The organism is Kosakonia sp. (assembly GCF_032104925.1).
Classification (GTDB): domain Bacteria; phylum Pseudomonadota; class Gammaproteobacteria; order Enterobacterales; family Enterobacteriaceae; genus Kosakonia.
This window is the reverse complement of sequence record NZ_DAMCGF010000020.1, coordinates 1-55,905: the sequence shown is the minus strand read 5'-3', so window position 1 is coordinate 55,905 and position 55,905 is coordinate 1. Positions and strand designations below refer to the sequence as shown.

Below are 55,905 nucleotides of genomic sequence, written 5' to 3'. Positions count from 1 at the left end.
TGGTGCGTCTACCAATTTCGCCACTCCCGCAAAAAAGATGGTGGCTACGACGGGAATCGAACCTGTGACCCCAGCATTATGAGTGCTGTGCTCTAACCAGCTGAGCTACGTAGCCATCTTTTTTCGCGTTACCTTATCGGCGTTGCGGGGCGCATTATGCGTATTGGGCCTTACAGCGTCAATACCTTTTTCATCGAAAATTGCCGGAATGTGACTGTTTGGTTAGGTTGCGAACAGCATGACGCTTTATTGGGCGAAAATTGATTTTATTCATTAAATCAGCGCACAAAAAACAACAGGCCCCGCAGGGCCTGTAAGAATAACCATTACTTATTAATAAGCTGACTGGTGAATACCAACCGCGCGACCTGACGGATCGTTCATGGTTTTGAAGGCTTCGTCCCATTCAAACGCTTTTGCGGAAGAACAGGCAACGGACGGGCCGCCGGGAACACATTCCGCTGCGCTTGCCAGCGGGAACAGCTCTTCAAAAATTTCGCGGTACAGATACGCTTCTTTCGATGCTGGCGTGTTGTACGGGAAACGGTAGCTGGCAGTTGCCAGCTGTTGATCCGTAACCTGCTGCGCCGCAACTTCTTTCAGCGTATCGATCCAGCTATAACCCACGCCGTCGGAGAACTGCTCTTTCTGGCGCCATGCCACGCTTGCCGGCAGGTAGGACTCAAAACATTCGCGCAGAATGTGTTTCTCCATTTTGCCGTTGCTGCCGCACATTTTGTCTTCCGGGTTGATACGCATCGCCACGTCGAGGAATTTTTTATCCAGGAACGGTACACGCGCCTCCACGCCCCAGGCGGACATCGCTTTGTTTGCACGGGCGCAGTCAAACATATGCAGGGCCTGCAGTTTACGCACGGTTTCTTCGTGCAGCTCTTTGGCATCCGGCGCTTTATGGAAATAGAGATAACCGCCAAACACTTCATCGGAACCTTCGCCGGAGAGCACCATTTTGATGCCCATCGCTTTGATTTTACGCGACATCAGATACATCGGCGTCGAGGCACGAATCGTCGTCACGTCATAGGTTTCGATGTGGTAAATCACATCGCGAATCGCATCCAGTCCTTCCTGCACGGTGAAATGAATTTCATGGTGCACGGTGCCAAGATGGTTGGCGACTTCCTGCGCCGCTTTCAGATCCGGCGCGCCTTTCAGACCCACGGCGAAGGAGTGCAGTTGCGGCCACCAGGCTTCTGATTTCTCCTGATCTTCAACGCGACGGGCTGCGAATTTTTTGGTGATCGCGGAAATGACCGAAGAATCCAGACCACCCGAAAGCAGCACGCCGTACGGCACATCGGACATCAGATGGCTTTTCACCGCGTCTTCCAGCGCCTGGCGCAGTTCCGCTTTGTCGGTCACGTTGTCTTTTACTGCATCGTAGTCAAACCAGTCGCGCTGATAATAAGAGCGGATTTCACCGTCTTTACTCCACAGGTAGCTGCCTGCCGGGAACTCTTTAATGGTGCGGCAAACCGGCACCAGCGCTTTCATTTCGGACGCCACGTACAGGTTGCCGTGTTCGTCGTGCCCCATATACAGCGGGATAATGCCGATATGGTCGCGGCCAATCAGGTAAGCATCTTTTTCACTGTCGTACAGGGCGAAAGCGAACATACCTTGCAAGTCGTCGAGGAATTCCGGCCCTTTTTCCTGATACAGCGCGAGGATCACTTCACAGTCAGAACCGGTCTGGAATGCGTAACGGTCGCCATATTCTGCGCGTAGCGCCTGGTGGTTATAAATTTCACCGTTCACTGCCAGCGCATGTGTTTTCTTCTCGTTGTAGAGCGGCTGTGCCCCGGCGTTAACGTCAACAATAGACAGACGTTCATGCGCCAGAATGGCTTTATCACTTGCATAAACACCGGACCAGTCCGGGCCGCGGTGGCGCATCAGTCGGGATAATTCCAGCGCTTTTTTACGTAATTCGACTGCGTCGGTTTTAATATCCAGTACGCCAAAAATTGAACACATAGACTTCTCCGTTAACCTTGAGTGCAAAGCTGTAATGTTGTGTGCTTGCAGTCAAAATGCCGCAAAAACGGGGCAGCGCGCAAGCCTTTTACCGCGCTGAAAGTAAAAAGTGCAATGATGATTATTGAATGCTGAAAAAAGAGTATGCATAAGACTCTGTTATTGATGAATCGGCAAAATAATGCGCTTTTTATTGAATGGTGTTCTTTTTGACAGGGGTGAAAATAAAAAACCACGCCCGAAGACGTGGTGAAGTTTAGATAACGTCGATTTCCGCGACCGAGGGGTAAATCCACGACGGGCGAAACGGCATGCTGTCGATATCATCGATGCGCGACACGCCAGAGAGTACCAGGATGGTTTCAAGCCCGGCCTGGAAACCCGCCAGTATATCGGTGCGCAGGTTATCGCCCACAATCACCGTCTGTTCGGAATGCGCCTGCATAGTGTTGAGCGCCGCACGGATAATCCATGGGCTGGGTTTGCCGACATAGAAAGGTTTGCGGCCGGAAATTTTTTCAATACCTGCACACAGCGCACCGCAGGCTGGGTAGTATCCGCGCCCGTGGGTGTCAGGGTTGGTGGCGATAAAGCGCGCGCCGTTCGCCACGAAGAACGCTGCTTTATGCATCATTTCCCAGTTATAGGAGCGGGTCTCGCCAACGATGACAAAATCCGGGTTGATATCGGTAATGGTAAAACCAGCTTTGTAAAGCTCGTGGATCAGTGCGCCTTCGCCCACCACATAGGCTTTTTTCCCTTCCTGGCGTTTAAGAAAATCAGCGGTCGCCATCGCCGAGGTATAAAAGACGCTGGCAGGCACATCAATCCCCGCGGAGACAAAGCGGTTCGCCAGATCCTGGCCCGTTTGCGAAGGGTAGTTGGTCAGTAATACCAGCGGCATGCCTTTTTCAAGGATGCGGGAGATAAACTCCGCAGCACCCGGTACGGCAACGTTGTCGTGCATCAGCACGCCGTCAATATCACAGATTACATTCTGAATGGTCATGGACTGTCCGGATAAAAAAATAAGTATTAACGATAGACGCTGTTAGTTTTCCAGCAAACGTTGCAGCAGCAGACCGTTCAACATAGCGCGTTTTACCAGAGCAAACGCGCCGATCGCCGAGCGGTGATCCAGCGCGGAAGGCACCACCGGCAAGTTTTTGCGAAACGCTTTTAACGCCTGAGTGTTAATGCACGCCTCAATGGCCGGGAGCAGCACTTTTTCTGCTTCAACAATTTCCCCGGCGATCACCACTTTCTGCGGGTTAAACAGGTTAATGGCAATGGCGATGGTTTTACCCAAATGGCGACCAACATATTCGATTACTTCACAGGCCAGCGCATCGCCTTTGTTGGCGGCTTTGCAGATGGTTTTGATAGAGCAATCTTCCAGCGTCAGGCGGCTCTGGTAGCCCTGTTCCAGTAGGTGACGAACGCGGTGTTCTATTGCGGCATTGGCGGCGATAGTTTCCAGACAGCCAAAATTGCCGCAGTGGCAGCGTTCGCCCAGTGGCTCGACTTGCACGTGTCCAATTTCGCCGACGTTGCCGTTACGACCGATAAAAATGCGCCCGTTAGAGATAATCCCGGCGCCCGTCCCGCGGTGCACGCGCACCAGAATGGAGTCTTCACAATCCTGGCTTGCCCCAAAATAGTGCTCGGCCAGCGCCAGACTGCGAATGTCATGCCCGACAAAACAGGTCAATTTGAAACGTTCTTCCAGGGCTTCCACCAGCGCCCAGTTTTCAACCTGAATATGCGGCATATAGCGAATCACACCGCTTTCCGGGTCTACCAGGCCCGGCAGAATAACGGAAATCGCGATCAGTTCGCGGATCTTACGCTGGCTGGTTTCAATAAAGTGGCTGATGGTATTGAGCAGAGCGTGTTCCAGCGTTTCCTGGGTACGTTCGGGAAGCGGATAATGCTCTTCCGCCAGCACTTTGCTGCTTAAATCGTACAAGGTCAGGGTGGTGTCGTAACGCCCGAGGCGCACGCCGATAGCCTGGAAACTGCGGGTTTCGGTAACAATGGAAATAGCGCGGCGGCCTCCGGTGGAGGCCTGCTGATCGACTTCTTTGATCAGCCCGCGTTCGATGAGCTGGCGCGTGATTTTTGTCACGCTGGCGGGAGCAAGCTGGCTTTGTTCGGCAATCTGAATGCGCGAAATGGGGCCGTGTTGGTCAATCAGGCGGTAAACCGCCGCGCTGTTAAGCTGCTTTACGAGGTCAACGTTACCGATTTGAGCTTGTCCGCCTGATGTCATACCGTCTCTTTATGCAGTGACGACCTCGTTGCCATTAACGATGGTCTTGATGATTTTATAATCGCGCGTGAACGCCGTCAGGTTCGCCACTTTCCCCGCGGCGAGACTTCCCAGCTTTTCGTCAACGCCAATGGCGCGAGCGGGGTAGAGGGTTGCCATACGCAGCGCTTCATCCAGCGCAATGCCGACATGCTCCACCAGATTTCGCACCCCTTCGATCATCGTCAGGGAGGAACCGCTCAGCGTTCCGTTTTCGTCCACGCACAGTCCATTACGGTAGTATATTGTTTTGCCAGCAAAAATGAACTGCTCAATATTCGCGCCTGCTGGCGCTGTCGCGTCAGTTACCAGGCAAAGTTTGTCGCCTTTCAATCGCTTAGCATTACGGATATTAACGTAATCGACATGCAGGCCATCTGCAATCACGCCGCAGTAAACGTCTGTGTCATCAAGTACTGCGCCTGCCAGACCGGGTTCACGGCCGGTAATATACGGCATGGCATTATATAAATGTGTGGCGAACGTGATCCCGGCGCGGAAACCAGCTTTTGCTTCTTTTAACGTTGCGTTGGAGTGACCGGCAGAAACCACGATGCCCGCGTCAGCTAACTGGCGAATCACCTCGGTGCCCGCCATTTCCGGAGCCAGCGTAACTTTGGTGATCACATCGGCGTTCTGGCACAGGAAGTCGACTAACGCCGGATCAGGTTTACGCACGAATTCCGGGTTGTGCGTGCCTTTTTTAACAATATTCAGCCACGGCCCTTCCAGATGAAGGCCCAGCGCCTGATTCGGGTATTTAGCCAGGTAATCGCGCATTACCTGCACACCTTGTTTCATTAATTCATCGCTGGTGGTAATCAGCGTCGGCAGGTAGCTGGTGCAGCCGGATTTCTCATTTGCCTGCTGCATGATTTCCAGCGTTTTTACGCTAACGGCTTCTGCGGTGTCGTTAAACTGTACGCCGCCACAGCCGTTGAGCTGCACGTCGATAAAACCGGGGGCAAGGATGGCACCATTCAGCGAGCGTTGTTCAATTCCTGTTGGCAGCTCAGCCAGCGGACAAAGGCGTTCAATCAGACCATTGGCGATGACCAGCGCATGGTCATCCAGAATTTCATGGCCGGTGTAGATTCGGCCCTGGGTTAAAGCATACATAACGACCCCCGGTTAACTAGGTATACCGCTCCGCAGGATCCGCCTCGCGGAGCGGGAACTGACTTACAGACCTTTAATATTTTCCGCTTCTAACTCGTTGAAGTATTTCAACGTTTTCACTTTCAGCTCCATCGTGGACGGTTCGTCACAGACGATGACGGCTTTCGGGTGTAACTGCAGGCAACTGATGGTCCACATGTGGTTAACGTTGCCCTCAACAGCCGCCTGCAGCGCCTGCGCTTTCACGCCGCCGAGCACCAGGATCATCACCTCTTCCGCATCCAACAGCGTACCCACGCCAACGGTCAGAGCGTATTTCGGCACCTGATTAACGTCGCCGTCAAAGAAGCGAGAGTTCGCCACGCGAGTGTCATGGGTCAGGGTTTTAATACGGGTGCGCGAGGCCAGCGAAGACGCCGGTTCGTTAAACGCGATGTGCCCATCGTTGCCTACGCCACCCATAAACAGGTGAATTTTGCCGTAAGAGCGGATTTTTTCTTCATAACGGCGACATTCTGCGTCAATATCCGGCGCGTTGCCATCGAGCAGGTTAATATTTTCAGCCGGAATATCAACGTGATCGAAGAAATTGCGGTGCATAAAGCTGTGGTAGCTTTCCGGGTGATCTTTCGGCAAGCCGACATACTCATCCATGTTAAAGGTGACAACATGCTGGAAACTAACCTGGCCTGCTTTGTGCATCTCAACTAACGCTTTGTACGCGGTGAGCGGAGTTCCACCGGTTGGTAAGCCGAGAATAAACGGACGGTCTGCGGTTGGTTTGAACGCGTTGATACGATTGACGATATGGCGGGCTGCCCATTTGCCGACTTGTTCAGCTGTCGCCAGGGGAATCAGTCTCATTGTTCACCTCTAAAGTTAAATGAAGAAAGTTGGCGGAATGCGTGCTAACTCAGCGTTAAGCGTAACCTGGTTCGCGCCAGAGAGAAGGGAGCAATCCGTCCTGATATTTTTAATCATAAAATAAGTTTTACCTGTTTGCCAGTGATTGGGAGGGTGATTGACGATACTTAGTGATTTTAATCACAGAAAATACGCTTTTAATTTGCGAGGCGAATTAATTTTTCACACACTCTGTCAGGTAGTGAGAAAATAGCCGTGATTTCAGGGTTAGTGACACAATAAAAAACGACTGTTTCAGTGAGCTCTCATCGGGTTCATAGGGGGAATAAAAGTGAGTATTCTAGGTTATCTGCAAAAGATCGGCCGTGCGCTAATGGTGCCTGTCGCCACGCTGCCTGCGGCGGCAATTCTGATGGGTGTCGGGTACTGGATTGACCCGGTTGGCTGGGGGGGGCAAAACGCACTGGCGGCGTTTTTCATCCAGTCCGGCTCCGCCATTATCGATAACATGGGCGTGCTGTTCGCGGTGGGGGTCGCTTACGGTATGTCAAAAGACAAAGATGGTGCTGCGGCGCTGGCTGGCTTTGTCGGCTTCCTGGTTCTGACCACGCTCTGTTCACCGGCAGCAGTGGCAATGATCCAAAAAATCCCTGCGGATCAAGTTCCCGCCGCGTTTGGCAAAATCAAAAACCAGTTCGTCGGTATTCTGGTGGGGATTATTGCCGCTGAACTCTATAACCGCTTTAGCAGCGTTGAGCTGCCGAAAGCGCTCTCCTTCTTTAGCGGTCGCCGTCTGGTGCCGATCCTCACCTCGTTTGTGATGATCGTTGTTGCTTTCATCATGATGTATATCTGGCCGGTCGTGTTTAGCGGTCTGGTGGAATTTGGTGAGAGCATTCAGAAACTCGGCTCCGTTGGCGCTGGCGTTTACGCCTTCTTTAACCGCCTGTTAATTCCGGTCGGTTTGCACCACGCGCTCAACTCCGTGTTCTGGTTTGACGTAGCAGGTATTAACGATATTCCTAACTTCCTTGGTGGCGCGCAGTCTATTGAAGCCGGTAAAGCGGTGGTCGGTATCACTGGCCGTTACCAGGCAGGTTTCTTCCCGATCATGATGTTCGGCCTGCCGGGCGCGGCGCTGGCGATTTACCACTGCGCACGTCCGGAAAATAAAGCCAAAGTTCTGGGTATCATGATGGCGGGTGCGTTTGCCTCGTTCTTTACCGGTATCACTGAACCGCTGGAATTCTCCTTTATGTTCGTTGCGCCGGTACTGTATGTGATCCATGCAGTGCTGACTGGGATCTCCGTATTTATCGCCGCGAGCATGCACTGGATTGCCGGTTTCGGCTTCAGCGCCGGTCTGGTGGATATGGTGCTCTCCTCGCGTAACCCGCTGGCGACCCAGTGGTGGATGCTGATCCCGCAAGGTCTGGTGTTCTTCGTTATCTATTACGTGGTTTTCCGTTTCGCTATCACCAAGTTCAACATGCTGACTCCGGGTCGCGAACTGGCTGTTTCCGGCGACGAAGCGGATGGTCAGGATATGAATGTCAGCGGTAACACCGAGCAGGATGTGAGTGGCCTGGCGCGTCAGTATATCGCCGCGATTGGGGGGTCTTCTAACCTGACCGGTATTGACGCCTGCATTACTCGCCTGCGTTTAACGGTGAAAGACTCTTCGCTGGTGAACGAATCCATGGCGAAACGTCTTGGCGCCTCAGGCGTTATTCGCCTGAACAAAACCGGCGTGCAGATTATTGTTGGTTTCGTGGCGGAAAAAATTGCCGACGCGATGAGAACGGCAGGTGATGTCCCGGCTGCAGGCAGTGCTGCTCCGGCAGCGGCTCAGGCGGCATCGGTAAAGCCGCAGGCGGTACCGAACGCGACAACCATCGCTGAGTTGGTATCGCCTGTAACCGGTGAACTGGTGGCGCTGGATCAAGTGCCGGATGAAGCCTTTGCCAGCAAAGCCGTGGGTGATGGCGTGGCAGTGAAACCGACGGATAAAACCGTGGTTTCTCCGGCTGCGGGCACCATTGTGAAAATCTTCAACACTAACCATGCCTTCTGCCTGGAAACCGAGAAAGGTGCGGAAATCGTTGTCCATATGGGCATTGATACCGTGGCGCTGGGCGGCCAGGGCTTTACTCGCCTGGTTGAAGAAGGTGCGGAAGTGGTAGCGGGGCAGCCGATCCTCGAAATGGATCTGGAATACCTCAACGCGAATGCCCGTTCAATGATTAGCCCGGTGGTGGTCAGCAATATCGACGACTTTAGCGGTCTGGTTATCAAGGCGCAGGGCGCGGTGGTTGCTGGTCAGACTCCGCTGTATGAAATTAAAGGCTAATAGCTCCTGAGTAAGCTTTCATGCCTTAAGCGGCGGGGGAATATCCTCCGCCGCTTTTTTTTGCCTTGCATTTAATCAGTGCCATACTGATGTCGCTTTTATCAAGGGGATGATATGAAAAGGATAATTAGCGCGTTCTTTATCGCACTGACGTTAAGCGGCTGTATTCCACGTTACGCCACGCTGCGTCCACACTATGAAGTGGATGTGCGTAATCCGGCCGGGGAACCGATCTCAACGGCAATGATGTGGGTCAGCACCGGGCGTTCACCGCCGGGGTACTATCCGCCGCCGGAAGCGTTTCGAGCCGATCGGCAAGGGCATATCGACGTGGAGAAAAAATCCCAGTGGGAAAATATGATTTTCTTTTTGCACGGGACGAATTTCTACTCGTGGGGCTGGTGTATTGAAGCGCCGGGTTATGTTCCGCAAAACGGCGAGGGCGATGAGATAGCGAGCCCGGTCATCCTTAAACCGACCACGCAAGATTTACGCTGCCGACAAGCGCAGGACGTAGCTGAATACCTTTCTTCCGGGCATCAGTGATTTGTATAAGTAAAGGTTGTTTCCTGCGTCCTCTTATTAGATCATATGCCGTTATACGTTGTTTACGCCTTGAGGAACCTGTGATGAGTGAGGCAGAAGCCCGCCCGACTAACTTTATTCGCCAGATCATTGATGAAGATCTGGCCAGTGGTAAGCACACTACCGTCCATACCCGTTTTCCGCCTGAGCCAAATGGTTATTTGCACATTGGCCACGCGAAATCGATCTGCCTGAACTTTGGTATCGCCCAGGATTACCAGGGGCAGTGCAACCTGCGTTTCGATGACACAAACCCTGCAAAAGAAGACATCGAATACGTTGAATCTATTAAGAACGACGTGCAATGGTTGGGCTTTCACTGGTCTGGCGATATCTGCTACTCCTCGGATTATTTCGACAAGCTGTACGAATACGCGATCGAGCTTATCAACAAAGGCCTGGCCTACGTTGACGAGCTCTCCGCTGATGAGATCCGCGAATATCGCGGTACATTGACGGCACCGGGTAAGAACAGCCCGTATCGCGATCGCAGCGTGGAAGAGAACCTGGCGTTGTTTGAAAAAATGCGCGCGGGTGGCTTCGAAGAGGGTAAAGCGTGCCTGCGTGCGAAGATCGATATGGCGTCGCCGTTTATCGTGATGCGCGATCCGGTGCTGTATCGCATTAAATTCGCCGAACATCACCAGACCGGTAACAAGTGGTGCATCTACCCGATGTACGACTTTACCCACTGCATCAGTGATGCGCTGGAAGGCATTACTCATTCACTGTGTACGCTGGAATTCCAGGATAACCGCCGTCTGTATGACTGGGTGCTGGATAACATCACCATTCCGGTTCACCCGCGCCAGTACGAATTTTCGCGCCTGAATCTGGAATACACTGTGATGTCCAAGCGCAAGCTGAACCTGCTGGTCACTGACAAGCATGTTGAAGGCTGGGACGATCCGCGTATGCCGACCATCTCCGGTCTGCGCCGCCGTGGTTACACCGCAGGCTCTATCCGCGAATTCTGCAAACGTATCGGCGTCACCAAACAGGACAACACCATTGAGATGGCTTCTCTGGAGTCCTGCATCCGTGAAGATCTGAATGAAAACGCTCCGCGTGCAATGGCGGTTATCGATCCGGTGAAGCTGGTTATCGAAAATTACCCGCAGGGCAGCAGCGAAATCGTTAGTATGCCGAACCATCCGAATAAGCCGGAAATGGGCACACGTGACGTGCCGTTTAGCGGTGAAATCTGGATCGATCGCGCAGATTTCCGCGAAGAAGCCAACAAACAGTACAAACGTCTGGTACTGGGCAAAGAGGTTCGTCTGCGTAACGCTTATGTCATCAAAGCAGAACGCGTGGAGAAAGATGCCGATGGCAACATCACCACTATTTTCTGTTCTTACGATGCGGACACGCTGAGCAAAGATCCGGCCGATGGTCGCAAAGTGAAAGGGGTTATTCACTGGGTGAGCGCACAGCATGCGCTGCCGGTCGAAATCCGCCTTTACGATCGTCTGTTCAGCATCCCGAATCCGGGGGCGGCCGAAGATTTCCTGTCGACCATCAACCCGGAATCGCTGGTTATTAAGCAAGGCTACGCCGAACCGTCATTGAAAGAAGCAGAGGCGGGCAAAGCTTACCAGTTCGAACGTGAAGGCTATTTCTGCCTCGATAGCCGTCATGCAACCGCTTCCAAACCGGTGTTCAACCGCACAGTGGGTCTGCGCGATACCTGGGCGAAAATCGGCGACTGAGTAAGTCAATCAGAAACAATTGGGTTAAAGCGCCGCTTTCAGCGGCGCTTTTTTTTGCTTATCCATTAGCTTGTTACACTTTATATACATTCGCGACGCGAATTAATGTGTCTTCTCATTGATGCTTTTACTGAACAGATGGAAAGCATTTTTGTGGTTTTAAAAGTCGATTCTAATGTGTAATCGCTATCAATTAGTATTAATCTCTTTGTTTTTCCGGTTTTTATTGGTTGTTTTCCTGTTTTATGTAACATGTTTCAAAACACTACGGAATATGTGCTCTTCGTCATAATCCTGTCATTTTGCCGCTAAAAAACATTGATAATTCGCGTCGCGAAAAATAGTCTTAAGTCGGTAGTGAATTCGGGGGTTTTCGTAACTACCTAAACTATTTGACCTTTTTTCGTCATCTCCGGCGATTTTTTAATACGTCTAGAAGGAATCACTCATGCGTACGTTTAGTGGCAAACGTAGTACGCTGGCGCTGGCAATCGCCGGTGTCACAGCAATGTCGGGCTGGGTTGTCTCTCCACAGGCTCATGCAGCAGGCTTTATCGATGATTCCACGCTCACCGGCGGTATCTATTACTGGCAGCGTGAACGTGACCGCAAAGATGTTCTGGAAGATAAATACAAAACCAACCTTTCCCACTCAACATGGAACGCGAACCTGGATTTCCAGTCCGGTTACGCCGCCGATATGTTTGGTCTGGATATTGCTGCCTTCACCGCCATCGAGATGGCGGAAAACGGTGACAGCGCGCATCCTAACGAAATCGCTTTCTCCTCCAGCAATAAAGCCTACAAAGAAGACTGGTCAGGTGATAAGAGCGGGGTCAGCCTGTATAAAGCCGCGGCGAAATTTAAATATGGCCCGGTATGGGCGCGCGCGGGTTACATCCAGCCAACCGGCCAGACACTGTTAGCGCCGCACTGGAGCTTTATGCCAGGCACTTATCAGGGCGCTGAAGCCGGGGCGAATTTTGACTACGGCGATGCCGGGGCGTTGAGTTTCTCCTATATGTGGACCAACGAGTACAAATCGCCGTGGCATATCGAGATGGACAAGTTCTATCAAAACGATAAAAAGACCAAAGTTGATTACCTGCATTCGGTTGGCGCGAAATATGACTTTAAAAACGATCTGATCCTGGAAGCTGCGTTTGGTCAGGCTCAGGGGTATGTCGATCAATATTTCGCAAAAGCCAGCTACAAATTCGATATCGCGGGCAGCCCGCTGAGCACCAGTTACCAGTTCTACGGCACACGCGACAAAGTCAGCAATGGCGGCGTAAACGATATTTATGACGGCACGGCGTGGCTGCAGGCGCTGACATTTGGCTACAAAGTGGGGCAGGTCGATCTGCGTCTGGAAGGAACGTGGGTAAAAGCGGATGGTCAGCAGGGCTACTTCCTGCAACGTATGACGCCGACTTACGCTTCATCCAACGGTCGGCTGGATATCTGGTGGGATAACCGCTCTGACTTTAACGCCAACGGCGAAAAAGCGGTGTTCTTCGGTGCGATGTACGACCTGAAAAACTGGAACCTGCCGGGCTGGACGGTGGGCGCGTCTTACGCTTACGCCTGGGATGCGAAACCCGCAGATATGGCAACGCCAGATGCCTATTACGATCCGAACTACCGCCTGAAAGAGTCTTCTTACAGCCTCGATGCGATTTACACCCTGCAGGAAGGGCGTGCGAAAGGCACGATGTTTAAATTGCACTTCACCCAGTACGACAACCATTCCGACATCCCGAGCTACAGCGGCGGTTATGGCAACATCTTCCAGGATGAGCGCGATGTGAAGTTTATGGTTATCGCACCGTTTACCATTTTCTGATGAGCGCATGCCGGGTTCGGCCCGGCAAACTACAAGGAATACGTAATGAAAACAGTTCGTTTAAGTATGCTCGCCAGTGCCGTACTGGCGATGCTGGGCAGCACTGCGGCGCTGGCGAATCAGAGTACCGTGGATGCTATCAGCCAGTTTCATCTTAACTATGCGGTGAAAGATAATTTCGCCGCGCAACACGGCGTTGACTGCGCGAAGCTCGGCGCCGATTGGGCCTCCTGCAACAAAGCGGTGATCACGCTGACCAATAATGGCGACGCGGTAACCGACAAAGCGTGGGCCATCTATTTTCACAGCATTCGCCCGGTGCTGGAGGTAGCAAACGATCAGTTCAAAGTGACCCACATTATGGGCGACCTGCATAAGCTGGAACCGACCGACAAATTCACCGGTTTCCCGGCCAGGCAGGCGATAGAGATCCCGATTATCAATGAATACTGGCAGTTGTTTATCACCGATGTGTTGCCGCGCTGGTACGTCACCGCCGACGGCGCGACGGCGAAAGTCATTGCCAATACGGACACGGAAGATTTATCCCGCTTCGTTACACCGCTTGATAATCAGTGGAAACGCACGCCGGACGACAAAAATATCCTGATGACTGCTGAGGCGCGTTTTGAGAAAAATAGTGATGTGAAAACGCTAAACCTCGCATCGCTACGTGGTCAGATTGTGCCAACACCGCAGCACGTTAACATCCACGGGCAGGATGTCGACCTGAGTAAGGGCGTGAAGCTGGATCTCTCAGCGCTCAGTGCCGATGCACAGGATGCAGTGAAATCGCGTTTTGCATTGCTGGGGGTGAAAGAGGGCAGTTATCCGCTGCGGACTGAAATTGCCAGCAACGTCTTTAGCGGCGATGAGGCGGTTTCTGGCGCGTACCGTCTGCACATTGGCACGAAGGAAACCGTGGTGACCGGCTACGATCAGGCGGGCGTGTTCTACGGTCTGCAATCGCTGCTGTCGCTTGTTCCTGCTACGGGCGAGATGAAGATTGCCGCGCTTGAAGCGAAAGATGCGCCGCGTTTTGACTATCGCGGCATTCAGTTGGATGTCGGTCGCAACTTCCACAGCAAAGCGGCGGTGCTGCGTCTGTTGGATCAGATGTCGGCGTACAAACTCAACAAATTCCATTTCCATCTTACGGATGATGAAGGCTGGCGTATTGAGATCCCCGGCTTGCCGGAACTGACCGATATCGGCAGCAAACGTTGTCATGATTTGAGTGAGAAAACGTGCCTGTTGCCACAGCTGGGCTCCGGGCCGGACAGTAACAACAACGGCAGCGGCCACTTTAGCCGTGCGGATTACATCGAGATCCTCAAATACGCCAAAGCGCGACAGATTGAGGTGATCCCGGAAATCGATATGCCAGCTCATGCGCGTGCAGCGGTGATATCGATGGAAGCGCGTTATGAGCGCCTGATGAAAGCGGGCAAAGAGAAAGAGGCGAATCAATATCGTCTGCTGGATCCGACAGACACCTCGAACACCAGCGGTGTGCAGTTCTATAACCGTACCGGCTATCTCAATCCGTGCCTTGATTCGTCGCGTAACTTTGTGGACAAAGTGATTGGCGAAATCCAGCAAATGCATAAAGAAGCCGGGCTGCCGCTGAATACCTGGCATTTTGGCGGTGACGAAGCGAAAAATATCTATCTGGGCGCAGGGTATACGGATCAGAAAAAACCGGAAGCGGGCAAAGGCATTATCGATCAGAGCAATCAGGATAAGCCATGGGCGAAATCGCAAGCCTGCCAGGCGATGATCAAAGAGGGCAAAGTAGCCGATGTTGAACATCTCTCCAGCTATTTCGGCGTGGAAGTCAGCAAGCTGGTGAAAGCGCACGGCATTGATACTATGCAGGCGTGGCAGGACGGTTTGAAAGATGCCAAAGACGCGTCGGTGTTCGCCACCGATCATGTCAATGTTAACTTCTGGGATACGCTCTACTGGGGCGGTTTTGATTCGGTGAACGACTGGGCGAATAAAGGTTTCCGTGTTGTCGTCTCCAATCCTGATTACGTGTATCTCGACTTCCCGAATGAGGTCAACCCGGCGGAAAGCGGCTATTACTGGGGCACGCGTTTTAGCGATGAACGTAAGATTTTCAGCTTCGCCCCGGACAACATGCCGCAGAACGCGGAAACCTCGCTCGATCGCGATGGCAACCCGTTTAGCGCGAAGTCCGATAAACCGTGGCCGGGCGCGTATGGCCTTTCCGCGCAGCTGTGGAGCGAAGTGGTGCGCACCGATAACCAGATGGAGTACATGATCTATCCACGTATGGTTTCGGTGGCTGAACGCGCATGGCATCGTGCGGGCTGGGAGCAGGATTACAAAGCCGGACGTGAATACAAAGGCGGCGTGACACATCTGGTGGATGTGAAAGCGCTGGAACGTGACTGGCAACGCTTTGCGAACCTGTTAGGTCATCGCGAACTGGCGAAACTGGATAAGGCCGGGGTTCATTACCGCCTGCCAGTACCGGGCGCGCGCGTGGTCGGTGGAAAACTTGAAGCCAATACCAGCTTCCCTGGCATGGTGGTTGAGTTCTCAACCGACGGCGGCAAAAACTGGCAGCGCTACGACGATAAAGCGCGTCCGCAGGTGAGCGGGGAAGTGCAGGTGCGCACCGCCAGCCCGGACGGTAAACGCTTTAGCCGTGTCGATAGCGTAAAAGCGTAATGTGATGCAGCGATTAAACCCGGTGGCGCGAGCTTGCCGGGTTTTTTCTTTTATTGCCGATGTTGCAGGCAAAAAAAAGCCAACCGTCAGGCTGGCTTTTTAGGTTTCAAAAGCAGTTATTTCGCGTCGTGCGCGTGTTCATCTTCGCGGCAGTCACCTTCGGCGCAGTGGCCGTAAAGGTAAAGACTGTGGTTAGTCAGACGAATGCCGTGTTTCGCGGCAATTTCACGCTGACGCGCTTCAATGGAGTCATCACTGAATTCAATCACCTTGCCGCAATCGAGGCAGATCAGGTGATCGTGGTGATGTTGCTGAGTCAGTTCAAAAACGGACTTGCCGCCTTCGAAGTTATGACGGGTCACAATCCCGGCGTCGTCAAACTGGTTTAGTACACGGTAAACCGTTGCCAGCCCGATCTCTTCGCCCATGTCGATCAGTCGTTTGTATAAATCTTCCGCACTGACATGATGGTTATCCGGTTCCTGAAGCACTTCAAGGATTTTTAACCGAGGAAGCGTGACTTTCAGGCCGGCCTTCTTTAATGCGGTATTGTTGTCAGTCATGCGGAATCTGTCCTGTTGCTATACGATTCACTTCCTTAGCGGAAGTTATAAGGAATGCACCTGGGGTAATGCGTCTCATTATAGAACTGCCATGGCTGGATGAAAACTGCAAGCCCTCAAGTAAAGTAAGCTTATAAAACGTGGTGTCGCCAGCAAAGTCCTTTGCGACGGCACCCAGTTTAGCAGGGCTCATTGTACAGCGATGGAGAAAAAAGTTAAAAATTTGTAGCAATTATTTCCATTGCTTTTATCTATTAATACGGCGTAACCCACAGATTACGCCGTAGAAAATCAGGCGTTAATGATATCGTCCAGGTGCAGCTCTTCACGAACCTGTTTTACCCATTTCTGTACGCGTTCTGAGGTCATCTCAGGTTGACGGTCTTCGTCAATCGCCAGGCCAACGAAGTGGTCGTCATCCGCGAGACCTTTAGAGGCTTCAAAATGGTAGCCCGCGGTCGGCCAGTGGCCAACGATGGTCGCGCCGCGCGGTTCGATGATATCGCGAATGGTGCCCAGTGCATCGCAGAAGTATTCCGCGTAATCTTCCTGGTCGCCACAGCCGAACAGCGCAACTAATTTACCGTTAAAGTCGATCTCTTCCAGCGTCGGGAAAAAGTCATCCCAGTCGCACTGCGCTTCACCATAGTACCAGGTAGGGATGCCGAGCAACAGAATGTCATACCCTTCGATATCTTCTTTGCTGCTCTTGGCAATGTCATGTACGTCGGCAACGTCTTTACCAAGCTGACTCTGAATCATTTTCGCGATGTTTTCGGTGTTACCGGTGTCGCTGCCGAAGAAAATGCCTGTAATTGCCATGAGTAAAATAACCTCTTGAAACTTAATGAGTATGGTGGTGGCGCTACGCCCACAGATAAGGGCAATCATAGCAGAACAGGGAAGCACGCGGAAACTGCTATCGCGTCGGACTGCACTGTATGACACATGAAAGTGTTATTTCGATGATGTTTCGGAGGATTCGCTAGCCGCGCAAAGCTTTCAGCTGCGCCAGCAGCATCTCTTCGATAAGCTCGCTACGGCTCATATCTCGCGCTTCTGCCAGCTCGTTTAACGCATCGACGGCTTCCACGTTGAGTTTTAATTCGACACGCTTAAGCCCACGAACTTTATCGCGTTTTAGCTGATTGCGTTTATTGATGCGCAACTGTTCATCGCGCGAGAGCGGGTTTGTCTTCGGCCGTCCCGGGCGACGCTCATTCGCGAACAGATCTAGTGTCGTACGGTCCGTTTGTTCTTTAGCCATGGTCTAAGCATACTACGGGAAAAACAAGCAATCGGGCGGCGCGCCCGGGCTGAATAGCGCGCCATCATACATCAGCACAACGGACACGCCAACGACCGGGCGCGTTGAAACGACCAGTCGCCGCCTTTTTAATCAATTTGTCTTTTCAGCGAGATAGCGACGGATAGCGCGCAAAACCGCATCGGGTTTCTCGGCATGTACCCAATGACCTGCACCTGTAATCACATGTGCTCGCGCCTGCGGGAACTGCGCCAGCAGCGCGTCACGGTAGGCTTCAGTGACGTAAGGGGAGTTTCCCCCGCGAACAAACAGGGCCGGTTTATGCCATGCAGGAATCGTTTCCCAGCCGACAATATGCGGGTATTGATCCCATAACACCGGCACATTGAAACGCCATGCGCCGTCGACAAAGGATTTCAGCAGGAACTGAATGACACCTTCTTCATTTATATGTTCGCGCATCAGGGCCGCGGCTTGCTGGCGAGTGGATGCCCCGGCATCGCTCACCGCATTGATGGCGGCAAAAATTTCGTCATGGCGGCGCACCTGGTAATTCACTGGTGCAATATCAATCGCCACCAGTTGATCAATACGCTCCGGCGCAAGCGCTGTTAACGCCATCACCGCTTTACCGCCCATGGAGTGGCCAATAAAGGTCGCTTTGTCGAGCTGATGGGCATCCAGCGTATCCAGCAGATCCTGCGCCATGGCCGGGTAGTTCATTTCTGAAGCGCGTTCTGAAAGACCGTGGTTACGCATATCCACTTGCAACACATCATGATCCTGAACCAGCTCACGGGCGAGCACGCCAAGGTTATCGAGGCTACCAAAAAGACCGTGGACAAGGACGATCGGAGAATTGTTGTGCGGATGTTGCGCAGTTTGCGCGCGCGTATTCAATTTCATGGCAAAGTTCTTTTTTTCACTCATTCGGGTTAGGTTATTATGTTGAACATTCTGCCGCCCGGCCGCAAGGTTAAGAATTACTCTTAGTTTTGCCGCCATCCTGGTTTGACGCTATCCGCTGTTGAGATTTCACTTTATAATCCCAACACTTGTATTCAGATAAGATATCGCACTGGATTAAGATGAAAACGATCGAAGTTGATGATGAGCTCTACAGTTATATTGCCAGCCACACGAAGCACATTGGCGAGAGCGCATCCGACATTTTACGGCGTATGTTAAAATTTTCCGCCGTACCTCAATCATCACAGCCTGCCGCTTCCCTCGCGCCGGTAAAAGAGACGCGTACTGTCAGCACCGTTGAAGGAAGTAAACCGACCAACACCGCCAAAGACAAAGTCCGTGCCGTTCGCGAGCTGCTTCTGTCTGATGAATATGCCGAGCAGAAAAAGGCGGTCAATCGTTTCCTGCTGGTGCTGTCTACACTCTACTTACTGGATGAAAAAGGGTTTACGGAATCCACCGAGTCTCTGCATGGGCGCACCCGCGTATACTTTGCCGCGAACGAGCAAACGCTTTTGCAAAACGGCAATCAAACCAAGCCGAAACAGGTGCCGAACACCCCTTACTGGGTCATCACTAATACCAATACGGGTCGTAAATGCAGCATGATCGAGCACATCATGCAATCAATGCAGTTCCCCGCGGAATTGATTGAAAAAGTTTGCGGCACAATTTAATCCTTGCATTGAAAGGACCAGGCAATGGCTAACCATCCGCGTGCGGGTCAACCTGCACAACAGGGCGATTTAATCAACGTCGCGCAGCTTACTGCGCAGTATTACGTGCTGAAACCGGAAGTCGGAAATTCAGAACATGCGGTGAAGTTCGGAACCTCCGGCCACCGTGGCAGCGCAGGTCGCCACAGCTTCAACGAGCAGCATATCCTTGCCATCGCTCAGGCTATCGCCGAAGAGCGTGCGAAAAACGGTATTACCGGCCCGTGCTATGTGGGTAAAGATACCCACGCGCTGTCTGAACCGGCGTTTATCTCTGTGCTGGAAGTGCTGGCAGCCAACGGTGTGGACATTATCGTGCAGGAAAATAACGGCTTCACGCCGACGCCTGCCATCTCAAACGCTATCCTGGTTCACAACAAAAACGGCGGCGCGCAGGCGGACGGTATCGTTATTACGCCGTCGCATAACCCACCGGAAGATGGTGGTATCAAATACAACCCACCCAATGGTGGCCCGGCTGATACCAACGTCACCAAAGTGGTGGAAGATCGCGCTAACGCACTGCTGGCAGATGGCCTGAAAGGCGTAAAACGCATTACGCTTGATGCCGCGCTGGCGTCTGGTCATGTGACGGAAAAAGATCTGGTACAGCCGTTTATTGAAGGGCTGGCGGATATCGTCGATATGGCGGCTATCCAGAAAGCGGGCCTGAAACTGGGTGTTGACCCGCTGGGCGGCTCCGGTATCGAGTACTGGAAACGTATTGCTGAGCACTACAAGCTGGATTTGACCATTGTTAACGATCAGGTCGATCAGACGTTCCGCTTCATGCATCTCGATAAAGATGGCGTTATCCGTATGGATTGCTCCTCCGAGTGTGCCATGGCGGGCTTGCTGGCGCTGCGTGACAAGTTCGATCTGGCCTTCGCCAACGATCCGGACTACGACCGTCACGGCATTGTTACTCCGGCTGGCCTGATGAACCCGAACCACTACCTGGCGGTGGCGATCAACTACCTGTTCCAGCACCGTCCGCAGTGGGGCAAAGACGTTGCCGTTGGTAAAACGCTGGTTTCCTCGGCGATGATCGACCGCGTGGTGAATGACCTGGGTCGTAAGCTGGTGGAAGTCCCGGTCGGCTTTAAATGGTTTGTTGATGGTCTGCACGATGGCAGCTTCGGCTTCGGTGGCGAAGAGAGCGCGGGTGCTTCTTTCCTGCGTTTCGACGGCACCCCGTGGTCAACGGATAAAGACGGCATCATCATGTGCCTGCTGGCTGCGGAAATCACCGCCGTCACCGGGAAAAACCCGCAGCAGCACTACGATGAGCTGGCAGAACGTTTCGGTGCGCCGAGCTACAACCGTTTGCAGGCTTCTGCCTCTTCCGCACAGAAAGCGGCACTATCTAAGCTTTCTCCGGAAATGGTTAGCGCCAGCACCCTCGCAGGCGATCCGATTACCGCGCGTCTTACTGCGGCACCGGGCAACGGCGCATCCATTGGCGGGCTGAAAGTGATGACCGACAACGGCTGGTTCGCCGCGCGTCCGTCAGGCACCGAAGACGCCTACAAAATCTACTGTGAAAGCTTCCTCGGTGCTGAACACCGTAAGCAGATCGAAAAAGAAGCGGTAGAGATTGTCAGCGAAGTGCTGAAAAACGCCTAAGCGCTGATAAGAAAAGGCTCCTCCGGGAGCCTTTTTACTGCCTGTCAGCCTTTACCCCAGCGCCACCATCAGCGCACCGGCGGTAATCAACGCCACACCCGCGCCAGAAATGAGAGAAACTTTCTCGCCAAACAGCACCACCGCCAGAATCACCGCAAATACCACGCTGAGCTTATCAATCGGCGCCACGCGCGACACATTCCCGGTTTTGATCGCCATAAAATAGAACAGCCACGACAGCGCACCGGCTACGCCGCTTAGCACCACAAACAGCAACGCTTTTTTATCGGCGAATACCGTCGAAATCAGCGACAGCTTGCCCTGAACCACCACCACGCCAACCAGAAAAATCGCCATCACCACCGCACGGATGGCGGTGGCGGTATTGGCATCCAGATGTTGTAAACCGATTTTGCCGAAAATGGCGACCAGCGCGGCGGTCAGCGCCGACAACAAGGCATAAATTAACCAGGCACTCATGATTCCCCTCCCAAAAATCAGAAGGATACGCCGTCAGAGCATAAACCGGTAGCCGATACCTGTTTCCGTCAGTAAATGGCGAGGGCGCGCCGGATCGACCTCCAGCTTTTGCCGCAAATGTCCCATATAAATGCGCAGGTAATGGCTGTGTTCCACGGCGTTAGGACCCCAGACCTGGCTAAGCAGCTGGCGCTGCGTCAGGACTTTCCCGTGGTTATTGAGCAGCACCGCCAGCAGACGAAACTCAATCGGCGTGAGATGAAGTTCTTCCTCTCCGCGCTGAATGCGGCGGTTAGCCAGATCGACGCGGATATCTGAAAAAGTGACCACCGGCTCATCAGGTGTGGCTGCGGCATGGCGGCGCAGCGCGACGCGCAGGCGCGCCTGCAATTCGCCAATGCCAAACGGCTTGCTGAGATAATCGTCGGCACCCGCATCCAGCGCGGCGATCTTGTCGCTCTCTTCGGTACGCGCAGAGAGCACAATCACCGGCATTTTGCTCCACTGGCGCAGATCACGAATAAAATCGAGCCCGTCACCGTCCGGTAACCCTAAATCAAGGATCACCAGATCTGGCTTGCGGGTGGCGGCTTCAATTAACCCGCGCTGAAGTGTTTCTGCTTCATGCACGCGCAGCCCTTCGGCTTCCAGCGCGGTGCGCAGAAAACGGCGGATAGCTTGTTCATCTTCAACAATCAGAACGTTGATCACAGATCCTCAGGTAATTCATCCAGTTGCGGCGGTGTTTCCCGTGGAAGTGTAACACAAAACAGCGCGCCGCCTTGCGGACGGTTGCGGGCAGCGATAGTGCCGCCATGCACCTCAACAATCGCCTGGCAAATCGCCAGCCCCAGCCCAACGCCGGGAATGGCAGACTCTTTGGTTCCGCGGGCAAATTTATCGAAAATCGCCGCTTCCTGACCTGCTGGGATCCCCGGCCCGTTATCCCACACATCCAGCGTTAACTGATCCGGCGTGCTGTGCGCGGTAATGCCGATTTCGGCGCGATGCCCGGCATATTTCACCGCATTTTCCAGCAGATTAATCAACACGCGCTCAAACAACGGGCCGTCAACATGCACCAGCATCAGCGGATCGGGCAGGTCGAGCGCAATATGCTGGCCGCCAAGCCCTGGCTCCAGCGTTCGCAACGCACTACCAATCACCTCTTCAAGAGTCAGCCACTCTTTTTTCAGGTTAAAGCCGCCAGACTGGATACGCGCCATATCCAGCAAATTATTCACCAGCCGCGTGGTGTTCAGCACATGCTGGCGGATTTCGTTAGCTTGCGGCGCATGTGCTGAACCTTCGCTCGCCAGATCCAGTGTGAGGATCTCCGCCTGACCAAACAGCACGGTCAGCGGCGTGCGCAGATCGTGAGACAGCGCCGCCAGCAGCGAGTTGCGAATACTTTCGCGCTCGCTGGCAAGCCGCGCCTGCTCTTCGCTGGTGGCTAATGCCTGGCGCTCCAGCGCGCTGGCGACCAGCAGGGTGAAGGTTTCCAGCAGGCGCTGCTGTTCCGGGATCATTAACTGGCGCAGATTCGCCGGTTCAACAATCAACAAGCCATGGGTTTTTTGATCGCTTTTTAGCGGCAAAATTTGATACGGCACGCCGGGCAGCGTATCGGTGCCTGCACCGGCAGGCTGGCCTTTATCAAAGCTCCAGCGGGCGATGGCGTCATCCCACGGCGTCATGCCGTGCGTCTGCGTCACAGCCGCCAGCTGGCCGTGGCTGTCCGGCAACAGCAGTTTGCTGCGCGCATTAAACGTGGAGTGGATAAAGGTTTCGCTGGTCGCGGCGATATCCTGATTGCTACGTCCAACCGCCAGCGCTTTTGACATCTCATACAGATGACGGGTGCGCTGCTCCCGGTAGCGCGCCACGCGCGCCTGGTAACGAACACCGGCCGTCAGGTTGCCTATCACCAGGCCTACCGTCAGCATTACGCCAAAGGTCAGCAGGTACTGCACATCGGACACCGCCAGCGTGCCGCGCGGGGCAATGAAAAAGAGATCGAAGCTGACAACGTTAATTACCGTGGCGAAAGCGGAGGGCCAGCGGCCAAAAAACAGCGCCACCAGCACCACGCCAAGCAGATAGATCATCACCAGGTTGGCGGCATCAAATGCCGTCAGCCACTGCATAGCTATCAGGGTAATGGCGGCGCAAAGCGCAAGCGCGACGAGACAGCCTTTAAGCTGCACGCGAAAGCGATCCATAAACGGGCGAATATCCCCGGCGCGGGCGGGCAGGGGAGTCGGCGCATCTTCCAGCGCGATAATCACCAGGTCGAGATCCGGCGCGCGCCTGGCGAGCCTGTCGGCAAAGGATTCCCGGCTCCACCAGTGGCGTTTGTTGCGTCTGCCAATCAGAATTTTGCCGAGATTATGTTCGCGCGCGTAACGCAAAATGGCGCGGTCTTCCGCCGGATCGGAAAGGGTGGCGGTTTCTGCGCCCAGCTCCTGCGCCAGACGCAGCGAACTTAAAATCGCCCGCCGCTGCGGCTCCGGCAGTTTATGCAATGTTGGGGTTTCGACATACACCGCATGCCAGGCGCTGCCGAGCTTGGCCGCCAGGCGTGCGGCAGTGCGGATCAGCTTCTCATTGCCTGCGCCGTGGCCTACGCAAAGCAAAATCGCATCGCGCGTGTGCCAGACTTTTTCTTCGCCCTGGCGGTCACGCCAGGCGCGCATTTGGTCATCCACCCGATCGGCTGTGCGGCGCAGCGCCAGTTCGCGCAGGGCAATCAGGTTGCCTTTACGGAAGAAGTGCTCAATCGCGCGTTCCGCCTGACCGCCAATATAGACTTTGCCTTCGTGCAGACGCTGGCGCAGGTCATCCGGCGGTAAATCCACCAGCACCACTTCATCGGCGCTGTCAAAGAAGGGGTCCGGCACCGTTTCGCGCACCTGAATCCCGGTCACGCCGCTGACCACGTCGTTCAGGCTTTCGAGGTGCTGAACGTTGACGGTGGTAAAAACATCAATTCCCGCTTCCAGCAGCTCTTCGACATCCTGCCAGCGTTTCGGGTGGCGCGAGCCGGGCGCGTTACTGTGTGCCAGCTCGTCCATCAAAATAAGCGCCGGACGCCGCGCAAGGGCGGCGTCCAGATCAAACTCCTGAATTAAGCGTCCGCGATGGTGAATACGCCGGGCGGGCTGCGTTGCCAGCCCCTCCAGCAGCGCGGCGGTCTCTTTTCGACCATGGGTTTCCACGACGCCAATCAGAATATCCAGCCCTTGTGCCCGCAGTCGCTGTGCTTCCTGCAGCATCGCAAAGGTTTTCCCCACCCCGGCGCAGGCGCCGAAAAAGACTTTTAGCTTGCCCCGGTGCGCGGTGGCGGCATGCTCCAGCAGGCGGTCGGGATTGGGGCGCAAAGGCTCATCAGTCATGCTTTATTTGTCCTTGAGCGCATCCAGCGCCAGATTAAGTTCCACCACATTCACCACCGGTTGGCCGATAAAATTCACCAGCGGCGTTGACGTGTGCTGCGCCACCAGTTTCGCCACCACCTGCACCGGCAGGTTGCGCGCCTGCGCCACCCGCGGTATCTGCCATTCCGCGGCCTGCGGAGATAACTGACCATCAAGGCCGCTGGCCGAGGAGGTAATGAGTTCTACCGGTACATGCGTATCCGCTTGCGGGTTGTCGGCCCGCAGTTGCGCGACGCGCTGCGCCACTTCTTTATCCAGCTCCGGGTTGCTACCCGCCAGGTTACTGCCGCCGGACGCCATAGGATTATAAGGCGCGTCCGCCGTGGCGGAAGGGCGACCATGAAAATATCCCGGCTGGGTAAAATCCTGGCCTAACAGGCGAGAGCCACGCACATTGTCGCCTTCACGAATAAGTGAGCCGTTGGCCTGATCGTGAAACCACCACTGCCCCAGCGCGGTAGTCAGCAGCGGATAAAGCCCGCCGGTAATCAGGGTAAAGAGTATCAAAAGCAGAAATGCGGGACGTAATAAAGCCATTTTTATCTTCCTCTTACACCAGGCCGAACAGCGTGAGAATAAGGTCGATCGCTTTGATGCCAATAAACGGCACGATCAAACCGCCCAGCCCGTAGATCCACAGGTTGCGACGCAGCATGGCAGAGGCGGTCAGCGGTTTGTAGCTCACCCCTTTCAATGCCAGCGGGATCAGAAACACAATCACCAGCGCGTTAAAAATAACGGCACTCAAAATCGCCGACGCCGGGGAGTGCAGATGCATCACGTTGAGCATATTCAGTTGCGGATAGGTCGCCGCGAACGCTGCCGGGATAATGGCGAAGTACTTCGCCACATCGTTAGCGATACTGAAGGTGGTCAGCGAACCACGCGTCATCAGCATCTGTTTGCCGATATGCACCACTTCAATCAGCTTGGTGGGGTTGGAATCCAAATCCACCATGTTGCCCGCTTCTTTCGCCGCCTGCGTACCGGAGTTCATCGCGACCGCCACATCCGCCTGCGCCAGCGCGGGGGCGTCGTTGGTGCCATCGCCGGTCATCGCTACCAGCCGGCCTTCTGCCTGATACTGGCGGATCAGCGCCAGTTTGGCTTCCGGTGTCGCTTCGGCCAGAAAATCGTCGACACCCGCTTCAGCGGCAATCGCGGCGGCGGTCAGGCGGTTATCACCGGTGATCATCACCGTTTTAATACCCATTTTGCGTAACTGGGCAAAACGCTCTTTAATACCGCCTTTGACGATATCTTTTAGCGCAATCACGCCCAGCACTTTTGCCCCTTCGGCAACCACCAGCGGCGTTGCTCCCTGGCGCGCCACGCGTTCGACCAGCGCTTCGACATCAGCCGGGAACTGACCGCCATTTGCTTCGATATGGCGGCGAATAGCATCGACGGAACCTTTGCGGATCATCCGGTCCTGCACGTTAATCCCGCTCATCCGGGTTTGCGCGGTGAACGGCACAAAAGTCGCTTGCAGACTCTGCATGTCGCGCTCGCGCAGGTTAAAGCGCTGTTTCGCCAGAATAACAATACTGCGGCCTTCCGGCGTTTCGTCCGCCAGCGAGGAGAGCTGCGCGGCATCGGCCAGCGTTTTTTCATCCACGCCCCGGGAGGGCAGGAAGTCTGACGCCTGGCGGTTACCCAGCGTGATGGTGCCGGTTTTATCCAGCAATAACACATCGACATCGCCCGCCGCTTCCACCGCGCGACCGCTGGTGGCAATCACGTTTGCCCCCAGCATGCGGCTCATCCCCGCGACACCAATCGCGGAAAGCAGTCCGCCGATAGTGGTTGGGATGAGACATACCAGCAGGGCAACCAGCACGGTGACACTCACCGGCGTGCCGCCGTACACGGAGAAGGGCCACAGCGTTGCCGTTGCCAGCAGGAACACAATCGTCAGCGCCACCAGCAAAATGGTCAGCGCGATTTCGTTCGGCGTTTTACGCCGCTGCGCGCCTTCCACCATCGCGATCATGCGATCGAGGAAGGTTTCACCAGGGTTAACGCTGCACTGGATCACCAGCCAGTCAGAGAGAATACGCGTACCGCCGGTTACTGAGGCGAAATCGCCGCCGGACTCACGAATCACCGGTGCGGATTCCCCGGTGATCGCGCTCTCATCCACCGACGCGCCGCCTTCGATCACTTCGCCATCGCAGGGGATAATGTCGCCTGCTTCCACCAGCACGATGTCGCCTTTGCGCAGATCTTCCGCCGGAATGTGGTCGATTTGCGCGTCATGCTGCGGGGCGCGAAGTTTGCGGGCAAAGGCGGTCTTTTTCACCCCTTTCAGGCTGTTGGCCTGTGCTTTACTGCGGCCTTCGGCCAGCGCTTCGGCGAAGTTGGCGAACAGAACCGTCACCCACAGCCACACGCTGATCGCGCCGGTGAACCACGCGCTGCCGTCGAGATGACCGGTCGCCATTGCCAGCGCCAGCAGGGTAGTTAACACGCTGCCAATCCAGACAATAAACATTACCGGGTTACGCCACTGCACATGCGGGCTTAACTTGGTCACGGAATCCATCAGCGCCTGGCGAACAAGATTCGGTTCGAAAAGCGCCAGTTGTTTACGACTCATATAACGCGTCTCCGCCACTCTTAAAATTGCAGGTATTCCGCCACCGGGCCAAGCGCCAGGGCTGGAATAAAGGTTAAAGCGCCGACCAGTAACACGGTGCCGATCAGCAGGCCGATAAACAGAGCGCCATGCGTTGGCAGCGTGCCGGAGCTGGTCGGTTGAATTTTCTTCGCCACCAGCGAACCGGCAATCGCCATCACCGGCACAATCACACCAAAGCGGCCAAAGAACATGCAGAACGCCAGCAAACAGTTCCAGAATGGCGTATTGGCGCTTAAGCCCGCAAAGGCGCTGCCGTTGTTATTGGCGGCAGATGAGACGGCGTACAGCACTTCGCTAAAGCCGTGAATACCGGGGTTGAACATGCCGCTGCGACCGGCGTCGGTCATCATCGCCAGCGCGGTGCCAATCAGCACCAGAGCCGGGGTGACGAGGATCGCCAGCGCGGTCATTTTCATTTCACGCACATCGATTTTCTTGCCGAGGAATTCAGGTGTGCGGCCAATCATCAGCCCGGCGATAAACACCGCCAGCAGTACAAACAGCAGCATGCCGTACAGACCCGAACCCACGCCGCCGAACACCACTTCGCCAATCTGCATCAGCCACATCGGGATCATGCCGCCAAGCGCGGTAAACGAGTCGTGCATGGCGTTGACCGCGCCGCAAGAGGCCGCGGTGGTGACCACGGCGTACAAGCTGCTGGCCAGAATGCCGAAACGGCTCTCTTTCCCTTCCATATTGATGGCGCTGTCGCCGCCGAGCGTCAGGAAGTGCGGGTTACCCTGCAACTCCGCCCACATCACAATCCCGGCACAGATGACGAAAATAATCGACATTGCCCACAGCAACATGTGTCCCTGGCGGCGATCGCCGACCGCATCGCCAAAAGCGAAGCACAGCGCCGCCGGGATCAGGAAGATCGCCAGCATCTGCACAAAATTGGTTAAGGCTGTAGGGTTTTCAAACGGATGCGACGAGTTAGCGTTAAAGAAGCCGCCACCGTTGGTGCCGAGCATTTTTATCGCTTCTTGCGACGCAACAGGCCCCATCGGCATCAGGTGTTGCACACCTTCCAGCGAGGTATAAGCCTGGTACGGCGAAAAGTTTTGCAGCGCCCCTTGCTGAATAAAAAACAGCGCAATCAGCAGTGCGATAGGCAGCAACAGCCACAGGGTAATGCGCGTGATATCAACCCAGGCGTTACCGAGCGTCTCCATACTGCGACGTGAAAAAGCGCGGATCAGCGCAAAGACCACAGCAATGCCCGTTGCGGCGGATAAGAAGTTTTGTACCGTCAGTCCCGCCATCTGGCTGAAATAGCTCAGGGTGCTCTCCCCGGAGTACGCCTGCCAGTTGGTGTTAGAGATAAAGCTGACGGCGGTGTTCAGCGCCAGATGCCAGGAAAGCCCCGGCAGATTTTGTGGGTTGAGCGGCAGAATACCTTGCAACATCAGCATCGCAAACAGCAGCACCAGGCCGAAGATGTTCAGCCACAAAATCGCCAGTAAATAGTGCCGCCAGTTCATTTCACGGGTATCGATACCAAGCCCGCGCCAGAGGAGGTTTTCCACACCGCGCACGCCGGGCAGCGGCTGCCCGGCGATCATTTTCGCCAGCAGCGAACCGAGCGGGCGCGCGAGGATAAACAATACCAGCAGAAAGCTGGCAATCAGAAGAAACGCCTGAGCGGCCATCAGAAAGCCTCCGCGTTGATCAGGGCATAAACCAGATAGCCCAATAACAGGAAAACCAGCACGATGCCGATTACTACGCCTGCACTCACAATCCACCTCCGGGGTGATTTAACGATGTGCAGAAAAAGTAGAATTTTCGACGCAAAGATTTCGCAAAAATCGGCGGGCGAGGTGTAAAAAAAATATAAAAATCGCGCGGAATGAGCCGGGGGAGTGGTGTGAATGCGCGTTGCCCCTTTCCCCGGGCAGCCCTGTTTATCAAATAATCCACAATTTAACTGATGGTTAGTATTAATTTAACTATTTTGTAACTTATTTACCGGCTCAATGTAAATAAAGCCTAAATTGACAAAAAATAGTGGTCGGATGAGTAGTAAAATTACAAACAAAACGGTACTATTTTAACCAGATTTCAGTGCCGCCCTGGTTTTTACGTTAGTGACTTTCAGTGGGGGCTAATTATTTTCCGGTGCTGCTTACCGGCCTGACAAAGGGGAGAGAATTATGGACACATACAAAGCGTTTCCGGCTCATATTGTGTTGATGCGACGTGCTTTCGCCGTTCTGGCGGGTGTGCTGGCGTTGCCGGTAATGTTGTTCTGGAAAGACCGCGCACGTTTTTATAGCTATCTGCATCGCGTCTGGGCAAAAACCAGCGATAAACCGGTGTGGATGGAGCAGGCAGAGAAAGTAGCCTGCGACTTTTATTAATCGACGACACACAGCAAACCTCATCGCCACCGCTTTTGCGGTGGCTTTTTTTTACCTGCGGCCTGTGACTACCCTTACCGGGGTAGAAAAAGGAGCCGTAATGCGCGAGAACATCCCCGCTGGCATTCATGCCTGTTTGTCCGGGAAACCTGTCTTTTTTTACGGTTGTTATACAGGGCTTGCGCTCGCGGCTAAGTCGCTCTCTGCCCGCCAGATATTTGCTCCGACCCGCCTGGCGCTAACCACGCGGCGCAATCATACCAGGGCGTTGATGCCTGGTTTTTATCAAACGCTTTATGCCCGCCAGCAGCCAGCCCTCTCCACGCTGATTGAATGTTACCGCCAGCGACCCCAGCCACGGCTTGCACCGAAGACCTTACTCAAACACTATATGGTTGAATTTCCCGACGCGTCCCTGGCCGGGCTACGCCATGTTAACTCCCGGCCAAAGGCGTGGTGCTTACATTAAGGATATTAGGAGCGGTATGACCACCCATCTGGTCTGGTTTCGCGCGGATTTGCGCGTGCACGACAATCTTGCGCTTGCTGCCGCCTGTCGCAGCGATAACGCGCAGGTAAAAGCCCTGTTTATCGCCACGCCGGCACAGTGGCGGCAACATAATATGGCGCCACGCCAGGCTGCCTGTCTCAATGCGCATCTCAACGCCTTGCAGCAGGCGCTGGCGGAAAAGGGCATTCCGTTGATCTACCGGGAAGCGGCAGATTTTACCGACAGCGTACAAACGGTGGTGGATGTCTGTGGGCGCGAGCAAGTCAGCCATCTTTTTTATAACTATCAATACGAATTTAACGAACGACAGCGTGACGTGGCCGTCGAAAAGGCACTGCCAAATGTTGCCTGCCAGGGTTTTGACGACAGCGTGATGCTGGCACCTGGTAGCGTGATGACCGGCAATCATGAGATGTATAAAGTCTTTACGCCCTTTAAAAATGCCTTTCTGCGTCGGCTGAAAGCGGATCTGCCTCAGTGTGTCGCCGCACCGCACCCGCGTGAAGGCGTCGAGGTCGTAATAAAACCGATTACGCTTGATTATCCGCAGCAGGAATTTGACGAAAACCTGTTCCCGGCCGATGAGAAAAGCGCTCTCGCACGGCTTCGTCAGTTTTGCCAGCAGCAGGCGGCGGCGTATGAGCAGCTGCGCGATTTCCCGGCAATCGAAGGCACCAGCCGCTTGTCGGCGTGTCTGGCGACTGGCGCGTTATCACCACGCCAGTGCCTGCATCGTCTGCTGGCTGAACAACCGCGGGCGCTCGACGGCGGACCGGGAGCCGTGTGGCTGAATGAGCTGATTTGGCGCGAATTTTATCGCCATCTGATGACCTATCATCCGGCACTCTGTAAGCATCGTCCTTTTATAGCCTGGACTGATAAGGTGCAGTGGCAGGAAAACGCCGGGCATCTGCAAGCCTGGCAACGCGGCAATACCGGCTACCCTATTGTTGATGCGGCGATGCGCCAGTTGAACGCCACCGGCTGGATGCACAACCGCTTACGGATGATAACCGCGAGCTTTCTGGTCAAGGACTTACTTATCGACTGGCGCCATGGGGAGCGTTATTTTATGTCGCAGTTGATCGATGGCGATTTCGCGGCAAACAATGGCGGCTGGCAGTGGGCGGCCTCGACGGGCACCGATGCGGCTCCCTATTTTCGAATTTTTAACCCGACCACGCAGGGCGAACGGTTTGATGCTGACGGCGCGTTTATTCGCCACTGGCTACCGGAGCTGAAAAATGTGCCGGAAAAATCGGTGCATCAACCCTGGGACTGGGCGGATAAACACGGGGTAAAACTCGATTATCCCCGCCCGATTGTTGACCATAAACAGGCGCGTACCGCCACGCTGGCGGCCTATGAAGCTGCCCGTAAAGCGTAAAGGAGTAATGATGAAAAATACCGAGCTGGAAAAACTGATTAACGAAAAACTTAACAGTGCGGCGTTCAGTGATTACGGCCCGAACGGGCTACAGGTTGAGGGGCGGGAAACGGTACAGAAAATTATCACCGGCGTGACCGCAAGCCAGGCATTGCTGGACGAAGCGGTACGCCAGCAGGCGGACGCGGTGATTGTGCATCACGGTTATTTCTGGAAAAACGAAGCGCCGATCATTCGCGGGATGAAGCGTAATCGCCTGAAAACGTTACTGGCCAATGACATCAACCTGTACGGCTGGCACCTGCCGCTCGATGCGCACCCGGAGCTTGGCAATAACGCTCAACTGGCGGCGTTGCTCGGCATTAACGTAATGGGCGAAATTGAAGAGCTGCTGCCGTGGGGCGAACTCTCCATGCCGGTTCCGGGGCTGGAGCTGGCGTCGTGGATTGAAGCGCGTCTCGGGCGCAAGCCGCTGTGGTGTGGCGATACCGGGCCGGAAAAAATCACCCGCGTTGCCTGGTGTACCGGCGGCGGGCAGGGTTTTATTGATAAAGCGGCCCGTTTCGGTGTTGATGCGTTTATCACCGGCGAAGTTTCCGAGCAGACCATTCACTCTGCCCGTGAACAGGGGCTGCATTTCTACTCTGCGGGCCACCACGCTACCGAGCGCGGCGGTATTCGCGCGCTCAGCGACTGGCTGAATGAAAATACCGATCTTGACGTCACGTTTATCGATATTCCGAACCCGGCGTAAGGAGAGTACAAGTGCAGCGAGCACGGTGTTATTTGTTAGGTGAAAGCGCGGTGGTGCTGGAGCTGGAGCCTCCGGTACAACTGGCGACGCAAAAGCGTATCTGGCGGCTGACGCAGCGGCTGGCGGACGTGCCGGACGTGGTGGAAGCCATTCCGGGGATGAATAACATTACGGTGGTGCTGCGCGATCCGCATTCGCTGGCGCTCGACGCGATTGAGCGTTTACAGCGCTGGTGGGAAGATAGCGAGGCGCTGGAGCCCGAGTCACGATCCATTGAGATCCCGGTGCTGTACGGCAAAGCGGCCGGGCCGGATCTGGGGCTGGTGGCGGAACACTGCCGGATGACGGAAAAGCAGGTTGTTGAGCTGCATGCTTCTGTCGATTACGTGGTGTGGTTTCTTGGTTTCCAGCCTGGTTTCCCTTATCTGGGCGGGATGCCGGAGGCGCTCGCCACACCGCGCCGCGCTGAACCGCGAGTGAGCGTTCCCGCTGGCTCTGTCGCCATTGGCGGCGCGCAAACCGGCATTTACCCACTGGAAACGCCTGGCGGCTGGAACCTGATTGGCCGTACCGATTTGGCGCTGTTCAACCCGCGCTTGCCGGAGCCGGTGCTATTACGTCCGGGCGACACGCTGCGGTTTGTGCCGCGCAAGGAGGGCGTATGCTGAAAATTATCCGCGCGGGAATGTATACCACCTTGCAGGGCGGCAAACGTATTGGCTTGCGCCAGTCCGGCGTCAGTTATTGTGGCGCGCTGGACGAACCCGCGTTGCAAATTGCCAATGCGCTGGTGGGAAACGCGCCGGAGGCGGCGGCACTGGAAATCACCTTTGGTCAGTGCGAAGTGGAGTTTGGTCGCGATGTCTGGTTTGCGCTCACTGGCGCAGGCTGTGAGGCGAAACTTGACGGTAAAGCGGTGTGGACCGGCTGGCGATTTGCGGCAAAAGCCGGGCAGCGGCTGGTGCTGAAAAGGCCGCTGCATGGCGTGCGCAGTTACCTGGCGATAGCGGGTAGCTTTGCAGTACCTGCGGTGATGGGCTCGGTCAGTACCGATCTGAAAACCGCTATCGGCGGGCTGGAAGGGCGATTATTGCGCGATGGCGATGTGTTGCCACTGGGCGAACCTGTCCGTCATTTTCACACGCAGCAAGGGGTAAAACAGTTGCTGTGGGGCAACCGTATTCGCGCATTGCCAGGGCCGGAGTATCACGAATTTGACAACGCCTCGCAGGAGGCGCTCTGGCGTTTGCCGTGGCAGATAAGCCCGCAGAGTAACCGCATGGGTTATCGTTTACAGGGCCAGCCGCTGGTGCGCACTACGTCACGCGAACTGCTTTCCCACGGCTTGTTGCCGGGCGTGGTGCAGGTTCCCTCTAACGGGCAACCGATAGTGCTGATGAATGATGCCCAGACCACAGGTGGCTACCCGCGAATTGCCTGCATTATCGAGGCGGATATGTACCATCTGGCGCAAATCCCACTCGGGCAGCCGATACACTTTGTCCAGTGCTCGCTGGATGAGGCACTGAAGGCGCGGCGCGAGCAGCGTATCTATCTCGATCAACTGGCATGGCGTCTGCACAATGAAGATTGATTTAAACGCCGATCTCGGCGAAGGCTGTGGCAACGATGCGGCGCTACTCCAGCTTGTTTCTTCCGCCAATATCGCCTGTGGTTTCCACGCAGGCGATGCGCAAACCATGCTGAGCTGTGTGCGCGAAGCATTGCGTAACGGCGTGGCGGTGGGCGCCCATCCCTCTTTTCCGGATCGGGAGAATTTTGGCCGTACGCCGATGTACCTGCCACCGGATATTGTCTATGCGCAGATGCTGTATCAAATTGGTGCCCTGGCGGTGATGGTGCGTGCCGAAGGCGGCAAACTGCACCATGTGAAACCGCACGGTATGCTCTACAACCAGGCGGCGGATGACGTGGCGCTGGCCGATGCCATTGCTGGAGCGGTTTACGATGCAGATCCCGCATTGATTCTGGTTGGGCTGGCGGGCAGCGAGTTAATTCGTGCCGGAGAGCGTTATGGTTTGCGTACGCGCCAGGAGGTGTTTGCCGATCGCGGCTACCTTCGCGATGGTCGGCTGGTGCCGCGCAGTGAGCCTGCCGCACTGATTGATGATGACAATTTGGCGCTGGCGCAAACGCTGGAGATGGTGCTGGAAGGGCGGGTGAGGTGTGTCACCGGTGAGTTTGTTAATGTGCAGGCGCAAACGGTGTGCCTGCATGGTGATGGCGAGCACGCGCTGCTGTTTGCCCGCCGCTTACACGGTGCCTTTGCCCAACGTGGTGTGATGATTTCCGCCCACTAACGCAAGGAGTTTTTATGCCGGAAGGACCGGAGATCCGCCGGGCGGCGGACACGCTTGAAGCCGCTGTTAAAGGCAAACCATTGACGGATGTCTGGTTTGGCCTGCCGTCGTTGAAAGGTTTCGCCGCTGATCTTGTGGGGCAGTACGTTGAGAACATTGAAACGCGGGGAAAAGCGCTTCTGACGCATTTTTCTGGTGGACTGACGCTTTACAGCCATAACCAGCTTTACGGCGTCTGGCGCGTGGTCGGGGCAGGTGAGATCCCGCAAACCAACCGTGTGCTGCGTGTGCGGCTGCAAACGGAGCAGAAGGCGATTTTGCTGTACAGCGCATCGGACATTGCGTTACTCACCCCGGAACAACTGGCGCAGCATCCGTTTTTACAGCGTGTTGGCCCGGATGTGCTGGATATGACGCTAACCGTAGAGCAGGTAAAAGCGCGGTTGTTATCTCCCCGTTTTCGCCGTCGCCAGTTTTCCGGGTTATTGCTCGATCAGGCCTTTCTTGCCGGGCTGGGAAATTACCTGCGCGTCGAAATTCTCTGGCAAAGCGCCCTGACACCGCAACGTAACGCTTCGCAGCTAAGCGAAGAACAACTCGACGTGTTAGCGCATGCGCTGCTGGATATTCCGCGTTTGTCGTACCAGACACGCGGCGTGGTGGATGAGAATCAACACCACGGCGCGCTGTTTCGCTTTAAGGTGTTTCACCGCGCAGGCGAACCGTGCGAGCGTTGCGGCGGGATAATTGCGAAAACCACCATGTCGTCCCGGCCGTTTTACTGGTGCCCGGCTTGTCAGCATTAAAATAAAAAACGCGCCTGAAGGCGCGTTTTTTTCTGCGGGTTAGCTATCAATCTTTTTTCAGATCGGAGCTGAACTCGCGTTTTTCATAACCGGTGTACAACTGGCGCGGACGGGCAATTTTGATGCCGTCGTCGTGCATTTCGTTCCAGTGTGCAATCCAGCCCACGGTACGCGCCATCGCGAAGATAACGGTAAACATGGAAGAAGGAATACCCATCGCTTTCAGAATGATACCGGAGTAGAAGTCGACGTTCGGGTAGAGCTTACGTTCGATAAAGTACGGGTCGTTGAGCGCAATGTGCTCAAGCTCCATCGCCACTTCCAGCAGATCATCTTTGGTGCCCAGCTCACGCAGCACTTCGTGGCAGGTTTCACGCATCACGGTCGCGCGCGGGTCATAGTTCTTGTAGACACGGTGACCGAAGCCCATCAGACGGAACGAATCGTTTTTGTCTTTGGCGCGGCGCAGGAATTCCGGAATGTGTTTCACGGTACTGATCTCTTCCAGCATCTTCAGCGCAGCTTCGTTGGCGCCGCCGTGTGCCGGTCCCCACAGGGAGGCGATACCCGCGGCGATACAGGCGAACGGGTTCGCGCCAGAAGAGCCAGCGGTACGCACGGTAGAGGTGGAAGCGTTTTGTTCATGGTCGGCGTGCAGGATCAGAATGCGGTCCATTGCGCGTTCCAGTACCGGGTTCACTTCATACGGTTCACACGGCGTGGAGAACATCATGTGCAGGAAGTTACCGGCGTAGGAGAGGTTATTCTGCGGGTAGACGAACGGCTGACCAATGGAATATTTGTAACACATCGCCGCGACGGTCGGCATTTTCGACAGCAGGCGGAACGCGGCAATCTCGCGGTGACGCGGATTGTTAACATCCAGTGAGTCATGGTAGAACGCGGCCAGCGCGCCGGTCACACCGCACAGCACCGCCATTGGGTGCGAGTCGCGACGGAAACCGTGGAACAGACGGGTGATCTGCTCATGGATCATGGTATGGCGCGTTACGGTCAGTTTGAATTCGTCAAACTGTTCCTGCGTCGGTTTTTCGCCGTACAGCAGAATGTAGCAGACTTCCAGATAGTTGGATTCGGTCGCCAGTTGGTCGATAGGGAAACCACGGTGCAGCAGAATACCTTCGTCACCGTCGATAAAGGTGATTTTCGATTCGCATGATGCGGTAGAGGTAAAACCTGGGTCAAAAGTGAATACCCCTTTTGAACCGAGACTACGGATATCAATCACATCCTGACCGAGCGTGCCTTTTAGCACATCCAGTTCAATAGCAGCGTCACCATTGTAGGTGATGGTTGCTTTCTTATCAGCCATTTACGGTCTCCTTAGCGCCTTATTGCTTAAGACCGCCAGTCACCGGATTTGCATTCAACTGCCCGTCAACGTTACCAGTTTGTTATTTAGCTCGCAGCTCTGTTGAGAGGAGGTACCAGGGTACAGAGCGATGGGCGCGTGCAAGTACACATTGAAAACACAGTGAAAAAACAGCAAATCAGCGTCTTAGCAGTCCGAATTTATCAAACCTGTATACCACTAATAACTGTCCTGATTACATCGGTCAATACCATCACACTGTTACATAACTTATTCTCAGGTGAAAGTAAGACCCCATAACTTTTGCGAATTATAAGCCCTTTCTGGCGTAGTTTGTAACAAGAATGTTTAACTTTTGTCAAATCAGATGATTAAAATTTAAAAGAATGTTGTTATCGTGATGGGGGTCACTGTTCTGCATAAAACCCGACAAACTATATGTAGGTTAATTGTAATGATTTTGTGAACGACCTATACTGCCGCCAGGTCTCCGGAATACCCCTGCAATCCCGAGCCACCCAGCGTTGTAACCTGTCGTTTAGCATCTGGAAGCTAATTTTTTGCATGACGAGCAGTTATAGAAAAGGACGCTGTCTGACCCGCACGCAGACCGGAGGAAGGAAACTATAAGAATAGCATGTGGGCGTTATTCATGATAAAAAATGTGAAAAAACAAAGACCTGTCAATCTGGATCTGACAACAATTCGGTTTCCTGTTACGGCTATAGCTTCCATTCTCCACCGCGTTTCCGGCGTCATTACTTTCGTGGCGGTTGGCATTCTGCTGTGGTTATTGGGCCTGTCGCTGTCGTCCGAAGAGGGCTTCCTGACCGCCTCTGCCATCATGAGCAGCTTTTTCGTTAAATTCATTTTCTGGGGCATCCTGACAGCGCTGGCTTATCACGCTGTGGGCGGTATTCGCCATATGTTAATGGATTTTGGCTGGCTGGAAGAAACCTTCGAAGCAGGAAAGCGTTCCGCTAATCTCTCTTTTGCAATCACTGTCGTGCTTTCAATTCTCGCAGGAGTCCTCGTATGGTAAGCAACGCCTCCGCATTAGGACGCAACGGCGTACATGATTTTATTCTTGTCCGTGCTACTGCCATCGTCCTGACGTTATACATCATCTATATGGTCGGTTTTTTTGCCACGCACGGCGATCTGACCTGGGTGGTATGGACTGGTTTTTTCTCCTCCGCTTTCACGAAAGTCTTCACGCTGCTGGCGCTGTTTTCGATTCTGATCCATGCCTGGATTGGCATGTGGCAGGTGTTGACCGACTACGTTAAACCGCTGGCTGTGCGCCTGGTTCTGCAACTGGCTATCGTCGTTGCACTCGCGGCTTACGTGATTTATGGATTCGTTGTGGTGTGGGGTGTGTAATGAAACTGCCAGTCAGAGAATTTGATGCTGTTGTTATTGGTGCCGGTGGCGCAGGTATGCGCGCGGCGCTGCAAATTTCCCAGAGCGGGCAAACCTGTGCGCTGCTCTCTAAAGTCTTTCCAACCCGTTCTCACACCGTATCTGCGCAGGGCGGTATTACCGTTGCGCTGGGTAATACCCATGAAGATAACTGGGAATGGCACATGTACGACACGGTAAAAGGTTCCGATTACATCGGTGACCAGGATGCCATTGAATATATGTGTAAAACCGGCCCGGAAGCGATTCTTGAGCTGGAACATATGGGTCTGCCGTTCTCCCGTCTCGATGATGGCCGTATCTATCAACGCCCGTTTGGCGGCCAGTCGAAAAACTTCGGCGGCGAGCAGGCGGCGCGCACGGCAGCCGCAGCGGATCGTACCGGTCATGCGCTGTTGCACACCCTTTATCAGCAAAACCTGAAAAATCACACGACGATCTTTTCCGAGTGGTACGCGCTGGATCTGGTGAAAAACCAGGATGGTGCGGTGGTGGGTTGTACCGCACTGTGTATTGAAACCGGTGAAGTGGTCTACTTCAAAGCGCGTGCAACCGTGCTGGCGACCGGCGGCGCGGGCCGTATTTACCAGTCCACCACCAACGCACATATCAATACTGGCGACGGCGTGGGTATGGCGCTGCGCGCAGGCGTACCGGTGCAGGATATGGAAATGTGGCAGTTCCACCCGACCGGTATCGCGGGCGCGGGTGTGCTGGTAACGGAAGGTTGCCGCGGGGAAGGCGGTTACCTGCTGAACAAACATGGCGAGCGCTTTATGGAGCGGTATGCGCCAAACGCCAAAGACCTGGCGGGTCGTGATGTGGTGGCGCGTTCCATCATGATCGAAATCCGTGAAGGTCGCGGCTGTGACGGCCCGTGGGGCCCGCACGCGAAACTGAAACTCGATCACCTGGGTAAAGAGGTGCTGGAATCGCGCCTGCCGGGGATCCTTGAACTGTCGCGCACCTTCGCGCACGTCGACCCGGTGAAAGAGCCGATCCCGGTCATCCCGACTTGCCACTATATGATGGGCGGTATTCCGACCAAAGTCACTGGCCAGGCGCTGACGGTGAACGAGAAGGGCGAAGATGTCGTCATTCCGGGGCTGTTTGCCGTAGGTGAAATTGCCTGCGTATCCGTACACGGTGCTAACCGTCTGGGCGGAAACTCGCTGCTGGATCTGGTGGTGTTCGGTCGCGCGGCAGGTCTGCATTTACAAGAGTCGATCGCCGAGCAGGGCGCGCTGCGCGATGCCAGCGAGTCTGATATCGAAGGTTCCCTTGAGCGCCTCAACCGCTGGAACAACAACCGCAATGGCGAAGATCCGGTCACCATTCGTAAAGCGCTGCAAGAGTGTATGCAGCATAACTTCTCGGTCTTCCGCGAAGGCGATGCGATGGCGAAAGGGCTTGAGCAACTGAAAGTGATCCGCGAACGTCTGAAAAACGCCCGTCTGGACGATACCTCCACCGAATTTAACACCCAGCGCGTTGAGTGCCTGGAGCTGGATAACCTGATGGAAACCGCGTATGCAACGGCGGTCTCCGCAAACTTCCGTACTGAGAGCCGTGGCGCGCATAGCCGCTTCGACTATCCGGATCGTGACGACGAAAACTGGCTGTGCCATTCCCTGTATCTGCCAGAAACGGAGTCCATGACGCGTCGCAGCGTCAATATGGAACCGAAACTGCGTCCGGCATTCCCGCCGAAGATTCGTACTTATTAATGCGGAGACAGGATAATGAAACTCGAATTTTCGATTTATCGCTATAACCCGGACGTTGATGACGCGCCGCGCATGCAGGATTACACCCTGGAGGGCGAAGAAGGGCGTGACATGATGCTGCTGGATGCGTTAATGCAGCTGAAAGAAAAAGATCCTACGCTGTCGTTCCGCCGCTCCTGCCGTGAAGGGGTGTGTGGTTCTGATGGTTTGAACATGAACGGTAAGAATGGTCTGGCGTGTATCACCCCGATTTCCGCTCTGGGCAACGGCAAACAGAAGATTGTGATCCGTCCTCTGCCTGGTCTGCCGGTAATCCGCGATTTGGTGGTGGACATGGGACAATTCTACGCCCAATATGAGAAGATTAAGCCTTACTTATTGAATAATGGGCAAAATCCGCCAGCAAGAGAGCACTTACAGTCACCTGACCAGCGTGAAAAACTCGACGGTTTGTATGAATGTATCCTCTGCGCTTGCTGCTCGACATCTTGCCCGTCGTTCTGGTGGAACCCGGACAAATTTATCGGCCCGGCCGGTCTGCTGGCGGCGTACCGTTTCCTGATCGACAGCCGCGATACGGAAACCGATAACCGTCTGGAAGGGTTAAGCGATGCTTTCAGCGTATTCCGCTGCCACAGCATTATGAACTGCGTCAGTGTATGCCCGAAAGGGCTGAACCCGACGCGCGCCATCGGCCATATTAAGTCGATGTTGTTGCAACGAAGCGCATAAATGTCAGTGCCGGATGGCGCTGACGCGTATCCGGCCTACATTAATAGTGATGTTTTTTTTGCCCGGCAGCGTTAGCGCCGCCGGGTAACAAGGAAGCAGGAAACCTTTAAAAACCGCCACAGTAGACATAATCGAGATGTCTGGTGCGAGACAAGGCGGCAACTGAGCGCATCCCTGGGAGCATAGTCAACTATGTGACCAGGGTAAGCAAAGGTAGCCAACGCAGTCGCAGCCCGGACAGCGAAGATTAGGCAGTTTTTAAAGGTTCCTTCGCGGGCCACCAAGAGCCCGCAAGTGAACCCTGGGACGTGCGCTAACGGGTGTACGTCGTAGTTATCCACGGCGAAGTAAGCATAACAATGCTTAAGGGATCACGATGCAGAACGGCGCAATGAAAGCCTGGCTGGACTCTTCTTACCTCTCTGGGTCGAACCAGAGCTGGATAGAACAGCTCTATGAAGACTTCTTAACCGATCCTGACTCGGTAGATGCAAACTGGCGTTCTATGTTCCAGCAGTTACCGGGCACCGGAGTCAAACCGGATCAGTTCCACTCCAAGACGCGTGATTATTTCCGTCAGCTGGCGAAAGATGCTTCACGTTACTCTTCCTCTATTTCCGACCCCGACACCAATGTGAAGCAGGTTAAAGTCCTGCAACTTATCAACGCATACCGTTTTCGTGGTCATCAACATGCGAACCTCGATCCGCTGGGATTGTGGCAGCAAGAGAGGGTTCCCGATCTCGATCCGGCTTATCACGATCTGACGGAAGCCGATTTCCAGAACAGCTTTAACGTGGGGTCTTTTGCGATTGGCAAAGACACCATGCCGCTGGGCGAATTGATTAACGCACTGAAAGAGACCTATTGCGGTTCGATCGGTGCGGAATATATGCATATCACCAGCACCGAAGAGAAGCGCTGGATCCAGCAACGCATCGAATCCGCAGCCGGTAAATCCAGCTTTAGCAGCGAAGAGAAAAAACGCTTCCTGACTGAACTGACGGCCGCAGAAGGTCTTGAACGTTATCTGGGCGCGAAATTCCCCGGTGCGAAGCGCTTCTCGCTGGAAGGCGGCGATGCGCTGGTGCCGATGCTCAAAGAGATGATCCGTCATGCGGGCAAGAGCGGTACCCGTGAAGTGGTGCTGGGTATGGCGCACCGCGGACGTCTGAACGTACTGGTTAACGTGCTGGGTAAACAGCCGCAGGATCTGTTTGACGAATTCGCCGGTAAACATAAAGAACACCTCGGCACCGGCGACGTGAAATACCACATGGGCTTCTCGTCCGACGTGGAAACGGAAGGCGGCCTGGTACACCTGGCGCTGGCGTTTAACCCGTCACACCTCGAGATTGTCAGCCCGGTGGTTATCGGTTCCGTTCGTGCGCGTCTTGACCGCCTTGACGAACCGAGCAGCAATAAAGTGCTGCCAATCACCATTCACGGCGACGCCGCCGTTGCGGGCCAGGGCGTGGTGCAGGAAACCCTGAACATGTCGAAAGCACGCGGCTACGAAGTGGGTGGCACGGTGCGTATCGTCATTAACAACCAGGTGGGCTTCACCACCTCGAACCCGCTGGATGCGCGCTCTACGCCATACTGTACCGACATCGGTAAGATGGTGCAGGCGCCGATTTTCCACGTTAATGCGGACGATCCGGAAGCCGTGGCGTTCGTCACTCGCCTGGCGCTCGACTTCCGTAATACTTTCAAACGCGATGTCTTTATCGACCTGGTGTGCTACCGCCGTCACGGCCACAACGAAGCCGACGAGCCGAGCGCAACCCAGCCGCTGATGTACCAGAAAATCAAAAAACACCCGACGCCGCGCAAAATCTACGCCGATCGCCTGGAGCAGGAAAAAACCATTACGCTGGAAGATGCCACCGAAATGGTAAACCTGTACCGCGATGCGCTGGATGCGGGTGAGTGTGTGGTCGCCGAATGGCGTCCGATGAATATGCACTCCTTTACCTGGTCGCCGTACCTCAACCACGAGTGGGATGAGAGCTACCCGAACAAGGTGGAAATGAAGCGCTTGCAGGAGCTGGCAAAACGCATCAGTACGGTGCCGGAAGCCATCGAAATGCAGTCCCGCGTGGCGAAGATTTACGCTGACCGCCAGTTGATGGCGAGCGGCGAGAAGTTGTTCGACTGGGGTGGCGCAGAAACACTGGCGTATGCCACGCTGGTGGATGAAGGGATTCCGGTACGTTTGTCCGGTGAAGACTCCGGCCGCGGCACCTTCTTCCATCGCCATGCGGTGATCCACAACCAGGCGAACGGTTCTACCTATACGCCGCTGAGCCATGTACACAATTCGCAGGGGGCGTTCCGCGTGTGGGACTCCGTGCTCTCCGAAGAAGCGGTACTGGCGTTTGAATATGGGTATGCCACGGCAGAACCGCGCACGCTGACCATCTGGGAAGCGCAGTTCGGCGATTTCGCCAACGGCGCGCAAGTGGTTATCGACCAGTTCATCAGCTCCGGCGAGCAGAAATGGGGCCGTATGTGTGGCCTGGTGATGCTGCTGCCGCACGGTTATGAAGGCCAGGGCCCGGAGCACTCCTCCGCGCGTCTGGAGCGTTATCTGCAACTGTGTGCTGAGCAAAATATGCAGGTCTGCGTGCCGTCTACCCCGGCGCAGGTTTACCACATGCTGCGTCGCCAGGCGCTGCGCGGTATGCGTCGTCCGCTGGTGGTGATGTCGCCGAAGTCGCTGCTGCGTCATCCGCAGGCGGTTTCCACGCTGGATGAGTTGGCGAACGGCACCTTTATGCCGGCGATTGGCGAAGTGGATGATCTTGATCCGCAAGGCGTTAAGCGCGTGATCCTTTGCTCTGGTAAGGTCTATTATGATCTGCTGGAACAGCGTCGTAAAAACGACCAGAAAGATGTCGCGATTGTGCGTATCGAACAGCTTTACCCGTTCCCGCACCAGTCGGTGCAGGAAGCGCTAAAACCTTACGCTCACGTACATGATTTTGTCTGGTGCCAGGAAGAGCCGCTTAACCAGGGCGCCTGGTACTGCAGCCAGCATCATTTCCGTGATGTGATTCCGTTTGGGGCCGCTCTGCGTTATGCAGGTCGCCCGGCCTCCGCCTCTCCGGCGGTGGGATACCTGTCCGTTCACCAGAAACAGCAACAAGATCTGGTAAATGACGCGCTGAACGTCGATTAATTAAAGGATAAATAATGAGTAGCGTAGATATTCTTGTTCCCGATCTGCCCGAGTCCGTTGCTGACGCGACCGTTGCGACCTGGCACAAAAAACCAGGCGATAGCGTACGACGCGACGAAGTGTTGGTCGAAATCGAAACTGACAAAGTGGTACTGGAAGTACCGGCGTCGGCAGACGGTATTCTGGACGCGGTGCTGGAAGATGAAGGCACCACTGTGACCTCCCGCCAGATCCTGGGCCGCCTGAAAGAGGGCAACAGCTCTGGTAAAGAGAGCAGCGCCAAATCTGAAGAGAAAGAGTCCACGCCGGCACAGCGCCAGCAGGCCTCGCTGGAAGAGCAAAACAATGACGCACTGAGCCCGGCGATCCGTCGCCTGCTGGCTGAGCACAACCTCGAAGCCAGCGCTATCAAAGGCACGGGCGTTGGCGGTCGTATTACACGCGAAGATGTTGAGAAACATCTGGCGAAAGCACCGGCGAAAGAGGAAAAACCAGCTGCTGCTCCGGCGAGCGCCCCGGTGGCACCGCTGGCTGGCCGCACCGAAAAACGCGTGCCGATGACCCGTCTGCGCAAACGCGTTGCCGAGCGTCTGCTGGAAGCGAAAAACTCTACCGCCATGCTGACGACGTTCAACGAAGTCAACATGAAGCCGATTATGGATCTGCGTAAGCAGTACGGTGACGCGTTTGAAAAACGTCACGGTATCCGCCTGGGCTTTATGTCTTTCTACGTGAAAGCGGTGGTTGAAGCGCTGAAACGCTACCCGGAAGTGAACGCGTCCATCGATGGCGATGACGTGGTTTACCACAACTATTTCGATGTCAGCATGGCGGTTTCCACGCCGCGTGGTCTGGTAACACCGGTGTTGCGCGATGTCGATACGCTGGGCATGGCGGATATCGAGAAGAAAATCAAAGAGCTGGCAGTGAAAGGCCGTGACGGCAAACTGACCGTTGACGATCTGACCGGCGGTAACTTCACCATCACCAACGGTGGGGTGTTCGGTTCGCTGATGTCTACACCGATCATCAACCCGCCGCAGAGCGCGATCCTCGGCATGCACGCCATTAAAGATCGCCCGATGGCGGTTGATGGCAAGGTTGAGATCCTGCCGATGATGTACCTGGCGCTCTCTTACGATCACCGTCTGATTGACGGTCGCGAATCCGTTGGTTTCCTGGTAGCCATCAAAGAGCTGCTGGAAGATCCGACTCGCTTGCTGCTGGACGTCTAGTGTCCTTAGCCCGGCAACGTCAGTTGCCGGGCCACTATAACGAACACCTGCTTTGTAAGCCGTCATCCGGCGTGACAAATTAAATGAAGGATGGATAGAACACATGAACTTACACGAGTATCAGGCGAAACAACTGTTTGCCCGGTCAGGTCTGCCGACTCCGGTTGGTTACGCCTGTACTACCCCGCGTGAAGCCGAAGAAGCGGCATCCAAAATCGGCGCAGGCCCTTGGGTGGTTAAATGCCAGGTCCATGCCGGCGGCCGTGGTAAAGCGGGCGGCGTAAAAGTCGTCAACAGCAAAGAAGATATTCGCGCCTTCGCGGAAAACTGGCTGGGCAAACGCCTGGTGACCTACCAAACAGACGCGAACGGCCAGCCGGTAAACCAGATTCTGGTTGAAGCGGCAACCGATATCGACAAAGAGCTGTATCTGGGCGCGGTGGTTGACCGTAGCTCTCGCCGTGTCGTGTTCATGGCCTCCACCGAAGGTGGCGTGGAAATTGAGAAAGTGGCGGAAGAGACCCCGCACCTGATCCACAAAACCACCATCGACCCGCTGACCGGCCCGATGCCGTATCAGGGGCGTGACCTGGCGTTCAAACTGGGTCTGGAAGGCAAGCAGGTTCAGCAATTCACCAAGATTTTCATGGGCCTGGCGACCATTTTCCTTGAGCGCGATCTGGCGCTGATTGAAATCAACCCGCTGGTTATCACTAAACAGGGTGATCTGATCTGCCTCGACGGCAAACTGGGTGCTGACGGCAACGCTCTGTTCCGCCAGCCGGAACTGCGCGAAATGCGCGACCAGTCGCAGGAAGATCCGCGCGAAGCGCAGGCGGCGCACTGGGAACTGAACTATGTTGCACTGGATGGCAACATCGGCTGTATGGTCAACGGCGCAGGTCTGGCGATGGGCACCATGGACATCGTGAAACTGCACGGTGGCGAACCGGCGAACTTCCTGGATGTGGGCGGCGGTGCGACCAAAGAGCGCGTGACCGAAGCGTTCAAAATTATCCTTTCCGATGAGAACGTGAAAGCGGTACTGGTTAACATCTTCGGCGGTATCGTGCGTTGCGACCTGATCGCTGACGGTATCATCGGCGCGGTAGAAGAAGTAGGTGTTAACGTACCGGTGGTTGTGCGTCTGGAAGGTAACAATGCTGAACTGGGCGCGAAACGCCTGGCGGACAGCGGCCTGAATATTATTGCAGCGAAAAGTCTGACGGATGCAGCACAGCAGGTTGTTGCCGCAGTGGAGGGGAAATAATGTCTGTTTTGATTGATAAGAACACCAAAGTTATCTGCCAGGGCTTCACCGGAAGCCAGGGGACTTTCCACTCCGAGCAGGCAATTGCCTATGGCACCCAGATGGTTGGCGGCGTTACGCCGGGCAAAGGCGGCACCACGCACCTCGGCCTGCCGGTGTTTAACACCGTGCGCGAAGCGGTTGAAGCAACTGGCGCGACGGCTACCGTGATCTATGTTCCGGCACCGTTCTGCAAAGACTCGATCCTCGAAGCCATCGATGCGGGCATTAAACTGATTATCACCATTACTGAAGGTATTCCGACGCTGGATATGCTGACGGTGAAAGTGAAGCTGGACGAAGCTGGCGTGCGCATGATTGGCCCGAACTGCCCGGGTGTTATCACCCCAGGCGAGTGCAAAATCGGTATCATGCCTGGTCATATTCATAAGCCTGGTAAAGTCGGTATTGTTTCCCGTTCCGGTACGCTGACCTATGAAGCGGTTAAACAGACCACAGATTACGGTTTCGGCCAGTCCACCTGTGTGGGCATCGGCGGTGACCCGATCCCGGGTTCAAACTTTATCGATATCCTGAAACTGTTCCAGGAAGATCCGCAGACCGAAGCGATTGTAATGATCGGTGAGATCGGCGGCAGCGCGGAAGAAGAAGCTGCGGCGTATATTAAAGATCATGTGACCAAACCGGTGGTGGGTTATATCGCTGGTGTGACCGCGCCGAAAGGCAAACGTATGGGCCACGCAGGCGCCATCATTGCCGGTGGTAAAGGTACCGCAGACGAGAAATTCGCTGCTCTGGAAGCGGCGGGTGTGAAAACCGTACGTAGCCTGGCCGATATCGGCGAAGCGCTGAAATCTGTTATCAAATAAAACCTCATTGCTCCTCCATGTAGGGGAGCAAGTATCCTTTCGACATGGTTGGCCGCTCCCGTAGCGGCCTTTTTTATGGCTGCAGTTTACGTACCTGCGTATTTGCCGCACTAAGGATACGCCCGTCTGCCGCCTGCGGTTGCATCGGCAGAATGGTTTCGCCGCTTTGGCTATCAATCAACACGGAATGCGGCTCGTTCGGTGCAAAAAGATGCTGTTCGCCCCACTGGCGTAGCGCCACGACCACCGGAAACAACGACTCGCCTTTTTTGGTCAGCACATACTCCTGATACGCCGTGCCATCTGATGCTGGCTGCGTGGTGAATATACCCGCTTCCACCAGTTTGCGTAGCCTGTCGGTAAGAATATTGCGCGCCACGCCAAGACCACGCTGAAAATCGCCAAAACGTCGCGCACCATCAAAAGCGTCACGCACGATAAGGAGTGCCCAGCGATCGCCAATCAAATCGACAGAACGCGCGACGGGGCAAGGTTGAGTATTCAGTGGCATGGTGAATCTCCGGTTAGCATTCTGGTTGCATTTTAAAACTGGTTTATCTACCCTTCAACTAGTTTCGTTTTGCAACCAGGATGGAAGTATGAATAAAAACGCACAGGCAACGCCGCGCAGTGTCATCGCCCTGTTTGCCGTGGCCAGCGGTTTATGTGTGGCGAATGTCTATTACGCGCAGCCGTTGCTGGATGCACTGGCACAGAGCTTTGCTATTAGCCAGGCAGCTGTCGGCGGCGTGGTGACGGCGACGCAAGTGGGATCGGCGCTGGCCTTACTGCTGTTGGTGCCATTAGGCGATCTTGTTGAGCGACGTCGGTTATTGTTAGTGCAGTTGCTGGCACTGGTGGGTGCGCTTGCCACTGTCGCGCTGGCACAATCGGCAACGGTGTTGCTTGCCGGCATGTTGGCAACAGGGTTGCTGGGCACGGCAATGACACAAGGGTTGATTGCCAGCGCAGCCAGCATTGCTAATGAACAGGAGCGGGGAAGGGTAGTGGGTGCGGCGCAAGGCGGCGTTTTTATCGGCCTGCTATTAGCGCGAGTTTTTGCCGGTGTTATTAGCGATTTAGCGGGCTGGCGCGCGGTTTATGGCGTCTCGGCATCGCTGATGCTGGTGTTATTGCTGCTGCTCTGGCGGCGGTTACCTGTTATGCGCAGCGCGATGATTTCTGTCAGTTGGTTACGTTTGATGGCCTCAATGCTGGGTCTGTTGCGTACCGATCGCGTATTGCAAATCCGTGGTGTGTTGGCGTTGTTGATGTTTGCCGCTTTTAATATTTTCTGGAGCGCAATGGTGCTGCTGTTAAGTACCGCACCGTTTGGTTTCTCCCATACGGTAATTGGCTTGTTTGCCCTGGCGGGCGTTGCGGGCGCGCTGGTAGCGGCAAAAGCCGGGCGCGAAGCAGATCGCGGCAATGCGCAGCGCACGAGTTTACTGGCGCTCCTCTTGTTGCTACTGGCCTGGTGGCCGCTATCACAGTTACAACACTCTCTGGCGTTATTTATCCTCGGCATTGTTTTGCTCGATCTTGGCAGCCAGGCGCTGCATGTTACCAATCAGAGCCTGATTTTGCGTAGCCATGCCTCGCAACACGGCAGACTGGTGGCGTTGTATATGCTGTTTTACGCTCTCGGCAGCGGACTGGGTGCCATGGCAACGACGGCGATTTATGCTGTTTTCGGCTGGCAGGGGGTTTGCTTGCTTGGCGCAGCAGTAACGTTGCTGGCGCTTATCGTCTGGGGGGCAACCCGGCGCTGGATGCTTGTCAGTAATAACCTGTAAAATAAAAGGGTATTAATGCCCCAGGAAATATAACGAATAATCACTGCGCGGTGTTAAGTATGATAATCGCGAAAGTGAAATAATTGTAAAATAAACAAGATAATCATCCGCTCTAATTTTACGCCCCCTTTAAGTTGCCGCGGTTGTCTCATTTTTTACATGAATGATAAACGTTAAATAAAGTCGCCATTATTTATCTTTACCCGCCGATTGATAACCATGAATGGCGTTAAAATGAACATGTTGTTAACAATGTTTTTACTGTGATTCCACACCGGATACAAAATTAACAATGCTGAATAAAATTGATTTAAATCAATATTTAAAAGCTTGGAAAAGATGCTGAAAATCGTTAAATTGTCGCCGATCAAATTGGTGCAAAAGTGGTAAATTCGCTATAAATTGATCACTGTCGAAAAACGTAAAACTAACTCAATAAAAACCTTTTTATTGTAAGGGCTTTGCGGAGTAATATATTCGAGAGATCAATTCGAGTTTTTTATTAACCTGGTTGTAACTTTTTTCATTCATTGTCACGCTTTATGTGACGTGAATAAAACAGTGCAGCAATTTTGTATTGGGGCATGCGTGTGAACCTTCGCTAACGGGGTTTACTCTCGGAGTCTTCATGCGATGAGCAAGGAGTCATAATGTTAGATATAGTCGAACTGTCGCGCTTACAGTTTGCCTTGACCGCGATGTACCACTTTCTGTTTGTGCCACTGACGCTCGGTATGGCGTTCCTGCTGGCAATTATGGAAACGGTCTACGTCCTCTCCGGCAAACAGATTTATAAAGATATGACCAAGTTCTGGGGCAAGTTGTTTGGTATCAACTTCGCACTGGGCGTGGCTACCGGTCTGACGATGGAGTTCCAGTTCGGGACTAACTGGTCTTACTATTCCCATTATGTTGGGGATATCTTCGGTGCGCCGCTGGCCATTGAAGGTCTGATGGCCTTCTTCCTCGAGTCTACGTTTGTAGGTCTGTTTTTCTTCGGTTGGGATCGTCTGGGCAAAGTACAGCACATGGCAGTGACCTGGCTGGTGGCTCTTGGCTCCAACTTGTCCGCACTGTGGATTCTGGTGGCAAACGGCTGGATGCAAAACCCGGTTGCTTCTGATTTCAACTTTGAAACCATGCGTATGGAGATGGTGAGCTTCGCTGAACTGGTACTTAACCCGGTAGCGCAGGTGAAATTCGTTCACACTGTTGCGTCTGGTTATACCTGCGGTGCCATCTTTATCCTCGGTATCAGCTCCTACTATCTGCTGCGCGGTCGCGACATCGCTTTTGCTAAACGCTCCTTCGCTATTGCTGCCAGCTTCGGTATGGCCGCAGTGCTGTCTGTTATCGTGCTGGGTGACGAATCCGGTTACGAAATGGGTGACGTGCAAAAAACCAAACTGGCTGCGATTGAAGCCGAATGGGAAACCCAGCCTGCACCGGCGGCGTTTACCCTGTTTGGCGTGCCGGACCAGGATAAGCAAGAGAACAAATTTGCTATCCAGATCCCATATGCGCTCGGCATCATCGCCACCCGTTCTGTTGATACGCCGGTTATTGGTCTTAAAGATCTGATGGTGCAGCACGAAGAGCGCATCCGTAACGGTATGAAAGCGTATCAGTTGCTGGAGCAACTGCGCGCAGGTTCTACCGATCAGGCCCTTCGTGACCAGTTCAATAACATCAAGAAAGATCTTGGTTATGGCCTGCTGCTGAAACGCTATACGCCAAATGTGGCAGACGCGACCGAAGCGCAGATCAAGCAAGCGACCAAAGACTCCATCCCGCGCGTTGCGCCGCTGTACTTCGCGTTCCGTATAATGGTGGCCGCTGGCGTGCTGATGCTGCTGATTATCGCTGCCTCTTTCTGGACCGTGATTCGTAATCGCATCGGTGAGAAAAAATGGCTGCTGCGCGCTGCGCTGTATGGCATCCCGCTGCCGTGGATTGCTATTGAAGCGGGCTGGTTTGTTGCCGAGTACGGCCGTCAGCCGTGGGCGATTGGTGAAGTGTTGCCGACCGCGGTTGCGAACTCATCGCTGACCGTTGGCGATCTGCTGTTCTCCATGATTCTGATTTGCGGCCTTTATACGCTGTTTATGGTGGCGGAAGTGTTCCTGATGTTCAAATTTGCTCGCCTTGGGCCGAGCAGTCTGAAAACAGGTCGCTATCACTACGAGCAGTCCACCGTGGCTTCTCAGCCGGCACGCTAAGACAGGAGTCGTCAAATGATTGATTATGAAATATTACGTTTTATCTGGTGGCTGCTGGTTGGCATTCTGCTGATTGGTTTTGCGGTCACCGACGGCTTCGACATGGGCGTGGGGATGTTGACCCGCGTGCTGGGTCGTAGCGACACCGAACGCCGCGTGATGATTAACGCCATCGCGCCGCACTGGGACGGTAACCAGGTTTGGCTGATCACCGCCGGTGGCGCGCTGTTTGCCGCCTGGCCGATGGTTTACGCTGCCGCGTTCTCCGGTTTTTATGTGGCGATGATCTTGGTGCTCGCTTCACTGTTCTTCCGTCCGGTTGGTTTTGACTACCGCTCGAAGATTGAAGATATGCGCTGGCGTGGCATGTGGGACTGGGGCATCTTCATCGGCAGCTTTGTTCCGCCGTTGGTGATCGGTGTGGCATTCGGCAACCTGCTGCAGGGTGTGCCGTTCCATCTTGATAACGATATGCGCCTGTTCTACACCGGTAACTTCTTCCAGTTGCTGAATCCGTTTGGTCTGTTGGCCGGCGTGGTGAGCGTGGCGATGATCCTGACCCAGGGCGCGACATACCTGCAAATGCGTACCGTTGGCGAACTGCATCTGCGTGCCCGTGCCACGGTGCAAATTGCCGCGCTGGTTACGCTGGTTTGCTTCGCACTGGCGGGCGTGTGGGTGGTTTACGGTATCGACGGTTACGTGGTGACTTCCGCGATAGATCATCATGCCGCGTCTAACCCGTTGACCAAAGAAGTGGCGGTACAGGCGGGAGCCTGGCTGACTAACTTCAACAACATGCCTGTGTTGTGGCTGGTGCCGGCGCTGGGTGTGGTGTTGCCACTGCTGACCGTGCTGACGGCGCGTCTGGATAAAGCCGCCTGGGCGTTCGTGTTCTCTTCACTGACGCTGGCATGCATCATCCTGACTGCGGGTATCGCGATGTTCCCGTTCATCATGCCGTCAAGCACCATGCTGAAAGCAAGCCTGACCATGTGGGACGCGACATCGACGCAGCTGACACTGAATCTGATGACCTATGTGGCGCTGGTTTTTGTACCGATTGTCCTGCTTTACACCATCTGGTGTTACTGGAAAATGTTCGGTCGCATTACCAAAGAGCACATTGAAAGCAATACCCACTCTATGTATTAAGTAAGGAGCAGAATATGTGGTATTTCGCATGGATTTTAGGAACGCTTCTTGCCTGTGCTTTCGGAGTGATTACCGCGCTGGCGCTGGAACATGTTGAAGCGACCAAAGCCGGGAAAGAAGAACACTGATGGAAAAAATTATCGCAAAACTCTATGCGGTAATGGACAAGGGCCCGTTAAGGGCCCTTTCCTTAATAATGGCATTACTGCTGGCGGGCTGTATCTTCTGGGATCCCTCCCGTTTCGCGGCCAAAACCAGCGAGCTGGAGATTTGGCACGGGCTGTTATTAATGTGGGCGGTATGCGCCGGTGTTGTTCACGGTGTTGGCTTTCGCCCGCGCGCGCTTCACTGGCAGGGTTTTTTCTGCCCGCCAGTCGCTTTTGTCGTAATGCTTGCCGGGCTTGTTTTCTTCTTCTTTTGAATAAGAAATATCCGCTATCCTCATGGGCTTGCAAAAGCCCATAAATTTTTACTCTCCGTTTACCTCAACCCATTCCAAAGCATCTTGCCCGCGCGTATAGTAGCGAAGTTTAAAAGCTCTAACTTTTTTTGCATTACCGGGATGTAAAGTGAATACAACGCTGTTTCGATGGCCGGTTCGGGTCTATTACGAAGATACCGATGTCGGTGGCATGGTTTACCATGCCAACTACGTTGCTTTTTATGAAAGAGCCCGCACTGAGATGCTGCGTCACCATCACTTGAGTCAACAGGCTCTGCTGGCTGAACGCATTGCGTTAGTGGTACGCAAAATGACGTTGGAGTATTTTGCACCCGCCAGACTCGACGACATGCTCGAAGTCCAAACGGAAATTACATCAATGCGCGGAACCTCGATGGTTTTCTCGCAGCGGATTGTCAATGCAGAGAATAAAGTGCTGAACGAAGCTGAAGCGCTGATTGTCTGTGTTGATCCACTCTTAATGAAGCCTCGTGCGCTTCCCAAGTCTATTGTCGCGGAGTTTAAGCAGTGACTGACATGAACATCCTTGATTTGTTCCTGAAGGCTAGCCTTCTGGTCAAACTTATCATGTTGATTTTGATTGGTTTTTCTATCGCATCCTGGGCCATTATTATCCAGAGAACGCGCATCCTCAACGCTGCAGGGCGCGAAGCGGAAGCCTTCGAAGACAAGTTTTGGTCCGGCATCGAACTGTCTCGTCTGTATCAGGAAAGCCAGGGACGCCGTGATAATTTAAGCGGTTCGGAACAAATTTTTTATAGTGGTTTCAAAGAGTTTGCTCGACTGCACCGCGCAAATAGCCACGCGCCAGAAGCGATTGTTGAAGGGGCATCAAGGGCGATGCGTATTTCGATGAACCGTGAACTGGAAACGCTGGAAAACCATATTCCTTTCCTTGGTACCGTAGGTTCTATTAGCCCGTATATCGGGCTGTTCGGTACGGTATGGGGGATCATGCATGCCTTTATCGCGCTGGGCGCGGTGAAGCAGGCGACGCTGCAAATGGTTGCGCCTGGTATCGCCGAAGCGTTGATCGCAACAGCTATCGGTCTGTTTGCAGCCATTCCTGCGGTTATGGCTTATAACCGACTGAACCAGCGTGTGAACAAACTGGAACTGAATTACGACAACTTTATGGAAGAGTTCACGGCTATTCTGCATCGCCAGGCATTTGCCAGCAGCGACAGCAGCAAGGAGTAAGCCATGGCCAGATCGCGTGGACGGGGCCGTCGTGACCTCAAGTCTGAAATCAACATCGTACCGTTGCTGGACGTGTTGCTGGTGCTGCTGCTGATCTTTATGGCGACGGCACCGATCATTACGCAAAGCGTAGAGGTTGATCTGCCGGATGCGACACAGTCGCAAACCGTCAGTACCAATGACGATCCTCCGGTCATTATTGAGGTTTCCGGTGTCGGACAGTACAGCGTGGTGGTGGAAAAAGATCGTATGGATCAACTGCCGCCGGAGCAGGTGATTGCGGAGGCGCAGCGTCGCCTGCAATCCAATCCGAAAACCGTGTTCTTAATCGGCGGGGCGAAAGATGTGCCGTACGATGAAATCATTAAAGCGCTGAACCTGTTACATAGCGCGGGTGTGAAATCAGTCGGCTTGATGACGCAGCCTATCTGATCACCGGCTTAACAGGCGGACAGTTTTTGGGAACCGAGAGTGTCAAAGGCAACCGTACAAAACGACAAGCTTAAGCGAGCAATAATCATTTCGGCTGTGCTACACGTAATTCTTGTGGCGCTGCTGATCTGGAGCTCGTTTGATGAGCATATTGATGCTTCTTCAGGCGGTGGCGGTGGCTCTGCGATTGATGCGGTGATGGTCGATCCGGGCGCTGTGGTGGAAAATTACAACCGCCAGCAGCAGCAGCAAGCCAGTGCGCAGCGCGCCAAAGAGCAGCGTGAAAAACAGGCGCAACAGCAAGCGGAAGAGCTGCGTGAAAAGCAGGCTGCCGAGCAGGAGCATTTAAAACAGCTGGAGCAGGAGCGTTTACAAGCGCAGGAAGCGGCGCGCGAACAGGCTGAGCAGCAGAAAAAAGCGGAAGAGGCGGCAAAACAGGCTCAACAGCAGCAGAAACAAGCTGAAGAGGCGGCCGCGAAAGCCGCAGCTGACGCAAAAGCAAAAGCGGACGCGCAGGCAAAAGCAGCAGAAGAAGCTGCGAAGAAAGCGGCTGCCGACGCGAAGAAAAAAGCGGAAGCCGAAGCCGCGAAAGCTGCCGCAGACGCACAGAAAAAAGCCGAAGCGGAAGCGGCGAAAGCAGCTGCTGAAGCGAAGAAAAAAGCCGAGGCCGAAGCCGCGAAAAAAGCGCAGGCTGAAGCGGCTAAACAAGCTGCCGCCGAAAAAGCGGCAGCGGAGAAAGCCGCCGCCGCGGAGAAAGCGGCTGCTGAAAAGGCTGCAGCCGAAAAAGCCGCCGCTGAAAAAGCTGCCGCCGAGAAAAAAGCTGCAGCAGCAAAAGCAGCTGCCGATAAAAAAGCGGCTGCAGAGAAGGCCGCAGCCGCCAAGAAAGCCGCCGCCGAGAAAGCAGATGCCGCAGGCGTTGACGATCTGTTTGGTGATTTAAGCTCCGGTAAGAATGCACCGAAAACGGGTGGTGGAGCGAAAGGGAATAATGCAGCTCCCGCCGGTTCTGGTAACACTAAGAACAACGGCGCGTCAGGTGCAGACATCAATAACTATGCAGGGCAGATTAAATCGGCTATCGAAAGCCGCTTCTATGACGCCTCCTCCTATGCGGGGAAAACCTGTACGTTACGTGTCAAACTGGCGCCAGACGGTATGCTGTTAGATATTCAGTCGGAAGGTGGCGATCCGGCCCTTTGCCAGGCTGCGCTTGCTGCAGCACGACAGGCAAAAATGCCGAAACCGCCAAGTCAGGCTGTATATGAAGTGTTCAAAAATGCGCCGCTGGACTTTAAACCTTAAGGTACACTTTCCCTCGCAATCTGCGGGGGAGATCGTGCTGAGGGTGTCCTGAGGCGGGTAGTTTTGTCTATTGAGTTTGTTAAAATTCTGCTAAATTATCGCGGGTTTTCCGCCCGGATAAGGGAGATATGATGAAGCAGGCATTACGTGTTGCATTTGGTTTTCTAATGCTGTGGGCAGCTGTGCTGCACGCAGAAGTACGTATCGAGATCACCCAGGGGGTGGACTCGGCACGCC

The 55,905-nt window shown here is 54.4% G+C and carries 51 protein-coding genes and 1 tRNA gene; 33 read left to right on the top strand and 19 right to left on the bottom strand.

Annotated elements, in window-relative coordinates; translation table 11 throughout:
• Positions 1-38: 38 nt before the first annotated feature.
• From RT644_RS23455 to nagB, 6 genes are all read right to left on the bottom strand, one after another.
• A tRNA-Met gene (locus RT644_RS23455) sits at positions 39-115 on the bottom strand.
• Between the two features lie 218 nt (positions 116-333).
• The gene (gene asnB / locus RT644_RS23450; RefSeq protein WP_017455907.1) at positions 334-1,998 is read right to left on the bottom strand and encodes an asparagine synthase B; all 1,665 of its coding nucleotides are present in this window, start codon (positions 1,996-1,998) and stop codon (positions 334-336) included.
• Between the two features lie 256 nt (positions 1,999-2,254).
• Complete coding sequence (locus RT644_RS23445; RefSeq protein WP_020457025.1) at positions 2,255-3,007, bottom strand: HAD-IIA family hydrolase; 753 nt, start codon at positions 3,005-3,007, stop codon at positions 2,255-2,257.
• 42 nt (positions 3,008-3,049) lie between these two features.
• A complete protein-coding gene (locus tag RT644_RS23440; RefSeq protein ID WP_065368999.1) occupies positions 3,050-4,270 on the bottom strand; it encodes an N-acetylglucosamine repressor in 1,221 nt (406 codons plus the stop codon).
• Between the two features lie 9 nt (positions 4,271-4,279).
• On the bottom strand, positions 4,280-5,428 hold the full coding sequence (gene nagA / locus RT644_RS23435; protein WP_045509002.1) for an N-acetylglucosamine-6-phosphate deacetylase: 1,149 nt from the start codon (positions 5,426-5,428) through the stop codon (positions 4,280-4,282).
• 63 nt (positions 5,429-5,491) lie between these two features.
• Entirely contained in the window at positions 5,492-6,292 is an 801-nt protein-coding gene (gene nagB / locus RT644_RS23430) for a glucosamine-6-phosphate deaminase (protein ID WP_017455911.1), read from the bottom strand.
• A 331-nt stretch (positions 6,293-6,623) separates the two neighbouring features.
• On the opposite strand from nagB, the gene nagE reads away from it, so the two are divergent.
• From nagE to RT644_RS23405, 5 genes are all read left to right on the top strand, one after another.
• Positions 6,624-8,642 carry an N-acetylglucosamine-specific PTS transporter subunit IIBC gene (gene nagE, locus RT644_RS23425; RefSeq protein WP_097407162.1) on the top strand — a complete coding sequence of 673 codons (2,019 nt, stop codon included), beginning with the start codon at positions 6,624-6,626 and terminating at the stop codon, positions 8,640-8,642.
• Positions 8,643-8,756: 114 nt separating this feature from the next.
• Complete coding sequence (locus RT644_RS23420) at positions 8,757-9,188, top strand: membrane lipoprotein lipid attachment site-containing protein (RefSeq protein WP_097407161.1); 432 nt, start codon at positions 8,757-8,759, stop codon at positions 9,186-9,188.
• Positions 9,189-9,271: 83 nt separating this feature from the next.
• Positions 9,272-10,939, top strand: coding sequence for a glutamine--tRNA ligase (glnS, locus tag RT644_RS23415; protein WP_313628356.1), 1,668 nt, complete (start codon positions 9,272-9,274; stop codon positions 10,937-10,939).
• Positions 10,940-11,387: 448 nt separating this feature from the next.
• Positions 11,388-12,785 carry a chitoporin ChiP gene (gene chiP / locus RT644_RS23410; RefSeq protein WP_020457031.1) on the top strand — a complete coding sequence of 466 codons (1,398 nt, stop codon included), beginning with the start codon at positions 11,388-11,390 and terminating at the stop codon, positions 12,783-12,785.
• A 45-nt stretch (positions 12,786-12,830) separates the two neighbouring features.
• Positions 12,831-15,485, top strand: a complete 2,655-nt coding sequence (locus RT644_RS23405; RefSeq protein WP_313628354.1) for a beta-N-acetylhexosaminidase — start codon at positions 12,831-12,833, stop codon at positions 15,483-15,485.
• Between the two features lie 116 nt (positions 15,486-15,601).
• On the opposite strand, the gene fur is transcribed toward RT644_RS23405, so the two are convergent.
• The 4 genes from fur to ybfF form a co-directional block, all read right to left on the bottom strand.
• Positions 15,602-16,048: a ferric iron uptake transcriptional regulator gene (fur, locus tag RT644_RS23400; RefSeq protein WP_007373881.1), complete on the bottom strand. Its 447-nt coding sequence runs from the start codon at positions 16,046-16,048 to the stop codon at positions 15,602-15,604.
• Positions 16,049-16,339: 291 nt separating this feature from the next.
• Entirely contained in the window at positions 16,340-16,870 is a 531-nt protein-coding gene (gene fldA, locus RT644_RS23395; protein WP_170956365.1) for a flavodoxin FldA, read from the bottom strand.
• A gap of 163 nt (positions 16,871-17,033) precedes the next feature.
• Positions 17,034-17,315 carry a LexA regulated protein gene (ybfE, locus tag RT644_RS23390; RefSeq protein ID WP_017455918.1) on the bottom strand — a complete coding sequence of 94 codons (282 nt, stop codon included), beginning with the start codon at positions 17,313-17,315 and terminating at the stop codon, positions 17,034-17,036.
• 132 nt (positions 17,316-17,447) lie between these two features.
• Positions 17,448-18,221 (bottom strand): esterase, encoded by a 774-nt coding sequence (gene ybfF / locus RT644_RS23385; protein WP_313628352.1) that lies wholly within the window; start codon positions 18,219-18,221, stop codon positions 17,448-17,450.
• A 182-nt stretch (positions 18,222-18,403) separates the two neighbouring features.
• On the opposite strand from ybfF, the gene seqA reads away from it, so the two are divergent.
• Together seqA and pgm are read left to right on the top strand one after the other, a co-directional pair.
• Positions 18,404-18,961: a replication initiation negative regulator SeqA gene (gene seqA, locus RT644_RS23380; protein ID WP_045509016.1), complete on the top strand. Its 558-nt coding sequence runs from the start codon at positions 18,404-18,406 to the stop codon at positions 18,959-18,961.
• A gap of 24 nt (positions 18,962-18,985) precedes the next feature.
• Positions 18,986-20,626, top strand: coding sequence for a phosphoglucomutase (alpha-D-glucose-1,6-bisphosphate-dependent) (gene pgm, locus RT644_RS23375; protein ID WP_086871560.1), 1,641 nt, complete (start codon positions 18,986-18,988; stop codon positions 20,624-20,626).
• A gap of 51 nt (positions 20,627-20,677) precedes the next feature.
• Here pgm and RT644_RS23370 read toward each other — a convergent pair whose 3' ends face one another.
• The 7 genes from RT644_RS23370 to kdpF are packed head-to-tail and all read right to left on the bottom strand — an operon-like array spanning position 20,678 to position 28,928.
• Positions 20,678-21,106, bottom strand: coding sequence for an EamA family transporter (locus RT644_RS23370; protein ID WP_017455922.1), 429 nt, complete (start codon positions 21,104-21,106; stop codon positions 20,678-20,680).
• A gap of 33 nt (positions 21,107-21,139) precedes the next feature.
• Positions 21,140-21,817 (bottom strand): two-component system response regulator KdpE, encoded by a 678-nt coding sequence (kdpE, locus tag RT644_RS23365; protein WP_045509019.1) that lies wholly within the window; start codon positions 21,815-21,817, stop codon positions 21,140-21,142.
• On the bottom strand, positions 21,814-24,501 hold the full coding sequence (kdpD, locus tag RT644_RS23360; RefSeq protein ID WP_020457040.1) for a two-component system sensor histidine kinase KdpD: 2,688 nt from the start codon (positions 24,499-24,501) through the stop codon (positions 21,814-21,816). The genes kdpE and kdpD overlap by 4 nt, the downstream gene beginning before the upstream one ends.
• A gap of 3 nt (positions 24,502-24,504) precedes the next feature.
• Positions 24,505-25,080, bottom strand: coding sequence for a potassium-transporting ATPase subunit KdpC (kdpC, locus tag RT644_RS23355; RefSeq protein ID WP_097406828.1), 576 nt, complete (start codon positions 25,078-25,080; stop codon positions 24,505-24,507).
• A gap of 13 nt (positions 25,081-25,093) precedes the next feature.
• Positions 25,094-27,142, bottom strand: a complete 2,049-nt coding sequence (gene kdpB / locus RT644_RS23350; RefSeq protein WP_313628346.1) for a potassium-transporting ATPase subunit KdpB — start codon at positions 27,140-27,142, stop codon at positions 25,094-25,096.
• A 20-nt stretch (positions 27,143-27,162) separates the two neighbouring features.
• A complete protein-coding gene (gene kdpA / locus RT644_RS23345) occupies positions 27,163-28,839 on the bottom strand; it encodes a potassium-transporting ATPase subunit KdpA (protein ID WP_020457043.1) in 1,677 nt (558 codons plus the stop codon).
• On the bottom strand, positions 28,839-28,928 hold the full coding sequence (kdpF, locus tag RT644_RS23340; protein WP_020457044.1) for a K(+)-transporting ATPase subunit F: 90 nt from the start codon (positions 28,926-28,928) through the stop codon (positions 28,839-28,841). Before kdpF ends, kdpA begins: the two co-directional genes overlap by 1 nt.
• Before the next feature lie 415 nt (positions 28,929-29,343).
• Between kdpF and RT644_RS23335 the strand changes: the two genes are divergently transcribed.
• The 8 genes from RT644_RS23335 to nei all read left to right on the top strand — a co-directional run bounded on the left by RT644_RS23335 (position 29,344) and on the right by nei (position 35,329).
• Complete coding sequence (locus RT644_RS23335; protein ID WP_017455929.1) at positions 29,344-29,550, top strand: YbfA family protein; 207 nt, start codon at positions 29,344-29,346, stop codon at positions 29,548-29,550.
• A 100-nt stretch (positions 29,551-29,650) separates the two neighbouring features.
• The gene (locus RT644_RS23330; RefSeq protein WP_313628344.1) at positions 29,651-30,019 is read left to right on the top strand and encodes a DUF1722 domain-containing protein; all 369 of its coding nucleotides are present in this window, start codon (positions 29,651-29,653) and stop codon (positions 30,017-30,019) included.
• Between the two features lie 16 nt (positions 30,020-30,035).
• On the top strand, positions 30,036-31,448 hold the full coding sequence (gene phrB, locus RT644_RS23325) for a deoxyribodipyrimidine photo-lyase (RefSeq protein WP_313628342.1): 1,413 nt from the start codon (positions 30,036-30,038) through the stop codon (positions 31,446-31,448).
• A gap of 10 nt (positions 31,449-31,458) precedes the next feature.
• A complete protein-coding gene (locus RT644_RS23320; RefSeq protein WP_045509031.1) occupies positions 31,459-32,202 on the top strand; it encodes a type 2 GTP cyclohydrolase I in 744 nt (247 codons plus the stop codon).
• Between the two features lie 11 nt (positions 32,203-32,213).
• The gene (pxpB, locus tag RT644_RS23315) at positions 32,214-32,870 is read left to right on the top strand and encodes a 5-oxoprolinase subunit PxpB (RefSeq protein ID WP_313628340.1); all 657 of its coding nucleotides are present in this window, start codon (positions 32,214-32,216) and stop codon (positions 32,868-32,870) included.
• A complete protein-coding gene (pxpC, locus tag RT644_RS23310) occupies positions 32,864-33,796 on the top strand; it encodes a 5-oxoprolinase subunit PxpC (RefSeq protein ID WP_097406831.1) in 933 nt (310 codons plus the stop codon). The genes pxpB and pxpC overlap by 7 nt, the downstream gene beginning before the upstream one ends.
• Positions 33,786-34,523, top strand: a complete 738-nt coding sequence (gene pxpA, locus RT644_RS23305) for a 5-oxoprolinase subunit PxpA (RefSeq protein ID WP_313628338.1) — start codon at positions 33,786-33,788, stop codon at positions 34,521-34,523. Before pxpC ends, pxpA begins: the two co-directional genes overlap by 11 nt.
• A gap of 14 nt (positions 34,524-34,537) precedes the next feature.
• A complete protein-coding gene (gene nei, locus RT644_RS23300) occupies positions 34,538-35,329 on the top strand; it encodes an endonuclease VIII (protein WP_313628336.1) in 792 nt (263 codons plus the stop codon).
• 46 nt (positions 35,330-35,375) lie between these two features.
• Here the strand turns inward: nei and RT644_RS23295 are convergent, their stop codons facing one another.
• Complete coding sequence (locus RT644_RS23295) at positions 35,376-36,662, bottom strand: citrate synthase (RefSeq protein WP_017455936.1); 1,287 nt, start codon at positions 36,660-36,662, stop codon at positions 35,376-35,378.
• Between the two features lie 637 nt (positions 36,663-37,299).
• Between RT644_RS23295 and sdhC the strand changes: the two genes are divergently transcribed.
• From sdhC to sucD, 8 genes are all read left to right on the top strand, one after another.
• On the top strand, positions 37,300-37,704 hold the full coding sequence (gene sdhC / locus RT644_RS23290) for a succinate dehydrogenase cytochrome b556 subunit (RefSeq protein ID WP_017455937.1): 405 nt from the start codon (positions 37,300-37,302) through the stop codon (positions 37,702-37,704).
• Positions 37,698-38,045: a succinate dehydrogenase membrane anchor subunit gene (gene sdhD / locus RT644_RS23285; protein ID WP_020457051.1), complete on the top strand. Its 348-nt coding sequence runs from the start codon at positions 37,698-37,700 to the stop codon at positions 38,043-38,045. Before sdhC ends, sdhD begins: the two co-directional genes overlap by 7 nt.
• Positions 38,045-39,811 carry a succinate dehydrogenase flavoprotein subunit gene (gene sdhA / locus RT644_RS23280; protein ID WP_020457052.1) on the top strand — a complete coding sequence of 589 codons (1,767 nt, stop codon included), beginning with the start codon at positions 38,045-38,047 and terminating at the stop codon, positions 39,809-39,811. The genes sdhD and sdhA overlap by 1 nt, the downstream gene beginning before the upstream one ends.
• 15 nt (positions 39,812-39,826) lie before the next feature.
• The gene (locus RT644_RS23275; RefSeq protein ID WP_017455940.1) at positions 39,827-40,543 is read left to right on the top strand and encodes a succinate dehydrogenase iron-sulfur subunit; all 717 of its coding nucleotides are present in this window, start codon (positions 39,827-39,829) and stop codon (positions 40,541-40,543) included.
• A gap of 376 nt (positions 40,544-40,919) precedes the next feature.
• Positions 40,920-43,727: a 2-oxoglutarate dehydrogenase E1 component gene (gene sucA / locus RT644_RS23270; protein WP_045509043.1), complete on the top strand. Its 2,808-nt coding sequence runs from the start codon at positions 40,920-40,922 to the stop codon at positions 43,725-43,727.
• Positions 43,728-43,741: 14 nt separating this feature from the next.
• On the top strand, positions 43,742-44,962 hold the full coding sequence (gene odhB / locus RT644_RS23265; protein WP_020457054.1) for a 2-oxoglutarate dehydrogenase complex dihydrolipoyllysine-residue succinyltransferase: 1,221 nt from the start codon (positions 43,742-43,744) through the stop codon (positions 44,960-44,962).
• A gap of 103 nt (positions 44,963-45,065) precedes the next feature.
• Positions 45,066-46,232, top strand: a complete 1,167-nt coding sequence (sucC, locus tag RT644_RS23260; RefSeq protein ID WP_017455943.1) for an ADP-forming succinate--CoA ligase subunit beta — start codon at positions 45,066-45,068, stop codon at positions 46,230-46,232.
• Positions 46,232-47,101: a succinate--CoA ligase subunit alpha gene (sucD, locus tag RT644_RS23255; RefSeq protein ID WP_020457055.1), complete on the top strand. Its 870-nt coding sequence runs from the start codon at positions 46,232-46,234 to the stop codon at positions 47,099-47,101. The genes sucC and sucD overlap by 1 nt, the downstream gene beginning before the upstream one ends.
• A gap of 73 nt (positions 47,102-47,174) precedes the next feature.
• Here the strand turns inward: sucD and RT644_RS23250 are convergent, their stop codons facing one another.
• Entirely contained in the window at positions 47,175-47,612 is a 438-nt protein-coding gene (locus tag RT644_RS23250) for a helix-turn-helix domain-containing protein (protein WP_313628332.1), read from the bottom strand.
• An 88-nt stretch (positions 47,613-47,700) separates the two neighbouring features.
• Here RT644_RS23250 and RT644_RS23245 point away from each other — a divergent pair, with 88 nt between their 5' ends.
• The 10 genes from RT644_RS23245 to RT644_RS23200 form a co-directional block, all read left to right on the top strand.
• Positions 47,701-48,897: an MFS transporter gene (locus tag RT644_RS23245; RefSeq protein ID WP_313628330.1), complete on the top strand. Its 1,197-nt coding sequence runs from the start codon at positions 47,701-47,703 to the stop codon at positions 48,895-48,897.
• Between the two features lie 650 nt (positions 48,898-49,547).
• Positions 49,548-51,116 carry a cytochrome ubiquinol oxidase subunit I gene (gene cydA / locus RT644_RS23240; RefSeq protein WP_020457058.1) on the top strand — a complete coding sequence of 523 codons (1,569 nt, stop codon included), beginning with the start codon at positions 49,548-49,550 and terminating at the stop codon, positions 51,114-51,116.
• Positions 51,117-51,131: 15 nt separating this feature from the next.
• Positions 51,132-52,271 carry a cytochrome d ubiquinol oxidase subunit II gene (cydB, locus tag RT644_RS23235; RefSeq protein ID WP_269231427.1) on the top strand — a complete coding sequence of 380 codons (1,140 nt, stop codon included), beginning with the start codon at positions 51,132-51,134 and terminating at the stop codon, positions 52,269-52,271.
• A gap of 14 nt (positions 52,272-52,285) precedes the next feature.
• Positions 52,286-52,399, top strand: coding sequence for a cytochrome bd-I oxidase subunit CydX (gene cydX, locus RT644_RS23230; RefSeq protein WP_004100325.1), 114 nt, complete (start codon positions 52,286-52,288; stop codon positions 52,397-52,399).
• Positions 52,399-52,692, top strand: coding sequence for a cyd operon protein YbgE (gene ybgE / locus RT644_RS23225; RefSeq protein ID WP_020457060.1), 294 nt, complete (start codon positions 52,399-52,401; stop codon positions 52,690-52,692). The genes cydX and ybgE overlap by 1 nt, the downstream gene beginning before the upstream one ends.
• Positions 52,693-52,840: 148 nt before the next feature.
• A complete protein-coding gene (ybgC, locus tag RT644_RS23220) occupies positions 52,841-53,245 on the top strand; it encodes a tol-pal system-associated acyl-CoA thioesterase (RefSeq protein ID WP_020457061.1) in 405 nt (134 codons plus the stop codon).
• Positions 53,242-53,934, top strand: a complete 693-nt coding sequence (gene tolQ, locus RT644_RS23215; protein ID WP_044489595.1) for a Tol-Pal system protein TolQ — start codon at positions 53,242-53,244, stop codon at positions 53,932-53,934. The genes ybgC and tolQ overlap by 4 nt, the downstream gene beginning before the upstream one ends.
• Positions 53,935-53,937: 3 nt before the next feature.
• Entirely contained in the window at positions 53,938-54,366 is a 429-nt protein-coding gene (gene tolR, locus RT644_RS23210; protein WP_017455952.1) for a colicin uptake protein TolR, read from the top strand.
• Positions 54,367-54,405: 39 nt separating this feature from the next.
• The gene (gene tolA / locus RT644_RS23205; protein ID WP_097406838.1) at positions 54,406-55,668 is read left to right on the top strand and encodes a cell envelope integrity protein TolA; all 1,263 of its coding nucleotides are present in this window, start codon (positions 54,406-54,408) and stop codon (positions 55,666-55,668) included.
• 131 nt (positions 55,669-55,799) lie between these two features.
• The coding region (locus RT644_RS23200; protein WP_313628360.1) for a hypothetical protein at positions 55,800-55,905 on the top strand (106 nt) is incomplete at its 3' end.

What these genes read in the sequence shown, in the direction of transcription:
- asnB (WP_017455907.1), bottom strand. Translation starts at nt 1,998, where the DNA reads ATGTGTTCAATTTTTGGCGTACTGGATATTAAAACCGACGCAGTCGAA.
- RT644_RS23445 (WP_020457025.1), bottom strand. Translation starts at nt 3,007, where the DNA reads ATGACCATTCAGAATGTAATCTGTGATATTGACGGCGTGCTGATGCAC.
- RT644_RS23440 (WP_065368999.1), bottom strand. Translation starts at nt 4,270, where the DNA reads ATGACATCAGGCGGACAAGCTCAAATCGGTAACGTTGACCTCGTAAAG.
- nagA (WP_045509002.1), bottom strand. Translation starts at nt 5,428, where the DNA reads ATGTATGCTTTAACCCAGGGCCGAATCTACACCGGCCATGAAATTCTG.
- nagB (WP_017455911.1), bottom strand. Translation starts at nt 6,292, where the DNA reads ATGAGACTGATTCCCCTGGCGACAGCTGAACAAGTCGGCAAATGGGCA.
- RT644_RS23420 (WP_097407161.1), top strand. Translation starts at nt 8,757, where the DNA reads ATGAAAAGGATAATTAGCGCGTTCTTTATCGCACTGACGTTAAGCGGC.
- glnS (WP_313628356.1), top strand. Translation starts at nt 9,272, where the DNA reads ATGAGTGAGGCAGAAGCCCGCCCGACTAACTTTATTCGCCAGATCATT.
- chiP (WP_020457031.1), top strand. Translation starts at nt 11,388, where the DNA reads ATGCGTACGTTTAGTGGCAAACGTAGTACGCTGGCGCTGGCAATCGCC.
- RT644_RS23405 (WP_313628354.1), top strand. Translation starts at nt 12,831, where the DNA reads ATGAAAACAGTTCGTTTAAGTATGCTCGCCAGTGCCGTACTGGCGATG.
- fur (WP_007373881.1), bottom strand. Translation starts at nt 16,048, where the DNA reads ATGACTGACAACAATACCGCATTAAAGAAGGCCGGCCTGAAAGTCACG.
- fldA (WP_170956365.1), bottom strand. Translation starts at nt 16,870, where the DNA reads ATGGCAATTACAGGCATTTTCTTCGGCAGCGACACCGGTAACACCGAA.
- ybfE (WP_017455918.1), bottom strand. Translation starts at nt 17,315, where the DNA reads ATGGCTAAAGAACAAACGGACCGTACGACACTAGATCTGTTCGCGAAT.
- ybfF (WP_313628352.1), bottom strand. Translation starts at nt 18,221, where the DNA reads ATGAAATTGAATACGCGCGCGCAAACTGCGCAACATCCGCACAACAAT.
- seqA (WP_045509016.1), top strand. Translation starts at nt 18,404, where the DNA reads ATGAAAACGATCGAAGTTGATGATGAGCTCTACAGTTATATTGCCAGC.
- pgm (WP_086871560.1), top strand. Translation starts at nt 18,986, where the DNA reads ATGGCTAACCATCCGCGTGCGGGTCAACCTGCACAACAGGGCGATTTA.
- RT644_RS23370 (WP_017455922.1), bottom strand. Translation starts at nt 21,106, where the DNA reads ATGAGTGCCTGGTTAATTTATGCCTTGTTGTCGGCGCTGACCGCCGCG.
- kdpD (WP_020457040.1), bottom strand. Translation starts at nt 24,501, where the DNA reads ATGACTGATGAGCCTTTGCGCCCCAATCCCGACCGCCTGCTGGAGCAT.
- kdpC (WP_097406828.1), bottom strand. Translation starts at nt 25,080, where the DNA reads ATGGCTTTATTACGTCCCGCATTTCTGCTTTTGATACTCTTTACCCTG.
- kdpB (WP_313628346.1), bottom strand. Translation starts at nt 27,142, where the DNA reads ATGAGTCGTAAACAACTGGCGCTTTTCGAACCGAATCTTGTTCGCCAG.
- kdpA (WP_020457043.1), bottom strand. Translation starts at nt 28,839, where the DNA reads ATGGCCGCTCAGGCGTTTCTTCTGATTGCCAGCTTTCTGCTGGTATTG.
- RT644_RS23335 (WP_017455929.1), top strand. Translation starts at nt 29,344, where the DNA reads ATGGACACATACAAAGCGTTTCCGGCTCATATTGTGTTGATGCGACGT.
- RT644_RS23330 (WP_313628344.1), top strand. Translation starts at nt 29,651, where the DNA reads ATGCGCGAGAACATCCCCGCTGGCATTCATGCCTGTTTGTCCGGGAAA.
- phrB (WP_313628342.1), top strand. Translation starts at nt 30,036, where the DNA reads ATGACCACCCATCTGGTCTGGTTTCGCGCGGATTTGCGCGTGCACGAC.
- RT644_RS23320 (WP_045509031.1), top strand. Translation starts at nt 31,459, where the DNA reads ATGAAAAATACCGAGCTGGAAAAACTGATTAACGAAAAACTTAACAGT.
- pxpC (WP_097406831.1), top strand. Translation starts at nt 32,864, where the DNA reads ATGCTGAAAATTATCCGCGCGGGAATGTATACCACCTTGCAGGGCGGC.
- pxpA (WP_313628338.1), top strand. Translation starts at nt 33,786, where the DNA reads ATGAAGATTGATTTAAACGCCGATCTCGGCGAAGGCTGTGGCAACGAT.
- nei (WP_313628336.1), top strand. Translation starts at nt 34,538, where the DNA reads ATGCCGGAAGGACCGGAGATCCGCCGGGCGGCGGACACGCTTGAAGCC.
- RT644_RS23295 (WP_017455936.1), bottom strand. Translation starts at nt 36,662, where the DNA reads ATGGCTGATAAGAAAGCAACCATCACCTACAATGGTGACGCTGCTATT.
- sdhC (WP_017455937.1), top strand. Translation starts at nt 37,300, where the DNA reads ATGTGGGCGTTATTCATGATAAAAAATGTGAAAAAACAAAGACCTGTC.
- sdhD (WP_020457051.1), top strand. Translation starts at nt 37,698, where the DNA reads ATGGTAAGCAACGCCTCCGCATTAGGACGCAACGGCGTACATGATTTT.
- sdhA (WP_020457052.1), top strand. Translation starts at nt 38,045, where the DNA reads ATGAAACTGCCAGTCAGAGAATTTGATGCTGTTGTTATTGGTGCCGGT.
- RT644_RS23275 (WP_017455940.1), top strand. Translation starts at nt 39,827, where the DNA reads ATGAAACTCGAATTTTCGATTTATCGCTATAACCCGGACGTTGATGAC.
- sucA (WP_045509043.1), top strand. Translation starts at nt 40,920, where the DNA reads ATGCAGAACGGCGCAATGAAAGCCTGGCTGGACTCTTCTTACCTCTCT.
- odhB (WP_020457054.1), top strand. Translation starts at nt 43,742, where the DNA reads ATGAGTAGCGTAGATATTCTTGTTCCCGATCTGCCCGAGTCCGTTGCT.
- sucC (WP_017455943.1), top strand. Translation starts at nt 45,066, where the DNA reads ATGAACTTACACGAGTATCAGGCGAAACAACTGTTTGCCCGGTCAGGT.
- sucD (WP_020457055.1), top strand. Translation starts at nt 46,232, where the DNA reads ATGTCTGTTTTGATTGATAAGAACACCAAAGTTATCTGCCAGGGCTTC.
- RT644_RS23250 (WP_313628332.1), bottom strand. Translation starts at nt 47,612, where the DNA reads ATGCCACTGAATACTCAACCTTGCCCCGTCGCGCGTTCTGTCGATTTG.
- RT644_RS23245 (WP_313628330.1), top strand. Translation starts at nt 47,701, where the DNA reads ATGAATAAAAACGCACAGGCAACGCCGCGCAGTGTCATCGCCCTGTTT.
- cydA (WP_020457058.1), top strand. Translation starts at nt 49,548, where the DNA reads ATGTTAGATATAGTCGAACTGTCGCGCTTACAGTTTGCCTTGACCGCG.
- cydB (WP_269231427.1), top strand. Translation starts at nt 51,132, where the DNA reads ATGATTGATTATGAAATATTACGTTTTATCTGGTGGCTGCTGGTTGGC.
- cydX (WP_004100325.1), top strand. Translation starts at nt 52,286, where the DNA reads ATGTGGTATTTCGCATGGATTTTAGGAACGCTTCTTGCCTGTGCTTTC.
- ybgE (WP_020457060.1), top strand. Translation starts at nt 52,399, where the DNA reads ATGGAAAAAATTATCGCAAAACTCTATGCGGTAATGGACAAGGGCCCG.
- tolR (WP_017455952.1), top strand. Translation starts at nt 53,938, where the DNA reads ATGGCCAGATCGCGTGGACGGGGCCGTCGTGACCTCAAGTCTGAAATC.